The sequence below is a fragment of the Streptomyces sp. NPDC031497 genome (assembly GCF_055580905.1).
The window spans coordinates 164108-220536 of record NZ_JBVIKO010000009.1 but is presented as its reverse complement, the minus strand read 5'-3'; the positions used below and the strand labels follow the sequence as shown (position 1 = coordinate 220536).

General features: G+C 71.1%; 49 protein-coding genes and 2 pseudogenes (2 of these 51 running past the window's edge). 22 read left to right on the top strand and 29 right to left on the bottom strand.

Translation table 11 applies throughout. From position 1 onward, the window contains the following. From ACZ5K7_RS21000 to ACZ5K7_RS20970, 7 genes are all read right to left on the bottom strand, one after another. A protein-coding gene (locus ACZ5K7_RS21000) for an RICIN domain-containing protein (protein ID WP_468915197.1) crosses the window boundary here: on the bottom strand, nt 1–1244 show its 5' portion. 562 nt of this gene lie to the left of the window's left edge; the window shows 1244 of its 1806 coding nt (coding positions 1–1244); its start codon is at nt 1242–1244; the stop codon falls past the left edge of the window. Between the two features lie 53 nt (nt 1245–1297). Continuing rightward, nucleotides 1298–3457, bottom strand: coding sequence for a beta-galactosidase (locus ACZ5K7_RS20995; protein WP_468915195.1), 2160 nt, complete (start codon nt 3455–3457; stop codon nt 1298–1300). A gap of 57 nt (nt 3458–3514) precedes the next feature. Next, nucleotides 3515–4480 (bottom strand): carbohydrate ABC transporter permease, encoded by a 966-nt coding sequence (locus ACZ5K7_RS20990; RefSeq protein ID WP_468915193.1) that lies wholly within the window; start codon nt 4478–4480, stop codon nt 3515–3517. Further along, nucleotides 4477–5415, bottom strand: a complete 939-nt coding sequence (locus ACZ5K7_RS20985; protein WP_468915191.1) for a carbohydrate ABC transporter permease — start codon at nt 5413–5415, stop codon at nt 4477–4479. The genes ACZ5K7_RS20990 and ACZ5K7_RS20985 overlap by 4 nt, the downstream gene beginning before the upstream one ends. A gap of 89 nt (nt 5416–5504) precedes the next feature. After that, nucleotides 5505–6896 carry an ABC transporter substrate-binding protein gene (locus ACZ5K7_RS20980; RefSeq protein ID WP_468915189.1) on the bottom strand — a complete coding sequence of 464 codons (1392 nt, stop codon included), beginning with the start codon at nt 6894–6896 and terminating at the stop codon, nt 5505–5507. A 358-nt stretch (nt 6897–7254) separates the two neighbouring features. After that, nucleotides 7255–8394 (bottom strand): LacI family DNA-binding transcriptional regulator, encoded by a 1140-nt coding sequence (locus tag ACZ5K7_RS20975; RefSeq protein ID WP_468915187.1) that lies wholly within the window; start codon nt 8392–8394, stop codon nt 7255–7257. 419 nt (nt 8395–8813) lie between these two features. Further along, entirely contained in the window at nt 8814–10202 is a 1389-nt protein-coding gene (locus tag ACZ5K7_RS20970; RefSeq protein ID WP_468915186.1) for a hypothetical protein, read from the bottom strand. Between the two features lie 387 nt (nt 10203–10589). On the opposite strand from ACZ5K7_RS20970, the gene ACZ5K7_RS20965 reads away from it, so the two are divergent. Further along, the gene (locus ACZ5K7_RS20965; RefSeq protein ID WP_468915184.1) at nt 10590–12023 is read left to right on the top strand and encodes an alpha/beta hydrolase-fold protein; all 1434 of its coding nucleotides are present in this window, start codon (nt 10590–10592) and stop codon (nt 12021–12023) included. 110 nt (nt 12024–12133) lie between these two features. On the opposite strand, the gene ACZ5K7_RS20960 is transcribed toward ACZ5K7_RS20965, so the two are convergent. Continuing rightward, entirely contained in the window at nt 12134–12358 is a 225-nt protein-coding gene (locus ACZ5K7_RS20960; protein ID WP_468915183.1) for an SDR family oxidoreductase, read from the bottom strand. Nucleotides 12359–12608: 250 nt separating this feature from the next. After that, complete coding sequence (locus ACZ5K7_RS20955; RefSeq protein WP_468915181.1) at nt 12609–13145, bottom strand: GNAT family N-acetyltransferase; 537 nt, start codon at nt 13143–13145, stop codon at nt 12609–12611. A gap of 578 nt (nt 13146–13723) precedes the next feature. Here ACZ5K7_RS20955 and ACZ5K7_RS20950 point away from each other — a divergent pair. Continuing rightward, the gene (locus tag ACZ5K7_RS20950) at nt 13724–14938 is read left to right on the top strand and encodes an MFS transporter (protein ID WP_468915179.1); all 1215 of its coding nucleotides are present in this window, start codon (nt 13724–13726) and stop codon (nt 14936–14938) included. Continuing rightward, a pseudogene (locus ACZ5K7_RS20945) lies at nt 14919–15146 on the top strand (VIT1/CCC1 transporter family protein); the annotation flags it as partial. The gene ACZ5K7_RS20950 and the pseudogene ACZ5K7_RS20945, both read left to right, overlap by 20 nt. 245 nt (nt 15147–15391) lie before the next feature. On the opposite strand, the gene ACZ5K7_RS20940 reads toward ACZ5K7_RS20945, so the two are convergent. Further along, a complete protein-coding gene (locus tag ACZ5K7_RS20940; protein ID WP_468915178.1) occupies nt 15392–15814 on the bottom strand; it encodes a hypothetical protein in 423 nt (140 codons plus the stop codon). A 233-nt stretch (nt 15815–16047) separates the two neighbouring features. On the opposite strand from ACZ5K7_RS20940, the gene ACZ5K7_RS20935 reads away from it, so the two are divergent. After that, nucleotides 16048–17235, top strand: coding sequence for a sensor histidine kinase (locus ACZ5K7_RS20935; protein ID WP_468915176.1), 1188 nt, complete (start codon nt 16048–16050; stop codon nt 17233–17235). Next, a complete protein-coding gene (locus ACZ5K7_RS20930) occupies nt 17223–17876 on the top strand; it encodes a LuxR C-terminal-related transcriptional regulator (protein WP_468915174.1) in 654 nt (217 codons plus the stop codon). Before ACZ5K7_RS20935 ends, ACZ5K7_RS20930 begins: the two co-directional genes overlap by 13 nt. Nucleotides 17877–18153: 277 nt before the next feature. Here ACZ5K7_RS20930 and ACZ5K7_RS20925 read toward each other — a convergent pair. The 3 genes and pseudogenes from ACZ5K7_RS20925 to ACZ5K7_RS20915 form a co-directional block, all read right to left on the bottom strand. Continuing rightward, nucleotides 18154–18315, bottom strand: a pseudogene (locus tag ACZ5K7_RS20925) (IS1380 family transposase); the annotation flags it as partial. A gap of 232 nt (nt 18316–18547) precedes the next feature. Further along, nucleotides 18548–19546: an NADP-dependent oxidoreductase gene (locus ACZ5K7_RS20920; protein WP_351702565.1), complete on the bottom strand. Its 999-nt coding sequence runs from the start codon at nt 19544–19546 to the stop codon at nt 18548–18550. 65 nt (nt 19547–19611) lie between these two features. Continuing rightward, entirely contained in the window at nt 19612–19884 is a 273-nt protein-coding gene (locus ACZ5K7_RS20915; RefSeq protein ID WP_468915173.1) for a hypothetical protein, read from the bottom strand. A gap of 252 nt (nt 19885–20136) precedes the next feature. Between ACZ5K7_RS20915 and ACZ5K7_RS20910 the strand changes: the two genes are divergently transcribed. Continuing rightward, nucleotides 20137–20721, top strand: coding sequence for a TetR/AcrR family transcriptional regulator (locus ACZ5K7_RS20910; RefSeq protein ID WP_468915171.1), 585 nt, complete (start codon nt 20137–20139; stop codon nt 20719–20721). Between the two features lie 275 nt (nt 20722–20996). Here the strand turns inward: ACZ5K7_RS20910 and ACZ5K7_RS20905 are convergent, their stop codons facing one another. The 9 genes from ACZ5K7_RS20905 to ACZ5K7_RS20865 form a co-directional block, all read right to left on the bottom strand. After that, a complete protein-coding gene (locus ACZ5K7_RS20905; RefSeq protein ID WP_468915169.1) occupies nt 20997–22742 on the bottom strand; it encodes an esterase in 1746 nt (581 codons plus the stop codon). Nucleotides 22743–23036: 294 nt separating this feature from the next. After that, complete coding sequence (locus tag ACZ5K7_RS20900; RefSeq protein WP_468915168.1) at nt 23037–23201, bottom strand: hypothetical protein; 165 nt, start codon at nt 23199–23201, stop codon at nt 23037–23039. A gap of 277 nt (nt 23202–23478) precedes the next feature. After that, entirely contained in the window at nt 23479–24567 is a 1089-nt protein-coding gene (locus ACZ5K7_RS20895) for an LLM class flavin-dependent oxidoreductase (RefSeq protein WP_468915166.1), read from the bottom strand. A gap of 17 nt (nt 24568–24584) precedes the next feature. Then, complete coding sequence (locus ACZ5K7_RS20890) at nt 24585–25631, bottom strand: LLM class F420-dependent oxidoreductase (protein WP_468915165.1); 1047 nt, start codon at nt 25629–25631, stop codon at nt 24585–24587. Further along, on the bottom strand, nt 25628–27229 hold the full coding sequence (locus tag ACZ5K7_RS20885) for an ABC transporter substrate-binding protein (RefSeq protein WP_468915163.1): 1602 nt from the start codon (nt 27227–27229) through the stop codon (nt 25628–25630). The genes ACZ5K7_RS20890 and ACZ5K7_RS20885 overlap by 4 nt, the downstream gene beginning before the upstream one ends. Before the next feature lie 15 nt (nt 27230–27244). Further along, entirely contained in the window at nt 27245–28024 is a 780-nt protein-coding gene (locus ACZ5K7_RS20880) for an ABC transporter ATP-binding protein (protein WP_468915161.1), read from the bottom strand. After that, entirely contained in the window at nt 28021–28803 is a 783-nt protein-coding gene (locus ACZ5K7_RS20875; protein WP_468915159.1) for an ABC transporter ATP-binding protein, read from the bottom strand. The genes ACZ5K7_RS20880 and ACZ5K7_RS20875 overlap by 4 nt, the downstream gene beginning before the upstream one ends. Continuing rightward, the gene (locus tag ACZ5K7_RS20870; RefSeq protein WP_468915157.1) at nt 28800–29642 is read right to left on the bottom strand and encodes an ABC transporter permease; all 843 of its coding nucleotides are present in this window, start codon (nt 29640–29642) and stop codon (nt 28800–28802) included. The genes ACZ5K7_RS20875 and ACZ5K7_RS20870 overlap by 4 nt, the downstream gene beginning before the upstream one ends. Further along, on the bottom strand, nt 29639–30589 hold the full coding sequence (locus ACZ5K7_RS20865) for an ABC transporter permease (protein WP_468915155.1): 951 nt from the start codon (nt 30587–30589) through the stop codon (nt 29639–29641). The genes ACZ5K7_RS20870 and ACZ5K7_RS20865 overlap by 4 nt, the downstream gene beginning before the upstream one ends. Nucleotides 30590–30985: 396 nt before the next feature. Between ACZ5K7_RS20865 and ACZ5K7_RS20860 the strand changes: the two genes are divergently transcribed. From ACZ5K7_RS20860 to ACZ5K7_RS20830, 7 genes are all read left to right on the top strand, one after another. Continuing rightward, nucleotides 30986–31909 (top strand): response regulator transcription factor, encoded by a 924-nt coding sequence (locus ACZ5K7_RS20860; protein WP_468915153.1) that lies wholly within the window; start codon nt 30986–30988, stop codon nt 31907–31909. 276 nt (nt 31910–32185) lie between these two features. Further along, the gene (locus ACZ5K7_RS20855) at nt 32186–32920 is read left to right on the top strand and encodes a hypothetical protein (protein ID WP_468915151.1); all 735 of its coding nucleotides are present in this window, start codon (nt 32186–32188) and stop codon (nt 32918–32920) included. Continuing rightward, nucleotides 32920–34746, top strand: coding sequence for an asparagine synthase (glutamine-hydrolyzing) (gene asnB / locus ACZ5K7_RS20850; protein ID WP_468915150.1), 1827 nt, complete (start codon nt 32920–32922; stop codon nt 34744–34746). Before ACZ5K7_RS20855 ends, asnB begins: the two co-directional genes overlap by 1 nt. Beyond that, the gene (locus ACZ5K7_RS20845) at nt 34743–35267 is read left to right on the top strand and encodes a flavin reductase family protein (RefSeq protein ID WP_468915148.1); all 525 of its coding nucleotides are present in this window, start codon (nt 34743–34745) and stop codon (nt 35265–35267) included. The genes asnB and ACZ5K7_RS20845 overlap by 4 nt, the downstream gene beginning before the upstream one ends. After that, on the top strand, nt 35264–36778 hold the full coding sequence (locus tag ACZ5K7_RS20840; RefSeq protein ID WP_468915146.1) for a 4-hydroxyphenylacetate 3-hydroxylase family protein: 1515 nt from the start codon (nt 35264–35266) through the stop codon (nt 36776–36778). The genes ACZ5K7_RS20845 and ACZ5K7_RS20840 overlap by 4 nt, the downstream gene beginning before the upstream one ends. Further along, entirely contained in the window at nt 36775–37608 is an 834-nt protein-coding gene (locus ACZ5K7_RS20835; protein ID WP_468915144.1) for a class I SAM-dependent methyltransferase, read from the top strand. Before ACZ5K7_RS20840 ends, ACZ5K7_RS20835 begins: the two co-directional genes overlap by 4 nt. A gap of 36 nt (nt 37609–37644) precedes the next feature. Next, nucleotides 37645–38499, top strand: coding sequence for a helix-turn-helix domain-containing protein (locus tag ACZ5K7_RS20830; protein WP_468915143.1), 855 nt, complete (start codon nt 37645–37647; stop codon nt 38497–38499). On the opposite strand, the gene ACZ5K7_RS20825 is transcribed toward ACZ5K7_RS20830, so the two are convergent. Beyond that, nucleotides 38459–39691, bottom strand: coding sequence for an MFS transporter (locus tag ACZ5K7_RS20825; protein WP_468915142.1), 1233 nt, complete (start codon nt 39689–39691; stop codon nt 38459–38461). The two genes, ACZ5K7_RS20830 and ACZ5K7_RS20825, sit on opposite strands and share 41 nt — an antisense overlap. A gap of 1118 nt (nt 39692–40809) precedes the next feature. On the opposite strand from ACZ5K7_RS20825, the gene dhaK reads away from it, so the two are divergent. The 5 genes from dhaK to ACZ5K7_RS20800 all read left to right on the top strand — a co-directional run bounded on the left by dhaK (nt 40810) and on the right by ACZ5K7_RS20800 (nt 46275). Further along, complete coding sequence (dhaK, locus tag ACZ5K7_RS20820) at nt 40810–41802, top strand: dihydroxyacetone kinase subunit DhaK (RefSeq protein WP_351702625.1); 993 nt, start codon at nt 40810–40812, stop codon at nt 41800–41802. A 49-nt stretch (nt 41803–41851) separates the two neighbouring features. After that, nucleotides 41852–42451, top strand: coding sequence for a dihydroxyacetone kinase subunit DhaL (gene dhaL, locus ACZ5K7_RS20815; RefSeq protein WP_468915140.1), 600 nt, complete (start codon nt 41852–41854; stop codon nt 42449–42451). After that, nucleotides 42444–42854, top strand: a complete 411-nt coding sequence (locus ACZ5K7_RS20810) for a PTS-dependent dihydroxyacetone kinase phosphotransferase subunit DhaM (RefSeq protein WP_468915138.1) — start codon at nt 42444–42446, stop codon at nt 42852–42854. Before dhaL ends, ACZ5K7_RS20810 begins: the two co-directional genes overlap by 8 nt. Before the next feature lie 417 nt (nt 42855–43271). Next, on the top strand, nt 43272–43646 hold the full coding sequence (locus tag ACZ5K7_RS20805) for a hypothetical protein (protein ID WP_468915136.1): 375 nt from the start codon (nt 43272–43274) through the stop codon (nt 43644–43646). Between the two features lie 355 nt (nt 43647–44001). Continuing rightward, entirely contained in the window at nt 44002–46275 is a 2274-nt protein-coding gene (locus ACZ5K7_RS20800; protein ID WP_468915134.1) for a M4 family metallopeptidase, read from the top strand. A 77-nt stretch (nt 46276–46352) separates the two neighbouring features. Here ACZ5K7_RS20800 and ACZ5K7_RS20795 read toward each other — a convergent pair whose 3' ends face one another. Beyond that, nucleotides 46353–46988 carry a TetR/AcrR family transcriptional regulator gene (locus ACZ5K7_RS20795; RefSeq protein WP_351702640.1) on the bottom strand — a complete coding sequence of 212 codons (636 nt, stop codon included), beginning with the start codon at nt 46986–46988 and terminating at the stop codon, nt 46353–46355. Between the two features lie 162 nt (nt 46989–47150). Here ACZ5K7_RS20795 and ACZ5K7_RS20790 point away from each other — a divergent pair, with 162 nt between their 5' ends. After that, nucleotides 47151–47912 carry an SDR family NAD(P)-dependent oxidoreductase gene (locus ACZ5K7_RS20790; protein ID WP_468915132.1) on the top strand — a complete coding sequence of 254 codons (762 nt, stop codon included), beginning with the start codon at nt 47151–47153 and terminating at the stop codon, nt 47910–47912. Between the two features lie 21 nt (nt 47913–47933). On the opposite strand, the gene ACZ5K7_RS20785 is transcribed toward ACZ5K7_RS20790, so the two are convergent. Next, on the bottom strand, nt 47934–48620 hold the full coding sequence (locus ACZ5K7_RS20785; protein ID WP_351702645.1) for a glycoside hydrolase family 75 protein: 687 nt from the start codon (nt 48618–48620) through the stop codon (nt 47934–47936). Nucleotides 48621–49004: 384 nt separating this feature from the next. On the opposite strand from ACZ5K7_RS20785, the gene ACZ5K7_RS20780 reads away from it, so the two are divergent. Next, nucleotides 49005–49967: a fibronectin type III domain-containing protein gene (locus ACZ5K7_RS20780; RefSeq protein ID WP_468915130.1), complete on the top strand. Its 963-nt coding sequence runs from the start codon at nt 49005–49007 to the stop codon at nt 49965–49967. 167 nt (nt 49968–50134) lie between these two features. Then, nucleotides 50135–50683 carry a hypothetical protein gene (locus tag ACZ5K7_RS20775; RefSeq protein ID WP_351702651.1) on the top strand — a complete coding sequence of 183 codons (549 nt, stop codon included), beginning with the start codon at nt 50135–50137 and terminating at the stop codon, nt 50681–50683. A gap of 6 nt (nt 50684–50689) precedes the next feature. Here ACZ5K7_RS20775 and ACZ5K7_RS20770 read toward each other — a convergent pair whose 3' ends face one another. The 4 genes from ACZ5K7_RS20770 to ACZ5K7_RS20755 form a co-directional block, all read right to left on the bottom strand. Then, nucleotides 50690–51232: a PadR family transcriptional regulator gene (locus tag ACZ5K7_RS20770; RefSeq protein WP_351702654.1), complete on the bottom strand. Its 543-nt coding sequence runs from the start codon at nt 51230–51232 to the stop codon at nt 50690–50692. Between the two features lie 22 nt (nt 51233–51254). After that, nucleotides 51255–53270 carry an NADPH-dependent 2,4-dienoyl-CoA reductase gene (locus ACZ5K7_RS20765; protein WP_351702657.1) on the bottom strand — a complete coding sequence of 672 codons (2016 nt, stop codon included), beginning with the start codon at nt 53268–53270 and terminating at the stop codon, nt 51255–51257. Between the two features lie 105 nt (nt 53271–53375). After that, complete coding sequence (locus ACZ5K7_RS20760; RefSeq protein ID WP_468915127.1) at nt 53376–53744, bottom strand: hypothetical protein; 369 nt, start codon at nt 53742–53744, stop codon at nt 53376–53378. A gap of 124 nt (nt 53745–53868) precedes the next feature. After that, entirely contained in the window at nt 53869–54738 is an 870-nt protein-coding gene (locus tag ACZ5K7_RS20755) for a hypothetical protein (RefSeq protein WP_468915125.1), read from the bottom strand. 273 nt (nt 54739–55011) lie between these two features. On the opposite strand from ACZ5K7_RS20755, the gene ACZ5K7_RS20750 reads away from it, so the two are divergent. After that, a protein-coding gene (locus ACZ5K7_RS20750) for a SpoIIE family protein phosphatase (protein ID WP_351702666.1) crosses the window boundary here: on the top strand, nt 55012–56429 show its 5' portion. The gene runs 661 nt beyond the window's last position; 1418 of the gene's 2079 nt are visible here — the first part of the coding sequence; the start codon lies at nt 55012–55014; its stop codon lies beyond the right edge, outside the window.

Below are 56429 nucleotides of genomic sequence, written 5' to 3'. Positions count from 1 at the left end.
TGGTACTCCTTCCAGATGCCGTCGCCGCGTCCGGTCTGGTTGACCCAGACGCTTGCGCTGCCTGCCGCGTTGTAGACCAGGCGGCCGCCGGGCAGCCGCACGAGGACCGGGCTGCCTCCGGTCGCCAGGGTGCGCGAACCGGTGTCGACCGGCAGGGAGTTGACGCCGGTTCCGGTGGCCGACCCCTTGAAGAACTCCAGCGGGTTGCTCGCGATCTGGTAGCGGGTGTTGGCGCCGCCGCCCCAGTACTCGTAGGTGATCATCCACTTGCCGTCGGTGGTGCGGGCCACGTTCGTCATGCCGGGCCGGCCGCCGCCGATCTCCGACTTGCCGCCTCCCAAGTCCTGGGTCAGCCCCGCGATGTCGACGACCGGGTCGCTCCACTGCGCCGCGTGGCCGTCCCAGGTCCTGTGCACGAGGATCTGGCCCCGCGCGTCCGTGGCGGTGTCGTTGGCGGGGTCGAGGGTGGCGACGCCGGTGATCGGGTCGAAGCCGGTGTAGTCGTTCTCGTCGGAGTAGTAGCAGACGAGCTTGCCCTTGTAGACCATCAGGTACGGCTCCCAGACGGGGTCCACCTGGTGGCTGGTGTTCGCCGAGGCGACGTTCTGGCCGGTCGCGCCCGCGCTGCCGCCCTGCCAGCCGCCGGTGGCGACGACGTTCTCCACCTTCCAGGTGGCCCCGTTGTCCGTGCTGGAGTAGAGCGCGATCGCCACGTCCTTGCGGTCGCCGTCGTTGGTGGACGTCCAGGTCGGGTCGGCCGCCTTGTGCTCCTTGTAGTAGTAGTCGTCGCCCGACACGACGCTCGCCAGCAGCAGGGTGCCCTGCTTCAGGTCGCCCACGTCCTGGGGCAGCACGTACAGGTACGGGTTGGTCCAGTTGCTGGTGTACTTGGCATACTTGGTGTCGCTGGACAGATAGGCCGGTGCCTTCACCTCGGACAACGACTGCCAGGTCGTACCGTCGTCGTCGCTCTTGTAGACGGGAAGCGTCTGCCCGTCGGCGCTGCCCGAGGCCGGGACCGTGGACTTCTCGAACGACGCGACCAGCCGGCCGTTCGGCAGCTCCGCCGACTTCGGGTAGACCGCGCAGTTCCCCCGGCCCTTGAGGCACGCCTCACTGCCGAGCTGGTAGATGGTCCCGCCCGTCGGGGCGTACGCCTGGGCACCGCCGGACGCGGGGATCGCCAGCAGTGCCGCGGCCGCGACGGCGGCTCCCAGCAGGTGTCTCAGTCTCTTTCTCTGCACAGCCTCTCCTTTGAGGTGGGTGGTCCTCGGGGTGACACCGACGGGCCTTCGTCCTAGACCCTCGCTCCGTCGGAACTCGCGGCGACGAGCACCTTCACGTCCCAGGCACCCAGCTCAAGCGCCGTGCCCGCGGGGACGGAAGTGCCGTCGAGAACATCGGTCAGCTCGACGGGAGCCGTAACCCGCGCCGGCTCCCAGCTCCAGTTGTGGATCACGTGCACCCTGCGGCCGTCCGAGGCCGTGCCCGTGGTCGCGGTGACGGACGCCGGAAGGTCCCGCCATCCGCTGCGCGCGGTGGGCGCCAGCCAGTCGGCGAGGGCGCGGGCGAGACCGCGGCCCGGGGCGGTGCCGACGCAGGTGATGCGCCCCTCGCCGTGGCGGCGGGTGGTGATCGCCGGCCACCTGCCGAAGTGGGGGTGGTCGTAATGGGCGAGTACCTCGGCGTCGTGGACGGTCAGGCCGTCCGCCCAGTGCCTGGCCGTCGCGTCCGCGGGGAGGTCTAGCGGGCCGTCAGGGGTGGCGGTGACCGTGATCCCGGCGGTCAGGTTGCTGAACTCGTCGTACGTCACGCCCGCCGCGGCGGCGAGGCCGCCGGGGGCCGGCTCCAGCCGGGCCCGTGCCTCGTGGTCGGCGTAGGCCGTCCGCGGGCCGAGGACCAGATGGCCGCCGGCGTGGGCGTAGGCGGCCAGCCAGTCCACGGTGGTGTCGTGGGCAAGGTACAGGCCGGGCACCACCAGGACCGGGTGACGCCGGGCCGCTTCGGCGGGTGCCATGCCCTCCCCGTCGCCGTCCGGGTCGTGGAGCTGCCGGACGTGGACGATGCGGACCTGACGGCCGGCGTCGAAGGCACCCCGGTAGAACGGGTCGAAGATACGATGGTAGGAGGCCGGGTCAGGGTCGCCGTCGGCGGTCGCCAGGGGCGGGTACTTCTGCATCAGCCACTTGCTCGGCGTCGAGTAGACCATCGTGATGTCGGCGTCCGGCTCCAGCCCCGCGACGAGCGGTCCTGCCTTCTCGAACTCCGCGCCCAGTCCGGCGATCTCGGCGTACGTCCGGCCCGGGCGGCCGCTGTGCGGGAGGACGCCGCCCCAGTAGGTCTCGGCGCCGAAGCGCAGGGTCTGCCACTGCCAGTACTCGATCATCCGGGCGCCGCGCGCCACATGGGCCCAGGCGGCCTGGCGCCACTGGCCGTCGAATCCGGGCCGGTTGTCCCAGGGGAAGCCGATGGAGTTCGCGTTGGTCTCGGTGACCAGGAACGGCTCCTGGCGTGAGGAGAACATCCAGTCCGCGGTCTGGTACATCGACCAGACTCCGGTGGTCTTCCAGATCTGCCGGTGCTCGTCGGGCGTGGGGTCGGGGAGCAGCAGGCCGTCCTGCATGTCGTAGTACGGGTTGCCGGAGGCGATGTCGAGGCGGTCCGACAACTCGTCGTCCTCCACGCCATTGCGCGTGTAGGAGATGCAGGTGGTGACGAACTGCTCCGGCCGGGCGTACTCGCGCACGATGTCGGCCTGCCAGCCGATGAACTCGGTGACCTGGCGGGCCTGGAACTCCCGCCAGGCGACGTCGTACTGGGGCTGCTCGTTGCCGTCCGGGGTCCACAGGTCGGCCCAGGTGGACAGGCGGTGCGACCAGTAGACCAGGCCCCACTCGCGGTTGAGGGTCTCGACGTCCCGGTACTTGTGGCGCAGGTGGTCGACGAACCGCTCGAACACGCCCCGGTTGTGCAGCAGATGCAGCCCCGGCTCGTTGTCCACCTGCCATCCGATGACCGCGGGGTGGTCGTGGTACCGCTCGGCGATCTTGCGGATCACCCGCTCGGCGTGGAACCGGAACGCCGGGTGGGTGATGTCCACCTCCTGGCGGGCGCCCCAGCCGATCCGCTCCCCCGTGCGCCGCTCGCCGGTGATCTCCGGGTACTGCCGGGCCAGCCACGGCGGCACGGCGTAGGTCGGCGTGCCGAGGATCACGGAGATGCCGCGTTCGTGGGCGCCGTCGAGCACGGGTTGCAGCCAGTCGAGGTCGAACCGTCCGTTCTCCGGCTCCCAGGTCGACCAGACCGACTCTCCGACGCGGATGACGGTGAAGTGCGCGTCGGCCATCAGGTCGAGGTCGGTCTTGAGCTGGTCGTCGGGCCGCGTGCCGCCGTAGGCCGGCGTGTACTCGTGGTAGTAGGCAGCGCCGAACAGAACACGGGCGGGCAGGACCGCCATGAAGGGACCTCCAAGAGGGGGAAGGGAGAAGGAGCAGGGTGTGGTCGTCAGCGGCGCTTACTGCTTGACACCGCCGGCGGCCAGGCCGCTCTGCCAGTAGCGCTGGAGCATCAGGAAGGCCACGACGAGGGGGACGACCGAGATCAGCGAGCCGGTCACGACGAGCGCGAGCATGTCGCTGCTGGCGCCGGCCCCGCCGTTCTGGGCCTGGGCCGCCCAGGAGGAGAGCCCGACCGTGACGGGGTACAGCTTCGGGTCGTTGAGCATGATCAGCGGCAGGAAGTAGTTGTTCCAGGTCGCCACCAGCGTGAACAGGACGACCGTCACCAGACCCGGTGCCAGCAGCCGCAGGGCGATCCGGACGAAGATCCGCAGCTCGCCGGCGCCGTCGATCCGGGCGGCTTCCAGAAGGCTGTCGGGTACGGCGTCCTGGGCGTAGATGCGCATCAGGTAGAGGCCGAACGGGCTGACGAGCGAGGGCAGGACGATCGCCCAGGGGGTGTTGACCAGTCCCACCTTCGCGAAGAGCAGGTACGTCGGGATCGCCAGTGCCGTGGTCGGGATCATGATGGCGCCGAGGACCAGGTTGAAGGCAGAACTGTTCCCCCGGAAGCGGTACTTGGCGAAGCCGTACCCGGCCGCGGTGGCCAGCAGTGCGGCGCCGAGGGCGCTGCCGACCGAGTACAGGACCGTGTTGAGCAGCCAGTGCAGGAAGACGCCGTCGTCGTAGGTCAGGGTCTGTCTGATGTTCGCCGGCAGTCGCGGGCTGTGCGAGAACCACAGGCCGAAGCTGTTGAACAGGTCCTGGGTGCTCTTGGTCGAGGCGACGGCGAGCCAGAACAGCGGCAGCAGGAAGTAGGCGAGTACGGCCAGCATGACGATCGTCAGCGGGGTGCTGCGGCGTCGGACCGGGGAGCGGCGCCCGCGCGGGACCTTTGACGCACGGAGTGACGCGGTGGTCCGGGAGGCTCCCGTGGCCGGGGTCGCGGGGGAACGGGTCGAGGACTGGGAGACGACCGTCACGACGTCCTCCTGCGGTTCGCGGTGATCAGCACGGCGTAGGAGAAGACCACGATGACCAGGCCAAGGAGGAAGGAGACCGCGGCCGCGTAGTTCACCTGTTGTCCGGTGAAGGCGAGGGTGTAGGCGTAGAGGTTCGCGGTGTACGAGCTGTCGATCACGTCGGGGGCGATGGTCTGCAGCAGTTTCGGTTCGTTGAACAGCTGGAAGCTGCCGATCACCGAGAACAGCAGGGTCAGCAGGAGCGCCGGCCGGAGCGCGGGCAGCTTGACCGACCAGGCGATGCGCCAGGCGCCGGCGCCGTCCACGGCGGCCGCCTCGTACAGTTCACCCGGGATGGTCCGCAGCGCGGCATAGAGAATGATCATGTTGTAGCCGACGAACTCCCAGGTCACCACGTTCGCCAGGCTGCCCAGCATCCAGGTGCCGCCGAGGAAGTGCGGGACCGGCACGTCGAGCTTGCGGCCCAGTTGCGCGAAGGGGCCGAAGTCGGGGCCGTAGAGGTAGCCCCACATGAGGGTCGCGACGACGCTCGGTACCGCGTACGGGACGAAGATGCCGAGCCTGATGACCTTGGCGAGCCGCAGCAGGCCGCTGTCGAGCGCGAGCGCGAAGAGCAGCGCCAGCAGCAGCATCACGGGGACCTGGATCGCGAAGAACGCCACGACCCGCAGGAGACCTTCCCTCAGGAGCGGGTCCTTCAGGGCGGTCAGGTAGTTGTCCAGCCCGACGAACGTCGTCCCGCCGATGAGCCGTTCCTGGAACAGGCTGAGATAGGCGGCGTAGCCGAGCGGGGTCAGGAACAGCAGCACGAACAGCACCATGAACGGTGCGATGAACAACGGGCCTGCCGCTCCGTGGCGCAGGCCACCGAGCCGGCGGCGCTGCGGCCCTGCTCGGCCCGGGTCCTCGGTGGAGGCCGCGGTCATGGCGGTCATCAACGGGCCTTTCTGGATGTCGGGGATGGCCGGCCGCGGGTCCCGGGGCTCATGCGGAGAGCACCCTTCGGCCCGGAACCCGTCGACGGTCAGGCGGACTTGACGGTGAAGCCCTGGCCCTTGGCGTAGGTGGTGAGCCGCTGCTGCCAGGCGTCGAGGGCGGCACCGCTGTCGGTCTTGTCGGCGAGGGACTTCCCGACGGTCTCGGTCCAGTCGGTGGCGGCCTGGTCGAGGAACGGCGGCCACTGGAAGCCTTCGCTGACCGTCTCGCTGATGCCGGCGAAGACCTGGTTCACCTTCTGGCCCCCGTAGAAGGACGGCGTGGCTCCGGCGAAGGACGGGTCGGCGAGCAGGGCCTTGGTCGCGGGGAAGAACGACTGCTCGGTCGCGAACATCTTCGCGCTCGCGGGGTCGCTGTTGAGGAACTGGGCGAACTGCGCGGCGGCGACGGGGTTCTTGGTCGAGCGGATGACCGCGCTGGTCGAGCCGCCCCAGTTCCCGGACACGGGACTCGACGCGTCCCACTGCGGCAGCGGGGCGGCCCGCCACTTGCCCGCTGTGGCCTTGGCGGAACCGGAGAGGAACGCCGGGCCCCACGCGGCGGTGATCCAGGTGGCGTACCTGCCCTTGTTGAGCCCGGCGTACCAGCCGTCGGTGAAGTCCGGGTCGGTGCTGATGACGCCTTCCTTCGCGAGGCCGCCCCAGTAGGTGCCGAGCTTCTTGGAGACCGCGTCGTTCACGTCGATGGTGATGTCGCTCTTGCCGGACAGGGCGTAGGGGTGGGCGCCCGCCTGCCACAGCAGGCCGTGCCAGGCGGCGGCCTCGTTCGCCGCGAGGTTGGTCAGGTAGACGTCCGGGTCGGCCTTGTGCAGCTTGCGCGCGGCGGCGGCGAACTCGTCCCAGGTCGTCGGCGGCTTGATGCCGTGCTCGTCGAAGATGTCCTGCCGGTACAGCATGCCGAGCGGGCCGGTGTCCTGCGGGATCGCCCAGATCTCGCCGCCGGAGCCGCTGACCTGCGCCCAGGTCCAGTCCACGAACCTGTTCTTCAGATCGGCGGCGCCGTAGGGGCTCAGGTCCAGCAGGCTGTCCGTGATGGTGAACGTGGGGATCGCCTGGTACTCCACCTGCGCCAGGTCCGGGGCGCCGTTGCCGGCCTTGATCGCCGTACGCAGCTTCGTGTAATGGGCCACGCCCTGACCGGCGTTGACGACCTTGACCTTGATGGCCGGGTACTTCTTCTCGAAGAGGGCGACCTCCTTGTCGATGTTCGGGACCCAGGTCCAGAAGGTGAGTTCGGTCGGCGTCTTCATCGCCTTGTCGATGTCGGCCTGGGAGAGCGGCTTGGCGGAGCTGCCGCCGCTGCCCCCGCTGCCGTTGCCACCGCTGCAGGCGGACAGCGCGACGCTGAAGGTCGCGGCCCCCACGGCGGCGAGGAATCCGCGACGGCTCGGGGAGGAGGACGTGACGAAGGATCTGGGCATGGTGAACTCCCGCCGGTAGGGCGAAGGTGAGGGCATGCCTGCGGCGGCATACCGGGCAAGGGAACGCGAGGAGGTGACGACCGGGACTTCGGGTGCGGTGCGTGGAAGGGCACGTCGTCATCGGCTGCTCCCGGCTCGCGGTGCGGATGGCGGACCACGAGGGGGAGGGCGGTCGGAGCGGGCGCCGGTGCAGCAACCCGCTCGGCGAGATGGAGATGGTGCGGTGCCCGAGTCCCCGCGGGCGGCTGAGCCGGCATGGCAGGGAGGGACAGACCGGGCAGCGGCCTGTGCGGCGGCTGCGTGTGCGTTACAGGTCCGGCCCGGGACCGTGGTCAGGGCCGACGGGGGCTGAAGTCGATCAGGAACGGTCGGATGGGCCTCCATTCGGCGGCGCGGCCTTCGCGCCACGACGGGGACGCGTGGTGGAGCGCCGTGCTCCGCCCGGATGCGTACGGGACGGAGCAGGCGCGGTCGACGCGCGGAGGACGAGTTCGACGGGCGGATCGTTCGCCGGGGGCAGGTCGGCTCCGGGCTTCTCGATGGCGTGGACGAGAAGTCTCAGCCCTTCCTGGGCCACGGCGTCGAACGGCTGACGCACGGTGGTCAGCGGCGGGGTCACGAACGCGGCCACCGGGATGTCGTCGAATCCTACGACGCTGACGTCGTCCGGCACGGTGCGGCCGGCCTCCGCCAGCGCGCGCATGAGGCCGATGGCCATGTCGTCGTTGGCGGCGAACACCGCGGTCACGGCGGGGTCCGCGGCGAGTACCCGGCCCGCCGCGTAGCCCGATGCCGCGGACCAGTCGCCCTCGACGACCGGCGGCTCGTCGCAGCCTCGTGCCTCCAGAGCCTCACGCCATCCCCGCAGGCGGTCGCGGGCGGCGTACCAGCGCTGCGGTCCCGCGAGGTGGTGGACGGTCTCGTGTCCGAGGTCGAGGAGATGCTCGGTGGCCGCCCGTGCCAGCAGGTCGGCGCCGACGCCGGCGGCCACGGTGCCGGGGCCCGTCGTGGCCACGGGCGCCCCCAGGACCAGCACCGGTACGCGCACGTCGGTGGGGACCGCTCCCCCGTCCCCCTCCTCGTCGATCGGCTCGGAGATGACGATGCCGTCCACGCCCTGGTCGAGGAGCGAGTCGACGGCTCCGCGGACGCCTCCCGGATCGCCTTCCATGGTGTTGACCACGCGGAGCGCGTAACCGGTGTCCCGGGCGGCCCGCTCGATGCCGATGAGAAGTGACGCGGGTCCGTACAGTGCCGTCCCGAGCGTCACCACGCCGATGGAGCGGGTCCGGCCGGAGGCCAGCGCCCGGGCCGCGTGGTTCAGCCGGTAGCCGAGCTCGTCGGCCGCGTCGAGAACGCGCTTGCGCACCTCTGCCGAGACGTACGCCTCATCGTTGAAGACCCGCGACACCGTCTTCTGCGACACGCCGGCCAGCCGGGCCACATCCACGCTCCGGGGCGCGCCGGAAACGCCGGCCCGTCCTGCTGATGGCGTCATGATGTCTCCCGATGGCCGCGTTCCGCGCCGGTTGCCCCGACGACCTGACTGCGCAGCCATGTCTACGCAGTCAGAAGATGTCCGTCAAGAGTGCGGAACATATTGGCAACATGACGCTCCCGGGTCCGGCATCGCTCCGGGAGCGCCCCATCGGCCTCGTGTCCTGCGCAAACGGACTCCGTCCGTCCCGGCCCCGGCGGCGACGTGACCTACGACGACCCGCATCCGTGGCGCACCGACGCCGATCGAGCCACGGTGCCCGCCGCCCCGGCGTCTTCTGGAACGGCCCTGCACCCGCGAACACGGCCCCGGCGCGTACTACGGCAACTCGGCGGTGACGCCCCCGGCCCCGTCCCGCTCCTGGTGAGGACCGCCGTCGGCGCGGACGCTCGGGCCAGGGACACCGGCGACTCCGCCTCTCAGTTCAGGGACTTGCCGAGGCGTTCGATCCGCGCCGCGACCTTCTCGGCGGTGCCCTCGACGTAGAAGCCGTCGCGTGCCTCGTAGGTGAAGTTGACGTAGTTCCAGCGGTCGGGCATGTTCTTGGCGCCGCCCTCGAACATCGACATGACGAAGGTGCTGGCGAACGGGGACGCCTTGCGAATGGCGTCCGCCGTGCTGGTGGACAGTTCCGGCTCCACGCCGGCGAACAGGCCCTTGCCCACCTGGAAGACCCAGATCGGCACCTCGACGGTGTCCGTGGGGGTGTAGGTGGCGGTCTTCACCGGGCCGGTGGGATGGTCGGTCTCCATCTGGGTGGTGGTGACTTCGTCGGTGAGCAGACGCACCGTGACGTTCTTGCCGCTCTCGTACCTGGTGATGGCCTGGGACACCCGCACGATCTCGTTGCCCAGGCGCTCGCCCTGCGCGGTCAGCAGCGCGAAGCCGGCGTCGTGCAGGTCGACGCCGTAGGTCCACGCCTTGTTCCTGTCGATCGTGTACCGCTTCGAGCGATAGGCCGGGAACTGGTCGCCGCAGGCGCCGACGAGCCAGAAACCGATGGCGCCGGGGAACTCGCTCTCCACGTGTGAGGTGGCGGCGCCGGCCAGGTCGGCGGTGATCGGCAGGCTGCCGTCGGTCATGACGGAGTCCTGCATCACACAGGACTGCACGTTGTAGTTGGTCAGGACGGCGATCGGGTTGCCGTCGAGATCGTTGAACCGGGCGACGTACACGCCGTGGTCGGAGTTGCCCCGCTCGTTGACGCCCAGCCAGTAGCCGTCCGCGGTGAGCACGTTGCGGTTGACGTTGATGTCGGCCTCGCCCTGGCCGTAGCCGACCTGGGCGTCCTGAAGGTTCCTGACCGCGTCGGCGACCGCGCTCCTGGTGGCGCTGACGATGTTCTGCACGTACGTCGCGGCGCCCGCCGACGAGCTGCTGTCCGCGACGTGCGGTGCGGAGAAGCAGTGCGTGACCGTGACCATGATGTTCGCCGCCGCGATGCCGGTGGCCGCGGTGATGGCCTGGCGCATCAGTCCGATCGCCTCGGCACTGATCGAGGTGAGGTCCAGCACGGCCAGGGCGACACGTCGGGTGCCGGACTCGACCAGCAGGACGCGCGCGTACAGGTCGTCGTGCACCGAGGTGAAGTTGTCCAGGGGCAGGATCGAGGCACTGGGCGTGAACGCGGCCTTGCCGGCGCCCACCTTCAGCCCGGTCGCCGCCTTCGTGGCGGCCCCGGCCGCCGTAGCGCTGCCCACGACGGCCGTGGCCGCCACCGCGAGGGTCGTCGCCGCGACGAACGAACGGCGGCTCACGTCCCCGGAGGAGCCGGTTTCGTCCATCTCGTTCTCGTTTCGCTCATCCATCGCAGTCCTCCACAGGAAAAGGCCGGATCCGTAACCTGCTGCCGGCGCTCCGAGTCAGTCGACTCGACGTGCGTCGGGAGCGGCGCCATAACACCGAGGAAGCATCACAGCGCCTCCAGGAATCGGCAATTCGCGGGACGCAATCTCAGCTTTCACGACGAGTATCGACGGCTCGATTTCATAGGTGGCCATCTGGCCGTGCCCGGCAAAACCGCTGGCAGGACGCACTCTGCCAGCTCACCACGGAGCGACGGCATGACCAGGTGATATCTGCGTAGCCTGTGAAAAATGAGAGATGCCGCAGCTGTGTGACTGAAACTCACACAGCGATTTCCAAGCAAGACTTCTTAGCGTTGCGGACGTTGTCCGGGCGGTCTGCAAGGGCCGGTGAATTGTGGCGATCAGTCGTCACTGGAAAAGGAGTCTGTTTTGGTGGAAAGGCGTACGTTCATAGCGGGAGCCGCAGCGGCCGGTGCAGCGGCCGTCGTGGGCGGAACGGCTCTCGCTGCGGCGGCCGAACCGAGCGAAACGGCTGCCACGGCCGGCCACGTCCGAGGCGCGACCGCGATCACGAAGGTGTTCGGAGACGGTCAGAAACTCATCGCCGTGGCTGTCGAGTACGACCGCGACATCGACGGGTCCGCCCTCTCCACGTCCACGTTCGCCGTCACCGGCCGGACGGTCACCAAGGTCTACGCGAACAGCGCGGCCGCGTTGGCCGAGCGGAGCAGGGACGGCCGGTTCGTCGTCGTCGAGCTCTCGCCCGACGACGACTCGGCGGCGCTGTGGGTGACACAGCAGGGCGGTGGGGGCACCTCGACGGGCTCTCCGAGCCCCAGCCCCAGCGACTCGGGCGGCTCGGGCGGTGCCCCGGGGGCCGGCGGTCCGAAGGTCGGCGACAGCACACCAGGCGGCACGATCGTGGCGGCGACGGCCTCGGTGGTCCAGAAGGACACCGTCAGGACCACGCACGGCGCCCGCTATGCGGCCACCGGCACGACATTGACGACCAGTGCCGTCGTGAACCTCGTCGTGGACGACTTCAGGCAGTTCACCTTCGACGACCCCGCCACCGGGCAGACCCTCAGGTACAACCTCTTCGTCCCGAAGGACTACGACCCCCGCAAGCGGTATCCACTCGTGCTGTTCATGCATGACGCGAGCGTCGTCAACGTGGCCACCGAGGGCCCGCTGGTCCAGGGCCTGGGAGCCGTGTGCTGGGCCAGTGCCGAGGACCAGGCGAAGCACGAGAGTTTCGTACTCGCCCCCGAGTACGGCTCCGTCGTCATCGACGACGACTACGAACCGTCGACGCTGTTCGACGCCACGGCCAACCTCGTCCGGGCCGTGACCGATCAGTACTCCATCGACGAGAACCGCCGTTACACGACCGGCCAGTCGATGGGCGCGATGATGTCGCTGGGCCTGAACATCAGGTACCCGGACCTGTTCGCCGCCGCGTTCGTCGTCGCCGGCCAGTGGCCCGCCGAACAGGTGGCGCCGCTGGCCGACAAGAAGCTGTGGATCGTCGTCTCCCAGGACGACGACAAGGCCTACGCCGGCGAGAACGCCATCACCGGGGCCATCGAGGACGCGGGCACCCAGGTCGCCACCGCGGTTTGGGACGGCCAGTCCGCCGCGGCCCAGTTCGCCGCCGACGTCCGCAACCTCAAGGCCCAGAAGGCACCGGTCAACTACGCCTCCTTCCTCACCGGCACGACGGTCTCCTCCGGCTCCGGCACCAGCGCGCACATGGGCACGTGGCACATCGCGTACACCATTCCGGGTATCCGGGACTGGATCATGAGGCAGTCCAAGTAGGACACCTTCACCAGGGGCGGGTTCGGTGCCGACGCGGCCCGGGCCCGCGCCTGCAGGACGCGAGAAGTTGAACGTGCCCGGCGCCCGGAACATGGCCGCCCTCGGCCAGGTCAGGCCGGCGCCCCGGACGTGCTGCGCCTCAGCATGGCGCCCGCGTCGACCTTCGTCTGGAGGCCGGTCACATACCTCGACTCGTCCGAAGCGAGGAACAGCACCGCATTGCTGATGTCGGACGGATCGACGTACGGGATCGGCATGGGCTGCGTGGTGCGGAACGACTCCTCGGCGTCCTCCCGGCGCGGGTCGTCCAGGTCGGGGCGGAAGATCCGGCACAAAGGGGGTACAGATCGCGGCCCTCCTCGACGGCGAGCTCATCGTGGACGCATGGCGTGCTGGAGGACCTCGCCTCCGCCTGCGCCCGGGACGGCCGCTACACCCGGTGGCCATCCTCAGAGCGTCTGAGGGAGAACCTGCTGCTCCCCCGTCCCAGCCTGAGTGAGGACGTACGCCCCGTCTCCACCACGGCCACCACCGAAGACGGCCGGCCGGGCACCATCCGGTGCTTGCCCTCACGGAAGGGGCCCGTCACATCGGGAGGGAGAACAGACGCACTGGCTCTGAAGGCCAATGCGCGTGGTCGCGCAGGGGCGTCACCATGGTCCGCAGCGGCATGGCCACCAGGCGGGCTTCGGGTTGTTCGACAAGTACCTCCTTGTCGAGGAGGTGCCATCCAAGGCGCTGGTACAGCGGCACGAGGGGAGGCCTGCAGAACAGGAGCGCGTGCTGAGGACCCATCGTGCGAGCGTGATCAAGTGCCGCTGTGACCACGCGCCGGGCCAGCCCCTGGCCCCGCATGTCAGGTGCGACGGCCACTCCGCCGACGCCCACCACCTCTGTCTCGACATCGCCGATCGCAACAGGCAGCCGGAGGAGTCCGGCGTGTGCCACAAACCGGTCGCCGAGTCTGATACCGAAGTGCTCCTTTTTGGGCAGCCAGGTCAAACCGGCCGCGGCAACACCGAAGGGATCATCGCCGTGACCGAGGATCTCGCCCTGGTCCGTCTTCGTGTATCGGGCGAGCCGCACTACCGCCGGTGCCACAGAGGATTGGTTGTCAGGCATCCCCACATGATGATCTCTCTCCGAGGACGGGCCAAGACATCGATCAGCCGATCACCGGGAGAGGGACGCCGAGGGCTCCCGCACCGCAGCGTGCTCCGCCACGACAACTGCCTGAACGCGCCTGCGTCATCTGGGCTCAGAGTCCGCTCCGGACACCGGACCAAGCCGGCCCACGTCGACACCGGCAAGGGCGGAGGATGCGCGCCGCAAGGACGACCGTGACGCCGGCTGCAGCTGAACGCGCCCTGTTCGGCGGCCGCGGCGGCGGCCTCCGTCCGGCGACGATTCACGGCCGCCGGCTTTTGCCATCTCTCACACCGATAACCATCATCTCTGACCATCTTCGGCATATGGGAAACAACGGCTCAGCTCTCCCGTTGGTATTCACAGGCGGTGTTTGAAGGGCCGGGTGGTCCGACCGCCGACGGAAACCAACGACAGGGATCGGAGGGCTTCCGATGTCGCTCACGTCAGCTACGGGTCCGCGTACGGACCGTGTATCTGTCCGGAAGCACCGAGCCGGTGAGGAACCGCTTGCCGCCGGCCGGTACGGTGCCGGGTTCTGGACGGTCGCGGCGGTGTTCGTGACGGCCATGGCCTTCTCCACCGTTCCCACTCCGCTGTACCCGCTGTACCAGGCGCACGACGGGTTCTCCACGTTCACGGTCACGGTCGTGTTCGCCGCCTACTCCCTCGGCGTGCTGACCAGCCTGCTGCTCGCCGGTCACGTCTCGGACTGGCTGGGCCGCAAAAAGGTCATGACGTCGGCGCTGGCACTCGAACTGCTCGCCGCCGCGTTGTTCCTGGCCACGCCGTCGCTGCCGGTACTGATCGTCGCCCGGCTGGTCACCGGCCTCGGCGTGGGCATGCTGACGGCGACCGCCACCGCGTATCTGCAGGAACTGCACAGCGCCCACCGGCCCGGTTCCTCGACGCGGCGCTTCGAGATCGTGTCGACCGTCGCCAACATCGGCGGGCTCGGCCTGGGCCCCGTCGTCTCGGGCGTCCTCGCCCAGTACCTGGGAGCGCCGCTGCGGGTGCCGTACGCGGTCTTCGCCGTTCTGCTGGTGACCGGCGCGGTCGCCGTCGCGCTGACCCCCGAGACCGTCCGCCGGCCCGACGTCAGGCCGGCCTACCGCCCCCAGCGGGTCGGAGCCACTCACGGAGTGCCTGGATATCTTGTGGCCGGCGCGGCCGGATTCACGTCCATGGCCGTGTTCGGCCTGTTCACCTCCGTGGTCCCCGGCTTCGTCGGCGGGACCCTGCACCACCCGTCCCGGGCACTGACCGGACTGATCGTGTTCTCGGTGTTCGCGGCCGCCGCGGCGGCCCAGACGGGCACCGGCCGGCTCGGCGCCCGCACGCGCTGGTACGCCGGGCTGATCGCCCAGGCCGTGGGCATGGCCGTCCTGGCGTTCGGCGTGCACCTCGCCAGCCTGCCCGTGTTCCTGCTCGCCGGGATCATCGCCGGGGCCGGAGCGGGGGTGCTGTTCAAGTCCGCCATCGGGCATGTGGCCGGTACGGCCGCCCCGGCCGGACGTGGCGAGGCCCTCGCCGGCCTGTTCCTCGCCTCCTACCTCGGCCTGGCCCTGCTGCCCGTCGGCCTCGGCGTCGCCAGCCGCTCCATGAGCCTGACCAGTGCGACGACCTGGTTCACCGCCGTCGTCCTCGCACTGCTCGCCGCCATCGCCGTGACCACCCGCCGTCACGGCCTCACGGCCGAGGCCGTCTCCGCCTTGTCGGGTCCCGACGACGTCGAAGGAGGAGCCCGTCATGCAGACCGTGACCGCTGACCTCGACGAGCCCTCCGAGGATGCGGGCGGGCGCGAGAACGGCCGCGCGGAGCGGAGCTGTCTCGGCGAGCGCTCCGGTGCCCCGCGCGCCGCGGTGTCCGGCGTCAACGACGGCTTGGTCTCCAACGCGGCCCTGGTGACGGGTTCCGCCCGATCCGGCTCCTCGGGCACGGCCGTCGTGTTCCCCGGGATCGCCGGCCTGCCGGCCGGAGCGGGCAGCTCCCGTCCTCAGCGTCGGACTCCCGTCGCAGGACGTCGGTGGTGGCTGACGGGAAGAGACTGGTCAGGCGTGCCCGGGCGGTGTTGCCGCGCCGGTGTACGGACCGGGTGGGGCCCACGGGTGGATTCCTTTCCTCGCACCGTGCGGTGCGTGACGGCGGAGCCGTTGGTCGGATGGACGCAGGTGGCGGTTGGCGATGCCGGGGCCGGGCTCCCGGCCCCAGGCCGGGGCCCCTATCGGCTGATGACGCGGGTGTCCGGTACGGACCGCCCGGCTTCGCCCCTGCCCGTGCGGCGGCCCGTCACCAGTCCTCCGAGCGCTCCCAGCGCGACCAGGCCCATCGCACCGGCGGTCGCCATGCCCTTCGCACCGTCGACGACGAAGTAGGAGGCCGCCGCCACAGCGCCGTTGAACAGGAACAAGAACCACAACACGGGCCGTGTCGACAGGAACGCCTTGATCCTGGGTTTCTTCGCGATGCGTGTACCTGTCACCAGCGACACGGCGGCCCCGGCGAGCGTGGCGACGTTCTTGTCCGTGCCGTCCAGGACCGCGCCGGCTCCCACGGAGGCGGCCATGCCGACTGCGAAGAACGACCAGAGCAACAGATCGGCGACCAACGACTTCAGGGTGGCAAACGGCGACTTCGGCTTCATGGGGTTCCTCGGGTGCGGGGAGCTCGGGGCTCTCGTGGTCTGGGCCTCCCACGATTCCGTCGCTCACCTGTCGGCACACGGAAGCGGACTCCCGAACCGGGGGTGTAGCCCACTACACCCCCGGACGTCCCGTACGGCCGCGAAGGTGCCGGTGCCGGTCCCCGTGGTACGCGGGAACTCGCCCACCTCAACCGATATTTGCGTAACTCAAGTAAATGACTTAACTTCCTGCCATGTGGAAATCGGTGCAGCGCGCCGCGAGGGCCACCGCTCACCTCTTTCTGACGGCGCTCATGGCGTTCGGCACGTGGATCTTCATCACCGTGCTGCTGATCGCCGCCGTCGGTACCTTGGCACTGGCCGGTATCTGGCTGCTGCCCGAGACGGTACTGCTCGTCCGGCGGATCGCGGGGGCCAAGCGGAACCTCACCGCCGCCTGGACCGGCGTGAAGATCCCCGAGGTGTACCAGCCCCTGACCGGCACCGTGCGCGAGCGGGTGGCCATGGCGGTCCGGGATCCCGGTACCCGCAGGGATCTGCGCTGGATGGTCGCCTACTGGTTCTACGGCGCCCTGCTCGGCCTCGCCCTCCCGCTGTGGCCGGTCGGGCTGCTCGTCGACGGCGCGTGGTGCGGGCTGCTGCGCCGCGAGGCCATCGTGCTGCCGCTGATCGTGCGGCTCGCGGACCTGGAGGCCGACTGGTCGACGGCCCTGCTCAAGCCGTCCCGGCAGGCACTGCTGACGGCCAAGGTGGAGCGGCTCGCCCAGACGCGGGCCGACGCGATCGCCGCGCACGGTGCCGAACTGCGACGTATCGAGCGTGATCTGCACGACGGGGCGCAAGCGCAGCTCGTGGCGCTGTCGATGCGGATCGGGCTTGCCAAACGCGCCTACGGCCGTGACCCGGAGACCGCGCGCAAATTGCTGGACGAGGCCCAGGACCAGGCCGAGATGGCGCTGGCGGAGCTGCGGAACGTCGTCCGCGGCATCCATCCGCCGATCCTGACCGACCGAGGCCTCGTCGGCGCGCTGCGGGCGCTGGCGGCGAGCTGGGGGTCCCCCCGCTCGAGCGAAGCCGAGAGTGCGGGAGGACTGGAAGTCGCCCTGGACGACGGCGGTCTGGAGCAAGGGGTGCGGGCGCCCGCGGCCGTGGAGGCGGCGGCCTATTTCGTGGTGATCGAGGCGCTCACCAACGTGGCCAAATACAGCGGGGTGTCCCGCGCGGAGGTCCGGCTCGTCCGGGCTCGGCGCAGCCTGCGGATCCAGATCCGGGACGAGGGTCGTGGCGGTGCCGTCGAGACCGGCGGCTCGGGACTGCTCGGCATGCGGCGGCGGGTCGCGGCGCTCGACGGGACGATGGAAGTGTCCAGCCCGGTCGGAGGGCCGACCGTGATCGAAGTGGAGTTGCCGTGCGTGTGGTGATCGCCGAGGACAACGCCCTCCTGCGGGAAGGGCTGGTGCTGCTGCTGACCTCGGCCGGACACGACGTCCTGGCCGTCGCGGGCAGCGGGCCCGAGATCATGCCCGCGCTGCTGGAACACCGGCCGGACATCGCCGTGCTCGACGTCCGGATGCCGCCCGCTTTCAGGGACGAGGGTCTGCGTGCCGCGCTCGAAGCGCGGCAGGCGATTCCCGGCCTGCCGGTGCTGGTCCTCTCCCAGTACGTCGAGGAGTCGTACGCCGCCGAACTGCTGGGCGGCGGCACCAACGGGATCGGCTATCTCCTCAAGGACCGGGTCGGCCGGGTCGACGAGTTCCTCGACGCACTGGAACGGGTCGCCGCCGGCGGCACCGCGCTGGACCCCGAGGTCGTCTCCGAACTCCTCACCCGCCGCAAGAACTCACCACTCGACTCGCTCACCCCACGCGAGCACGAGGTGCTGAAGCTGATGGCCGAGGGCCACGACAACGCGACCATCGCCCGGACCCTCGTCGTCACCGAACGCGCGGTCCACAAACACATCGGCAACGTCTTCCTCAAACTCGGCCTCCCCCCGAGCGACAGCGGCCACCGCAGGGTCCTGGCCGTCCTCGCCTACCTGGCCCACACACCACAGGCGTGAAGGTCCGAAGGAACGTGCTCATCACACGCGTTGCGGGCTGACGAGCAGTCGCGTCCGGAAAGGCCGTGACCGGCCGGGGTCCGCGGCGGTTCGGGAATCCCCGGTCGGCGGGGCAACGGGGGCCCCGTAAGTCCCACGACGGCTGCCGAGTCGCGCGGACTCGGACTCCGAACGAAGTCGGGCAGGTCAGTGGCCCGGCTGTCGCGTCGGGTGGGCGCCGGGTTCCACGGCTCCGGCGTGCGGGTTCTGGTCGTAGGGGTGGGTCGCGGCTGGTCAGGGCGGCGGAGAACAGGCGGAGCCGCAGGCGGCGGGGCTCCCGGAGTCGGGGCCGGCCGGTCAGGGCGAGCATCGGCATCCAGGCGAGCAGGTCCAGGGCGAGCTGGACGATCTCCAGCCAGATCTGGTTCTGGGCGCTGTCGTGGAGGGGCAGGTTGTTCAAGGGCGATCCGGTCGCGGCGCGGTACTACGGACTCGGCGTCACGGACGCGCGTCAGCCGGGAGACGTCTACTTCCTGGACCGCCGCATGGCTCTCGGCGGTCTCCGACGAACCGGGCCTCGAACCGGATGTACTGCTCGACGGACCGTTGCGAATTCTGCGTCTCGCACACGAGCAGCGTGTCGGAGCGATCGGCGTCATGCAACGGTATTGATGGTCAGCTGACGTTGGAAATTACATCTGTACGACGACCTTGCCCTTGGCTCGGCCCTGTTCGATGTACGCGAATGCATCGGCGATCTGTCCGAACGGGAAGACCCGGTCGGTCACGGGCTTCAGCTCGCCCTTGTCGACCAGGCCGGCCAGCAGACCGAGGTCCTCTCCGCTGGGATGCATGAACAGGTACCGGTAGCCGACGCCCTTTCGTCGCGCCTGGCGGCGGATCTTCACGCTCATTGCCCACAGGGCGGCAGCCATCAGTGAGCCTTTGCCCATGTCCGCGGCGGTGGCCGGCTCGGGGACTCCCGCGACGGAGACCGTTTTGGCTCCCGGCTTGAGGATGGTGAAGACGTCCGGCAGATCCTGACCGCCGGTCAGGTCGAATGCGGCGTCGTAGTCACTCAAGACGTCCTTGAACTTCTGCTTCTGGTAGTCGATGACCGTCGTGGCCCCGAGGGAGCGCACCAGTTCCTCGCCACGGGGGGACGCGGTGGTGGCCACCTGCGCCCCCATCCAGACGGCCAGTTGGATGGCGAGGGTGCCGACGCCCCCGGCTCCGCCGGAGATGAATACCTTCTCGCCCGCGGTGAGGCCCAGCTCGTCGCGCAACGCCTGCAGGGCGGTCAGCCCGGCCAGCGGCAGCCCGGCCGCATCGGCGAAGTCCAGCGACTCAGGCATCTTCGCCACCAGGGTCTCGTGGACGACGGCGTAGGCGGCATAGGCGCCCAGCTTCTTCTTGTCCACCCTCGCGAAAACCCGGTCCCCGGCCGTGAAGCGAGTGATGCCGGGGCCGACCGCCTTGACCACCCCCGCCAGTTCACTGCCCGCCACCTGGGGCAGCTTGAAGGGGGTCACCATCCGCAGCTTGCCCTGGCGAATCCCGTAGTCGACCGGGTTCAGTCCGGCAGCCCGCACCCGGATGAGTACTTCTCCCTCGCCCGCCGTCGGCTCGGGGACATCCCGCAGTTCCATCGCGCTCGCGTCCCCGTATCGGGTCAGTACGTATGCCTGCATGTCGGGCACCTACTTTCACTGCCTGGTCGACTTAGTTGACTTAGTTGATATGGGTAGAAATGCCCTCAGAAGGTGAGGGCGGCCTTCCCGATCTTGCCGCCGCCGGCGAAGTGGGCGTACGCGCCGGCGACCTGGTCCAGTGGGTGGGCGACGGCGAGCGGCACCCGCAGACGCCCCGCGCTCACGTTCGGCAGTACGTGCCGTTCGATCTGACGGGCCAGCAGTGCCTTCTCTTCCGGCGAGCGGGTTCGCAGGTTGGTACCGGCGATCATGGCGCGCCGGTACAGCAGTTCGATGAGGTTGAGTTCGGTTGTGAAGCCGCCACCGAATCCGATCACGACGATGCGGTTCCGCCGATGGCCAGCGACTGCAGGCCCGTAGGGATGTCGGGGTCGCCGGCGGGTTCGAGGATCACACCGTTGAGCCCGGCGGCGTGGTCGTGGACGAGGATCTGGCCCGCGCCCGGCTCGGGATCGGGATGTTCGGCGACGACGATCTTCCCGTCGCGGATGGTGGCGGCGCGGATGGCGGTCTCCGGATTCCATGGATGTGTACGATGCTCACATCACCGTACGAGGAGGATGTAAGCAGTGTCAACTTCGGAGAGGTCCCGCTACCACCACGGTGATCTGCACGCGGCTCTGCTCAGGGCTGCCACGGATCTGTTGGAGGAGGACGGCGCCGGACTTTCGCTGCGCGCGGTCGCCCGCCGGGCCGGCGTCTCGCCGACCGCGCCGTACCGGCACTTCGCGGACAAGGAAGCGCTGGAGAACGAACTCGCGGCCCAGGGCTTCGCCGACCTCGAACAGCGCCTGGGTGCCACCGGCTCGCAGCCGGTCACCCTGGACCGCTTCGCACAGATTGCCGTCAGCTACGTCCGATTCGCCCTGGACCGACCAGCCCTCTTCCGGCTGATGTTCGGCACCCCCTGCACCGACACGCAGGACGCGCGGACCGCCGCCGCGGCGGAGGTCCACGAATTGGTCATGGCCTGCGTGAGCGAGGCGTTCCCGCAGGCCGACGCCGAGGCTCTGGCCACGGCCGGCTGGTCGCTGGTCCACGGCCTCGCATTCCTGCACCTGGACGGCAAGCTCCCGTCATCGAACCTGGAGGAGGTCGACGCCCGCGTGATCGCGGCGATCACCGCGATCCTCACCCTGCAACCGAAGGTCTGACGGTAAGCCTTCTGAGGAGCAGCGCCGCGAACTGTCGCCCGCGCTGCCCAGGTCTCGACTTGGCTGGTCTGCGCCGAAGGCGTCCGCGAGCACGTCGAAGCAGCGATCAGGCGGCAGGAGCAGACCCGCGTCACCCTGGCCGCGGCTCCTACCCCAGGGTGGCCGCCGCCACCTCGACCTGGGCCTTGGGCACCTCGCCCCGGAACGGGGGAGCGTCTCCGCTCCGGTGGCGGGCGCCTGGTCAAGGCTGGTCGGTCAGGAGCCCGGGCCGGTGGTCACTTCTTGGTGACGGACGCCACCCAACTGATGAAGTTCGCCGTGGAGTTGCCGGTGCGCTCGGCCTGTGTGTGTGCTTGGGCCCACACAGTGGCGAAGTCGACGTCGCGGATGCCGTAGTTCTGCAGGGCCAGCGCGATGTTGATCTCGGTCGTGTTGGCCGTGTCACCCTGCATGATGCCGGTGCGGATGCGCCAGTGCCGCGCGACCTGCGACTGCCGGTAGCCGCCGAAGGCGGGCGAGAGGAAGTACAGCGGGTTGTACGCGTCGGCCCGCCAGGCCATGTCCTTACCGACGCTGTCCTTCTTGGCGAAGTCGCTGTCGTAGGCCGAGGCGCCGTAGGCGGAGTCCCAGTCGGAGTACGAGGCGTAGGTCGTCTCGTTCGCCTTGATGACGTCACGAGTGAGCGGCGCGAAGTGCGACGGAGCGTCGAGCCCCATCGCGAAGACGCTGTTCTCGCCCTGCCCGCGGGAGTATCCGTCGAATGCGCCGACCGGCTTGTTCGCGGTCTTCTGGCTGTTGACGAAGCCTTCGAGGCCGGACACCGTGGCGGTGTTGGTCGCGGCGTCATAGGTGACCCAGGTGCTGTCGGTGTTGAGATAGGCGATGTAGTCGGCGACCGTCTCGTACGTGGTCGAGGTGCCCGTCGAACCCGATCCGGGCGGGCCGCCCTGGGTGGTGATGGTGTAGGGGAAGGTGTTGTCGGACAGGAAGTGGTTCAGCGAGGTGGTGATCACCTCGATCAGGTGGTCGTAGTAGCTGCCGGCCAGGTGAATACCGCTGCTGGACTCGGTCAGCTTCAGGCGCCTGCCCTGCTCGTCGCGCAGACCCAGGCGGTTGATGTACTTGGGCCACGCCTTCGCGAGGTCCGTCGAGTAGGCGCTGGTCCATGTGCCGGACGCGCGCGTGCCGGCCGAGGCGAACTGGCCCATGTTCCACTCGTAGGACAGGTTGGCCTCGTGCAGGCTGGTGATCGGGCACCAAGCCATGACCCCGGCGACCGCGTCGCTGAGGGGCCGGCCCTTGGCGTCCTCCATCGCCGCGCCGATCGTGCGCAGGTACGGGTAGTACAGGGAGCTGTCACCGGACGTGCCCGCCACGGTGTCCTGGGCGCCGCCACCGCTCATGCCGAACAGGACGATGTCGTCCGTGCTGCCGGGCAGGACGCTCCGGTTGTACCGGAGGAACCGGATCGCGGCCTTGAGGTCGGTCACGCCCCAAGGCGCCGCGTCGGAGCGGGTGCTGGTCGAGCCGTCCCTGCCGCGCAGGCCCGGCCACACGTAGATGTGCCCGGCCGCGAGGTACTGCGACACGCTGCTGTAGCTGTAGGAGGTGGCCGGCTTCTGCCCGGCGTAGCCGGGGGTGTTGACCGGGATCACGATCGGCGCCGTGCGTCCCGAGTAGTCGCCGACGGTGCCCTTCGGGTTGACCGTCGCGGTGTACGTGGTCCCATCGCTGTTCGCGGTGGCCGTCAGATAGGCGCCCGGCACATAGATCGACAGGTTCTCGTAGTCCGTCGTGGCCGGGTTGGCGACATACACCTTCCCGATCTGGTAGTACACGTCGTTGGTCGAGTCGTACGACCAGGCGGTGGAATCGAACTCCAGCGAGTACGCCGAGGACGTGCTCGACGAACTGCGCGACGATGAGGTGCCGGCGAAAGCCGCGCCTGCCGTGCCCTCAGCGATTCCGAACGCGGCTACGGCTGCGGCGCCCCGGATAACGGTTCTGCGGTTGATGTCCACCCGTAGATCTCCTTGTACATCGGATTGCGTGGTCACGGCCGTGCCTGCGCACCGCCCCGGCGACTCCGCGGGCAGGTCGGGCTGTGCGGCTCATTCGAATCCCAGACTGTAGGCAAGGAGCCTCAGGATTGTTAACAATTTCGATGATTATTTTGTTAGAAGACCTGTGGAGTGCGGGGTGGCGATTCCATCGGGAGTTCTTGGGACTCCTGACGAACTGGGAGGTTTCTCCGTCGCCGCCGGCAGATGAGCGCACATCCGAGGCCGAGGAAGACACCTCACGACCCCAAGCCGTCAAGCTGCTGCGGCCAAGGCGGTCGGGAACGTGGTGTTCTCATCGAACAGTTCACGCCGGTGAAGGCAGTGGAACGTCTGTCCGAACATGCGGTTGAAGAGGTTGCGCTGGGCGGCAGCGTGCCAGCCCCCGTGCTCGTCGCGGCGGCGACGGTAGCGGGCCATGGCGAGCACCTGCCGCCGAGCGCGGCCTCGAGGAGGACGGGTCGGTGGGCGTAGCCCTCGCGCAAGACCTCACGAGCCGGCACGGCCCGGGGTAGTGGCGGTCACATGGGCGCGAGTGCTTCGCTCTTCACTCAAGGCTTCTCAAGCCAGGCTTCGTGTAGGAATCCGTCCGACGCCCACGCGGCCACCGCCACAGATCGCCGACCACTTCTCCACCGTCTTGGGAGGTCGTACGGCGCTGCTCGCATCGGCGGGGTGACCCGCGCCGGGCTCCGGCCTACCAACCACGGCGCCCATGAGTCCGGCCCGTCCGCAACAGGGTCACCAACTCACGTCGTAGGGAACGGTCTTCCTCCGTCTCCACCGGTGTGTCCAGCTGCACGATGTCGATGCCGGCCGTGCGCAGCCATTCGATGCGGTCCGCCACCGTGTGGGGCGAGCCGACGAACGCGGCGGCCAGGGAGCGGCGGATGTACGCGGTGATCTCGGCCGGGCCCGGCCCGGGCACCGAGCGGCCGCGTTCGCGGTCCCGGTCGAGTTGGACGGCCTCGGCCCAGCGGGAGCTGTGGGCCGCGGTGCTCAGCCTGACGGCGTCGTCGGCGATCTGCCGGGCCTTGGCCACGGCCTGTTCGTCGGTGGGCGCGAGGACCAGACGGACGGGCCGCCAGATTCGCAGCGACCGTCCGTGCCGGGCCGCGGCGGCTCTGATCTCGGCGACACGCAGCCGGGTCGCGGTGAGGGGCATGGGTGCGATGGCGTACACCTCGGCGTACCGGGCGGCCAGTTCGAGGCCTTCCGGGGACGAGCCGCCGAAGGACACCAACTCGCCGCGCGGCTCGGGGCGCAGGCCCGAGCGCGCGCCGCGCAGCGTGTAGAACTCGCCCTCGAAGGAGAAGTCCTTCTCCTCGGTCAGCGCCCGGTGGAAAACGTCCAGGTACTCCGCCGCGCGCCGGTAGCGCAGCGCCTTCGGCAGGGTGTCGCCGTCCCGTGCGACATCGGCGTCGCTGGAGCCGACGATCACGTGCGCGGCGGCCCGGCCGCCCGACAGCCGGTCAAGGGTGGCGAGGGACCGGGCCGCCGCGGTGGGCGCGGTGACGCCGATCCGATGGGCCACGGCGATCCGCAGCCGGCTGGTGGCCGCGAGGGCCCAGGTCGCGACGATCCACGGGTCCGGCCAGGAACTCGACTGGGTCACGAGTGCACTGTCGAGTCCGTCCTCCTCGTTCTCCCGGGCGCTGCGGGCGACGTGGCCGGGGTCCGCGTCCCGCGCGCGGGGGTCGGGGGCGAACCGCAGCGCCTGCCGCTCCCGTGGCGTGTCGCCGAGCACCGGGGCGGCGCGGACGCCGCCGCGCAGGTCGAGTTCCATGCCGGAACCTCCACAGGTCAGCCGCCGGCGGGTCCCAGGCGGGCCAGGGTGTCGAGCAGCCTGGCCCGGCTGACGAACACATCGGGGGGAAGGGAGACGTAGAGCTGGAGAGTGGTCACGCCGGGGCGGTGGTAGCGCAGGATGCGTTCGCGACACTCCTCGGGCGAACCGCTGATGAACAGTCCGTCCACGACCTCGTCCGGCAGCGCCTTTTGGGCGGCCTCGATGTCACCCGCGGCCCAGCGCTCGTGCGATTCGCGCAGCAGTTCGCCGTGGCCGAGCCACTCGTGGAACTTGCGGTACGGCTCCCGGTTGAGGATCCAGGCGAGGAAGGGCCGGGTGGCGCGGTGCGCGTAGTCGGTGTCCTCGGTGGGACAGACGAAGACCTTGACGACCAGTTCCTTGCCGGGCGGTTGCGGGCCCACTGCGTCGAGGATCTTCGGTACGTCCTCGGGGAAGAGCAGGTTGGTGATGGCTCCGTCCCCTTCGGTGAAGCCGAGCCGCAGCATGCCGGGCCGCAGAGCTCCGAGGATGACCTTGACCGGGGCGGCCGGCGGATGCGGCAGCCGGTAGCCGGTGATCGAGAAGGTGTCGAAGTCGCCCGCGATGTGCTCGCCGCGCAGCGCCCGCGTAACGAAGCGCAGCACGTCACGGGTCCGCTTGAAGGGTTCGTCGAAGGGGATGCCGTTGATGTCGGTGACGTGCGCGGGCACCGACGCACCGAGCCCCAACAGCAGCCGCCCAGGGGCGAGTTGGGCCAGTGTGGCGGCGGTCTGGGCGAGGACGGCCGGTCCGCGGGTGTGCACGGGGACGATTCCGGTGGCGATCCGCAGCGTGTCCGACCAGGCGGCGGTGACGGCGAGCGGGGTGAAGGCGTCGGTGCCGCCGCCCTCGGCGCTCCACACGTCGGTGTAGCCGAGGCCGGGCAGCCGCTCCACGAGGAAGCGGTGCCGGTCGATGGTCAGGCCCGGCAGGGGCAGGGTGATGCCCCACTTGGGCGGTTGCCGGTCGTCGCTCATACGGACGGCCGTCCTTTCGTACGTCGTCGGGGGCAGGTCGGTCACTTGCCGACCCATACGGTGGTGAGGTCCAGGAACCAGGACTGCGGTTGGACGAGGCCGTGGACCGTGGGGGCGAGGGCGCGCGGGTTGCGGTCGTTGACCACGAACAGCCAGGGCGCGTCCTGGGTGACCCGGGTGAGTGCCTGCCGGTAGTCGCTCTGCCGGGTGGCCTTGTCGGGCGAGGCCGCGGCCGCCGCGAGGAGCTTGTCGACGCTCGGGTTGCTGTAGTGGCCGGTCCAGAAGGGGCTGTTGCTGCCGATGAACAGCGGCAGCAACGCCTCGGACTGGAAGAGGGTGGTGGACTGGGCGATGGCGTCCGACCCCAGGGCGACCTCGCCCTTGGCCTCGGCGCCGATCAGCGTCGTCCAGTCGGTGGTGCGGATGGTCACCTTGATGCCGACGGCGGCCAGATCGCGTTGCAGCGCCTCGGCGATCGGCACGGGCAGCAGGTTGCCCGAGCCACCGGTCGGCACGGTGACGGAGGTGCTGAAGCCGTTCGGGTAGCCGGCCTCGGCCAGCAGCTTTCTGGCCTTGGCGGGGTCGTAGGAGTAGGTGTTCCCCTTGGGGTCGTAGGCGAAGGTGGCGCGCGGGGCGGCCTGGTAGGCGGGGTCGGCGGTGCCGTGCAGGAGGTCGTCGGCGATGGCCTTGCGGTTGATGGCGTAGTTCGCGGCCCGGCGCACCTCGTCGTTCTTCCAGGGGCCCTTGGTGGTGTCGAGGATCCAGTACCAGAGGTGGTCGTAGCTGTTGGTGAGAATCTGCGCGCCGTCGGCCTTGAGGCTCGCGAGGTCGTCCGGGTTGGGGTACTCGATCCAGTTGACGGAGCCCGAGCGCAGGGCAGCGGTGCGGGCCGCGGGGTCGGCGAGCGCCTTGACGATCAGTCGGTCGAGCTTGGGCGCGCCGCGCCAGTAGTGCTTGTTGGCGACGAGTTCTATCTGTTCGCCGGGGGTCTGCGACTTGAAGCTGAACGGCCCGGTCCCGACCGGGTGTCGGGAGAAGTTCGTCGAGCCCGTCTTGCGTACGGCGGTGGGGCTGGCGATGAGGACGTGGGCGAGGTCTTCGGGGAAATGCCCGTTGGGGGACTTCGTCACCAACTGGACGTGGTCGGCGTCGAGTTTGCGGTAGCGGGTGATGTCTCCGGCGTACTCGCTCGCGGCGGCTCCCAGGGCGGTGGTGTAGTAGGCGCTCTTCTTGTCGAGGTAGCGGTCGAGGTTGAAGACCACCGAGTCGGCGTCGAAGCGGGTGCCGTCCTGGAAGGAGACGCCCTTGCGCAGGGTGAAGGTCCACGTCCTGTGGTCGGCGGCGACCTTCCAGGAGGTGGCGAGGGCGCCCGTGATCTCGGACGGGGCGTCGGTCCTGGACAGGTCGTAGCAGGTGAGGCCCTCGTACAGCTGGAAGGAGACCAGTCGCTTGCCCTCGAAGCCGGCGCCGCCGATGACGGTGTCGGGGTTGGGGAGCTTGCCGGTCGCGCCGATGACGAGGGTGCCGCCGCGCCCGGCGGACTGGCCGGCGGCCTGCCCGGCGGAGGACGAGCTGCAGCCCGCGACGGCGAGCAGGAGAAGGGCGGCTGGGAGAACGGTTCTGATGCGAGGGCGGTGCGTCATGGGGTTCCCGTCGGTTCAGTGGAGCAGTGAGGGTTCGCCGGTGGCCGCCGCCAACAGGGCCCTGGTGTAGGGGTGTCGGGGTGCCGTCCAGACGGTGTCGGCGCGGCCTTCCTCGACGATCCGGCCGTGCCGCAGCACGGTCACCCGGTGGGCCAGGCGCCGTACGACGGCCAGGTCGTGCGAGATGAAGAGGTAGGCCAGGCCCAGGCGGTCCTGGAGTTCGGTGAGCAGGTCGAGGACCTGGTCCTGCGCCTCGGGGTCGAGGGCGGAGGTCGGCTCGTCGCAGACGACGAGCCGGGGCCGGGTGGCGAGCGCGCGGGCGATGGCGACGCGTTGCAGCTGGCCGCCCGACAGTTCGCCGGGGTGGCGGCGGGCGAGCAGGGGGTCGAGGCCGACCTGCCTGAACAACTCCGCCACCACGGTGGGGCGTTCGCGGCGCGGCGTGCCCTGAGTGCGCAGGGCGAAGTTCACGGCTTCCCCGGCCCGCAGGCTCGGATTGAGGGAGCCCCGGGGGTGCTGGGGCACGAACTGGAGGTGGGCCCGGATCGCCCGTCCGGCCCGGCCGTGCAGCCGTGCCGGGTCGTGCCCGGCGAAGCGGACCGTCCCCGCGGTGGGTGCGATCAGGCCGAGGGCGAGCCGGGCGAGGGTGGACTTGCCGGAGCCGGACTCGCCCACCAGACCCAGGGTTTCACCGGCGGCGACGCTCAGGGTGACGTCCTCTACGGCGACCGGGCCGCGCGGGTGGCGCTTGGTGACGCGGGCTACGGTGAGCAGCGCGTCCTGGGTGTCGGTCACGGGCGGTCTCCGAGCGGGGCTGCGAGCGGTTCACCGGCGGGGAGGGAGGTGCGGGTGAGCAGCTTGTCGGCCGGGCCTGTCTCGACGATCCGTCCCTCGCGCATGACGGCCACCTGGCCGCCGATCCGTCGCGCCGCGCCCAGGTCGTGGGTGACGAGCAGCAGGGCGATGCCCTGCTGGGTGCGGAGGTTGTCGAACAGGTCGAGGATCCGGCCCCGGACGAGGGCGTCCAGGGCGGTGGTGGGTTCGTCGGCGATCAGCAGCTCGGGGCCGCAGGAGACGGCCAGGGCGATCGCCGCGCGTTGTTTCAGCCCGCCGGACAGTTCGTGGGGGTACGCGCGGGCCACCCGCTCCGGGTCCGTGATGCCTGCGGTGGTCAGCAGTCCGGGGACGGCGGAGCGAGCCGCGCGCCGGCTGTCGGCGACGCGGTGGCGCAGCAGGACCTCGGTGATCTGCGGGCCGATCCGGCGCAGCGGGTCGAGGGCACCGGTGGGGTCCTGCGGGACGTAGCCGATGCGGCGTCCGCGGATGCGGGACAGGGCGGTCTCGCCCAGGGTCCGCAGGTCGGTGCCGCCGAGCCGGATCCGGCCGGTGACGTGCGCCGCGCGGTCGGGCAGGCCCAGGACCGTGCGGGCGACCGTGGTCTTGCCGCTGCCCGACTGCCCCAGGAGCACCAGGGCGGCGCCCTCCTCCAGGGTGAACGAGACGTCGTCCACCGCCTGGACCGGGCCGTCGGGGCCGTCGTGGCGCACCGACAGGTTTTCCACGGAGAGGGTCATCGCGCCCCCTGCGGAAGTCGGGCCGCGCGGTCGCCGACGCGGTGGCGCAGGGCGTCGCCGAGGGTGTTGAAGACGACCGACACGACGAGGATGGTGAGCGCGGGCAGGATCGCGACGAAGGGATGCGTGAACAGGCTGGGGCGCAACTCGTCGAGCATGGCGCCCCATTCGGCGGCCGGCGGGGCGACGCCGAGGCCGAGGAAGGACAGTCCGGCGGCGTACACGACGCAGAGGCCGACGAGTGAGGACGCGTAGACGAGGACGACCGGGGCGACGACCGGGGCCACCTGGCGCAGCGCGATCGCCGTACGACCGGCGCCGCTGACCCGTGCGGCCTCCAGGTACTCGGCGGTGCGGATGCGCTGCACCTCCGTGAAGACCACTCGGGCCACAGCCGGGGTGAGGACGACGGACAGAGCGAGGACGGTCGCGGTCAGGCCGGGTTGCAGGAGCGTGGCCACGGCGATGGCCAGCAGGACGCCGGGGAAGGCGTACAGGACGTCGAGGGCGCGCAGCAGGGCCTGTTCGGTGATCTTGCCGCCGAGTCCGGCTGTGATGCCGACGGCGGTGCCGGCCGTCGTGGCGACCGCCACCGGCAGCAGGCCGCCGATGAGCGAGGGCCTCGTGCCGAGGATCAGTCGGCTGAGCAGGTCGCGGCCCTGGGAGTCGGTGCCGAGCGGATGCCCCGGGCTGCCGGGATCCAACAGCCGGTGCTGGAGCGACCCGGCGGTCGCCGTGTGGGGGGCGAGCAGCGGTCCGGCCAGGGCGAGCAGGAGCAGCAGCACGGCACAGCCGGCCGGGATCAGCAGGCCGGGGTCGCGGTACGGGGCGCGGCTCATGCTGTGCTCCGAACGCGCGGGTCGACGAGCGCGTGCGCGGCGTCGACAAGGATGTTGACGCCGACGAAGGCGACGGCGACGACCAGTACTCCCCCTTGGACCAGGGGCAGGTCGCGTGCGGTCAGCGCGTCGTACAGGAGCCGCCCGATTCCGGGCCAGGCGAACAGGGTCTCCACGAAGACCACCCCCTCCAGCAGATAGGCGAGTTGCAGGCCGCCGACGGTGAGCAGCGCGGGTGAGGCGTTGTGCGCGCAGTGGCGCAGGACGGCCGTCCGGCTCAGGCCCCGGGCCCGCAGCCCGTCGGCGAGGTCGGAGGCGAGCGCGGCGCCGAGCGCGGTCCGGAACACCCGGGCGGTGAGGCCGAGCGGCACGAGAGCGGCCGCGGTGGCGGGCAGCACGAGATGGCGCAGCAGGTCGGGCGTGCCGCCGGCGCCGAACACGTCGTGCGTGCCGCCGGCCGGGAGCCACCGCAGCCGCACCGCGAAGACCGCCAGAAGCAGCAGGGCCACCGAGTACTGCGGGGCGGACACGGCCAGGGTGCTCAGCGCTCCCGACAGCCTGCCGCCCGCGCCGCCGGGTCGTACGGCGCCGAGCGCGCCCAGCAGCACGCCGCCGATGACGACCAGCAGGAACGCGGCGCCCGCCAGGATCAAGGTCTGGCCGAGCGCGGGCAACAGCAGCTCCCGGACAGGGCGTTGGGCAGAGATCGAGGTGCCCAGGTCGCCGTGTGCGGCGTGCCAGAGCCAGCTGGCGTAGCGCGCGGGCAGCGGCCGCCCGGTGCCGAGGCGTGCGGCGAGTTCCCGGCGGGCCGCGGCCGGGGCGCCGGGGCCCAGCAGGGCGGCGACCGGGTCGCCGGGGATCAGGGCGACGGTGGCGTAGACGACGGCGCTCACGCCGAGCAGCGTCGGTACGGCGAGCAGCAGCCGGCGCAGCAGGAACCGGGTCATCCCGGGGCAGGGTGGGACGGGGGTCCTGACATGAGGGTGATTCCTTCCTCGGCGGGCGAGTCGGTGCGTGAGGAAGGGTGCGGGGCAGGCCGGGGCGGCAACCAGCCAGGCGTTCATGCTGATACCGGAGGTCATAGGATCACCGGGACCCGGCAGACCGACCTTGACCCGGTACAAACTGGCCAATTACCCTTTCTGCATGGCCCCTTGGCGAACCGACTTCACTCTGGTCGGTATCGGCGGCTCGTGGCACCGCAGGTGCTTCGACGAGACCTGTCCGCGCGCACCACGCTGACCGCCCGGCCTGTTCGCCGCCCCGGCAGCGTCCTCCTCCGTCATCCTCGCCGGGCCCGGTCCAGGGCACGGCGCCGCCGTACCCGAGGGGACCGCGACACGATGCCACGCACCGTCGAAGCACCGATCGAGCCGCTGGAGCCGATCACGGCGCCGGGCCTCCCACCGGCCGTCCGCAGGGGCCCTGGCGCCCTGCGCAGGCCGTCCGGCACAGCCGCTCTGCACGCCGAGATAGACAACCCACTGGACCTGATCGCCGGTCACCAGCTGCTGGCCGAGACCGACCACCGGCTCGCGGACGCGCCGGCGCGCGGCAGGGCCGCCTGCGAGTGTGGCCATCCCGCGTGCGGGGCGCCTTCGAGCGGACCCGCCGCCGGCACGAGATTGTTCCTCGTCGAACGGCATCCGGTGGCCCGCGCGGGGCTGCGCAGCGTGCTGTCCACGGTGCCCGGTCTGACGGTCGTGGGCAGCACGGGCGACCAGGAGCACGCCCTGGGCAGCGTACGGCGGGTACGGCCGGACGTGGTCCTCCTCGGGCAGGGTGACTCCCTGGGGGACGATCTGGCCGCGGTGGTGCGGCTGCGCGGCGCTGACGGTGCCCCGGACGCGCGGGTCCTGCTGCTGCGCCGGGCCGAGACCACGGCCGAGGCCAACCGGATGCTCCTGGCCGGTGCGAGCGGATGCTTCCCACTGGAGCTGGCGGAGGACCGGATCATCGGCGCGGTGACGCTGGCCGCGGCGGGCGGTTCGGTGTTCCTGCCGGCACCGCCCGCCGCCCGGCTGCCGGTGGCGAGCGCGGCCGGGCACGCCGCCGAGCCGCTCCCCCAGCACTGCGGGCTCACCGACCGCGAACGCGACGTCCTCGCGCAGCTCGCCCAGGGGCTGAGCAACGCGGAGATCGGCCGCGAACTGGCCCTGGCCGAGGCCACGGTGAAGAAACACCTCACCCAGGCCATGCGCAAGACCGGCCAACCGGACCGGCTGCGGGCGGCGTTGTACGCGCATCGGCACGGTTTGGCGGGCTGAACTCCGTACGGCAGCACTCACCAACGGCCGCAATCCCTGCTGCGGCCATGCCCGCAGCGGCAATCCGTGCGGCAGCAATCGGGGCGGGCACTCCATCGGGTGCCCGCCCCGCGGTGTGCAGTGCGCCTGGCGGGGAGCGACGTTCGGAGCAGTGCGGGTGGGCCGATGGTCGCCCGCGCCGCATCCCTTCGGGGCTTCTGGGTGATCATGCCGACGCATAGCGTTTCCGACGACCTGAACCCCGAGGTCAGCCCCCCTCTGCCGAAGGAGATCCCGATGAGCGATGCGCCCGACGCAGGCATCGCCCCCGCGGTCGCCGACGTACTGCGCGATCCGTACGCCGGCACACGCCCCGAACCCGACCCGCCCCACCCCCCGTACCGGGGAATGTCCGACGCCGACCGGTCCGCGCTCTGGCAGCAGCGTCTCCACGAGGCCGAGGCGGGACTGACCCGGCTGCTCGCGGCCCGCGGCGACGAGGTCCACCTCACCGACTGGTTCGCGCTCCAGGCCGAGATCTTCGCCGACCTGCCCGACCCCGGCACCGCCCTGCCGTCCGCCTGGCAACGGGTGTTCTTCCGCGGCCAGGCCCTGATGGAGCGGTTCCTGGTGGACCGTTACGGCGAGGAGGTGCTCGCCGACTGGGCCCGTGCCAACGCCGAGATATACCGGCAGGTCGAACCCGACCACGGCCGCGGCGCCGCCGACCCGATCCACCGGATCGCCCGGCAGGCCGAACTGTACGGCTCCGCCTACGAGTTCGACGACGAGGCACCGCCCACCGCCGCACGGGCCGCCCTGACGATCACCCACTGCTCGATCTGGGACTACCGCGAGCAGGCGCGGCGCACCGGCGTCCGCATCACCCTCGCCTCCCCCTGCACCTACTGCACCAAAGCCCTCTCCGCCAACATCCGCGCGAAGGGCTTCCGGCCCTCGCACCAGTTGCGCAGCGGCCCCACAGGCCACGGCTGCCGCTGGGAGGCCACCGACGAACGACAGGAGCCGTGATGTGCGGCGTCTCCGGCTGGATCGACTGGGAGACCGATCTGCGCACCCGGGAGCGGACGGTGCGGGCCATGGCCGAGTCTCTGGCCTGCCGCGGACCCGACGCCGGCGGCGTCTGGCTGTCCCGGCACGCCGCCCTCGGCCACCGCAGGCTCTCGGTCATCGACCTCGAAGGCGGCGGCCAGCCGCTCCCCGACCAGGACACCGACACCGTGCTCAGCTACAACGGCGAGCTGTACAACTACCTTGAGCTGCGGCGGGAGTTGCAGTCCCTGGGCCACACCTTCCGCACGCGCTCCGACACCGAGGTCGTCCTGCGGGCCCACCTCCAGTGGGGGAATGCCGCACCCCGGCGCTTCAACGGCATCTTCGCCTACGCGTTGTGGGACGGCCGGCGCCAGGAACTTCTCCTGGTCCGGGACCACTTGGGCGTCAAGCCGCTGTACTGGCACGCCCGCCGCGCCGGAGTGCTGTTCGGCTCCGAACCCAAGGCCGTCCTCGCCAACCCCTTGTTCCGGCCCGAGTTGGACGCCGAGGGCATCGCGGAGCTCTTCGCGCTGCCGGCCGCCCCGACCGCCGGGCACGGCATCTTCCGCGGACTGCGCGAGCTGCGCCCCGGCCACCTGCTGACCGTCAGCCGCGGCGCGACGCGGGAACTGCCCTACTGGCAGCTGGCTTCGGCACCCCACACCGACGACGCGGCCACCACCCGTGCACGGGTCCGCGACCTGCTCGCCGACACCGTCGAACGCCAGATGCTCAGCGATGTCCCACTGTGCACCCTGCTGTCCGGCGGCGTCGACTCCAGCGCGATCACCGCGCTCGCCGCCGCGGCCCGCGAGCGCACCGGGCACTCCAAGGTGACCAGCTTCTCGGTGGACTTCCCCGGCAGCACCGACCGCGCCCCGGACGCCTGGCGCACCGGCGCCGACGCGCCGTTCGTACAGGCGGCCGTGGAGCACATCGGCACCCTGCACACCTCGGTCGTGGTCCCCGACGACGACCTGCTGGACGCCCGGGACGCCGTACTGCGTGCCCGCGACCGGCCCGGCTGGGGGGAGATGGACGCCTCGTTGCACCTGCTGTTCCGCGAGGTGCGGCGGCGCTCCACGGTCGCCCTCTCCGGGGAGGCGGCCGACGAGATCTTCGGCGGTTACCCCTACTTCCACGATCCCGCGGCGCTGGCCGCCGACACTTTCCCCTGGCTGCACGGGCGCGCCACGCCTGCCGAGCTGCTGCGGCCCGACGTACGCGCTCAGGTGCGCCCGCACGAGTACACGGCCGAGCAGTACCGGCGCTCGCTGGCCGAAGTGCCGTCGCTGCCCGGGGAGTCGGCCGCCGACCGGCGGATCCGGGAGATCTTCCACCTGGCCCTGACCCGCTGGCTGCCCCCGCTCCTGGACCGCGCCGACCGGGTCAGCATGTCGGTGGGCCTGGAGTTGCGGGTGCCGTTCTGCGACCACCGGCTCGTGGAGTACCTGTGGAACGTCCCCTGGGCGCTCAAGGCGCCGGGCGGACGCCCCAAGGGGCTGCTGCGCGACGCCGTACGGGATCTGCTGCCGCCGCAGGTCACCGACCGCCCCAAGAGCGGCTACCCCTCCACGCCCGCCGTGCGCTACACCGAGGTGCTCACGGCCCGGGCGCACGAACTGCTCGCCGACCCGAACGCCCCCGTCTTCGACCTGGTGGACCGGGCCGTCGTCCGTGCCGCCCTCGCCGAGGGCCGGCCGCTGCCCAGCCCGCGCACCGCGCCCAACCCCGTCGGCGGGCTCGATCACCTGGTCCAGGTGGACGAATGGCTGCGGGCCTACCGCGTGAGCCTGCGATGAGCGCCCCGGAACTCGACGCCTTCCGCGAGGCCGCCCGGCTCTGGACGACCGGGGTGGCGGTGCTCACCGCGCGGCACCGCGAGGAGGTGTTCGCGAAGACGGTGTCCTCGCTGTGCCCGCTCTCTCTGGACCCGCTGCTGCTCAGCGTCGCCGTGGACCGGCGCAGTCCGCTCGCGGACGCGGTGCGCGCCGACGGGCGGTTCGCCGTCGGGGTGCTCGGTGCCCGCCAGGAGGCCCTGGCCCGGCGGTTCGCCACGCCCGGCGCGGGACGCGCGCTGGGCCTGTTCACCGGGGCGCCCATGCGGACCGCGGCGAGCGGGACGCCCGTCCTGGAGGAGTGCCTCGCCTGGTTCGACTGCCGACTGCACGCCGTCCTGCCGGGCGGCGACCACGCCCTGCTGGTCGGGCGGGTCGTCGCCGCCGGCGACAGCGGACCGGGTGAACCCCTCCTGTACCACGAGCGCGCGTTCCGTTCCCTCGCTCCTCTGCCCGTACCCACCCCCACAGGAGTCAGCGCATGACCCTGCCCGACGCCACCGCCACCGCCCGGGGTCTGCTCACCGGCGACCGGTACCGCGAGGAGCTGACCGACGGCCGCGAGCTCTATCTCGACGGCAAGCGCGTCAGCGATCCCGTCACGCATCCCGCCTTCCGGCCCGCCGTGGACGAACTCGCCCGGCTGCTGGACCTCCAGCACGATCCCGCCCATCACGAACTGCTCACCTACAAGGACCCCGACAGCGGCCGCCGGATCGCCCGTGGCTACCAACCGCCGCGCACCATCGAGGAGTTGCGCCTCCAGCGGCGCAGCGCCGAGTTCTGGCACGCCGAGTCGCTGGGCCAGCACGGGCGTTCCCCGGCCTTCATGTCCTCCATCGCGCTGGGCGTGTACGACTTCCGTCACCATTTGGAGCGCGCGCACGCCGGGTTCGGCGCCAACGCGGAAGCCTGGTACCGGCACTGCGCGGACAACGACCTGGTCCTCTCGCACGCCCTGGGCGATCCGCAGATCGACCGCTCGGCCGACCCGGTCGACGATCCCGACCTGGCGCTGCGGGTCCTCGCCGAGAACGACGAGGGCATCGTCGTACGCGGAGCCAAACAGCTGACGACCCTCGCGCCGCTCGCGCACGAGGTACTGGTGTACCTGTCGGCGTCCTTCACGCAGCGGCGCGGTGAGCAGTTCGTGGTGTGGTTCGCGCTGCCGCTCAACACGCCGGGCCTCATCACCCTGTGCCGCGAGCCGCTCGGCGACGCTCCGTGGGGGCACGCGCATCCGCTCGGCGCCCGCTTCGACGAGCAGGACGCCATGCTGTTCTTCGACGACGTGACCGTGCCGTGGGACCGCGTGTTCCTGCTGCGCGACGGCGCGTTGGCGCGCACCGGCCTGGCCAGGATCAACGCCTGGAGCGCGTACATCGGGCATGTGCGCTACCGGGAGCGGCTGCGCACGCTGCTGGCCACCGCCACCCTGGTGGCCGAGAGCATCGGCGTCGACCAGTTCCGCAACGTCCAGGAAGACCTGGGCCGCCTGGCCGGATACGCGGAGCTGACCGAGCTGTTCCTCGACGCCGCCGAGGCCCGCGCCCAGGTCACCGACAGCGGGCTGCTCGCCCCCGGCGACACCGCCGCCAGCCGCGTCTGGTCGGCCGAGGTGGCGGGCAGCGCGGTGGAGATCCTGCGCACGATCGGCGCCTCGGGCCTGCTGATGCAACCCACCGCGGGCGACCTCGCCAACCCCCGGCTGCGCCCGCACCTCGACCGGTACATGCGCGGCCGGGGCATCGACGCCGAGCACAAGTCCCGTCTGTTCAGGCTCGCCTGGGAACTCACCGGGGACGGCTTCGGCCAGCGCCAGCACCTGTACGAGTACGTCCACCGGGGCGACCTCGCCCGCAACCGGATCAACCTGTTCAAGCGCTACGACCAGAGCGACACCCGGGAGCGGCTGCTGCGCCTGCTCGAACCGACCGCCGCCACCGCATCCGAACCCGGCTCCGACTCCGACTACGCCCGGGAGGCCCGTCCATGACCGCGTCCGCCGCCGAGATCCAGGCCCGCACACTGGCCGGCTACGCCGATGCCAGCAGGCTGCGCCAGGTGCACGACCGCGACTGGGTCCTCGACCAGGTCACCGGAAATCCCCGCGTGCTGCTCGATCTGGGCAGCGGAATCGGCCAGTTGCTCGGGGCCGCCCTCGACCGCTTCCCCTCGCTGGAGGAGGTCGTGGGTCTCGAACGCTCCCCGCACCGGATAGCCGAGGCCGCCGGGCGGCTGCGCGCGTACGGGCCGCGAGTCGCCCTCCACGAGTCCGACCTCACCGCGCCAGAACCGCTCCCCCACCGCCCGGACGTCGTCACCATGACGTCGGTCCTGCACTGGCTGTACCCGCATGAGCGACGAGTCCTGAAGTGGACCCACGACCACCTCGCTCCGGACGGAGTCTTTCTGCTGACGACCTATCACCCGGCGCGCGACGCGCACGGTCTGGGCGGTGAGGACGACATCGTACGAGCCGTCCTCGAAGCCCGGCACGCCGATGTGCCGGGCCTGTTCACGGCCGCCGGGATCGTGCCGATCGCGACCCGCACCCGGACGTTCGACGAGCTGGAGCCTCTGCTGGAGCGGTACTTCCGGATCGAGGCGGTCCTCGACCGGGACGCGGTGGTGACCGTGGAGAGCGCCGAACAGTACGAGCACTTCCACGCGGCGACGTTCGGCGACTACTACAGCCGGCTCGTGGAGTCCGCGGAACGCGCCGGGTTTTTCCGGGCGGTCGGCGAGGCGGCGTGGCGGCGGCAGGCGGAGACCGGACATGTCAGTCACATGACGGTACGGCTGTGGCGGCTCGCGCCCGCGTAACCTGAGACCACCCGCACGGCCGAGGAGCCACCCACCATGTCAACTCCCGTTCCCAGCCCGGAACTCGGCGCCTTCCTCCGGGCCCACCGCGAACTGCTCAAGCCCGCCGACGTCGGACTCGGCTCGACCGCCCGCCGGCGGACCCCCGGGCTGCGCCGCGAGGAGGTGGCGTCGCTGTCTGGGGTGGGCCTGGCCTGGTACACCTGGCTGGAGCAGGGTCGGGTGACCGCCTCACGCCAGGTTCTCGGCGCGGTCGCGCGGGCGCTCAGGCTGGACGCGGCCGGATTGCGGCACGCGATGCGGCTCGCCGGGTACCACGAGCCGGTGGCGGCGGCCGACGAGGGACGGGACAGGCTGGCCACGGCCGTGCAGCCGGTCCTCGACTCCTGGCCGGCGAGTCCGGCCGTGCTGCTGGACCGGTACTTCGATCTGCTCGGCTGGAACGCCGCCTGGAGCGCGCTGTGGGGTTCGCCGGAGACCGTGCCGACGGACCGGCGCAACCTGATGTGGCTGATGGTGGCGGACGCCCGGCTGCGGTCCGTCCTCACCGACTGGGAGCCCCTGGCCATGAACGTCTTCCAGCACTTCCGGGCCCAGGCCGGAGTGGCGCTGGCCGACGCCCGCACCAGTGAGGTCTACCGCCGGCTGGAGGAGGACGCGCCGGAGCTCCGCCACTGGTGGGGGTGCCACTCGGTGGCGGAGCTCACCGCGCGCAAGGTGACCGTGGAGCCCGCGGGTACCGGCCGGATCGAGCTCACGCTGTCGTCGTTCCACCCGGTGGACGACCCGTCCGCGCTGGTCCTGCTGTTCACCCCGGCCACGGAGACGGACCGGTCCCTGATGACCGGGCTCAGCCGGCGTCCGCTGCGCTCCGTCGCGGCTTCCCGCTGACCAGCAGGGCGCCGAGGGCCGACAGCAGGGCCAGGCCGGTGCCGATGATGAGCGCCCCGACCGTCACGTCCGCGAAGGCGCCGACGGCCCAGGCGCCCAGGCCCGTACCTGCGTACATCGTCGAGGTGAGCCAGGCGCTGGACGTGGCGCGCAGGGCGGGCGCCACGGTGCCGGCCAGGGTCTGCTGATCGGTGACGAAGGCGCCGCTCGCCACGAACCACAGCGCCACGCCGATCACCGCCATCACCAGCCCCCGGCCCGCGACGGCGAGCCCGATGCCGGCCGCGAGCAGCACACCCCACACCGGCAGCAGGGGCACGGGGGCCGCGCCGGCCGCGCGCGCCCGGTCACCGAGCCGCCCGCCGAGCGTCGATCCCACCACGCTGCCCGCCCCCACGACGACGCCGATCAGGCCGAGTTCGGAGACGGTGAGGTCGAACCGGTCGACGAGCACGGCTCCGAGGAAGGTGTAGGCACCCAGGTTGGCCGCGTTGAACACCGTGTTGACCAGCAGGGCGTTACGCAGGGACGGATCCGCCCAGCCGGAGAGCACGGCCTTGACGGCGCCGACGGTGGCGGCCTGCGGTACGGTGGGCCGGATCTGGCGCAGCAGCAGCGGTACGGCCGCCGCGGTGCCGATCGCCAGCGCCAGGAACGCCGAGCGCCACCCCGCGACCCCCGCGAGCAGTCCGCCCAGTGGCACGCCGACGACCTGACCGCACGAGAAAAGGGCCATGCCGAGGCCCAGGGCCCGGCCTCGCACCCGGTCGGGCGCGGTCTCGGCGATGTGCGCCCAGATCGCCGGACCGGCCGCGGCGGCCGCCAGCCCGGCGACCGCGCGGGACAGCACGAGCAGCACGATGCCGGTGGACAGCGCGGCCCCCACGTTGGAGACCACGAACAGCACGGACCCGGCGAGCAGCGCCCGGCGGCGCCCGAACCGGTCGCTCAGCACGCCGAGGAAGGGCGCGCAGACCGCGTACACCAGCACGTACGCGGTGACGCTGGACGCCGCGGCCGCCTCGCTGACGTCGATGTCCCTGGAGATCGTCGGCAGCAGCGGGGAGACCAGGAACGTCTCGGTGCCGAAGAGGAACAGCAGCACGAACACGCCCGCGTAGCGCAGCCGGTCGAGCCGGTCGGGGTCGGCGGTGCGCGCCGCGTCGGACGACGTGTCTGGGAGACTGCTCAAGCGGACCACAACCGTTCGGTCGGCGAGGAGAGATGACCGGGTCATCGTCGGCGCGCGCCCTGCTGTCAGCCAGACAGGGGATGATGCTGTGACCACAGGTCACAGGCTGACCGCGGGGTCCCACCGGTTGTGCCCCGGCAGCGCCGGGTCACGTACTCGCCTCGTCGACGCCGGACGTCAGAGGCCCCCATGGCCCTCGCCCCGGGCATCCGGCTGATCGTCGCCGACGATCCGGCTGGCCTCTCGATTGCCATAGCCCTGCTGCATGAGCTGGAGATACACCTCCCGCTCACGCAGCAGACGACCACCGCCCCCAGGTCCCCGGATCTCCCGGATCTCGAAGTCCGTCGCACCCCTTGAGCTGGGGTGTTGCGACGACTACCAGAACTCGGGAGCAGACCGGCGGGGCTTCGTCGTGCTGTCAGCTGTCACGGGCGAGTCACACCCCGTGGACACCCTTCGGCGCAGCATTCCGAAACTGGACATACATGTCCGCATAGGACTGGATGGACACCCTTGGACGGCTTCTACGACATGCGACAAGTGATACCGCGCACGCAAGCGCCTCCCGGTAAGCCGTCGCCCTTCCATCTGCCCTCAGTCCCTCCCGCGCACACGAAGCCACCGGACAGGAAAGATCCGGACCATACGCGGACCAACCGAGCCGCGAAGGCCACCCCTTACACCATTACCGCAGTTCAGGGGCCTGCAAGCGCTGTACCACCAGCAGACGAAGAACCTGTTGGTGTGTTCCCCCGACAACCACGGGGCGCGCCACTCTCTGGAATCACATACTCCCAACCTGCACATGACTCCCACGAGGCCGCAGGGGACGCAAAAGCGGCACACCCAGCGCCGACAAAACGGGGCCTCGCAGCGCACATGACCTTCGCTGCCGCAAGGTCGATACTGGTTGACAGGACGCCCGCCCCTGACTCCAAGAGATCCCCGCGAAGACTGATGACCCGTCAACTAGGTCAGCATTGGGTCAGCATCAGTACCGTAAGAACCCGCCGTCCAGCGCCCGAGACCGCCAAGATCAATAACCTGCCACACCTGGCTTGAACAGGAAAAATGCCGGTCAGGGACCCAACTGCTAGCCTATGAGGGAGACAGCCGTGAAAATGCTGATCAACGTCCCGGAAACCGTGGTGGCGGATGCGCTGCGGGGCCTGGCGGCCGCCCATCCCGATCTCACCGTCGACGTGGAGAACCGGGTGATCGTGCGGCGGGACGCTCCCGTCGCCGGCCAGGTCGGGCTGGTGTCCGGCGGGGGTTCCGGGCATGAGCCGTTGCACGGCGGATTCGTGGGCCCGGGGATGCTGTCGGCGGCCTGTCCCGGTGAGGTGTTCACCTCCCCCGTTCCGGACCAGATGGCACGCGCTGCCGCGGCCGTGGACAGCGGGGCGGGCGTCCTGTTCATCGTGAAGAACTACACGGGCGACGTGCTCAACTTCGACATGGCCGCCGAACTCGCCGAGGACGAGGGCATCCAGGTGGGAAAGGTGCTCGTCAACGACGATGTCGCCGTCACCGACAGCCTCTACACCGCCGGCCGGCGCGGCACCGGCGCCACCCTGTTCGTGGAGAAGATCGCGGGCGCCGCGGCGGCCGAGGGCCAGCCACTGGAGCGGGTGGAGGCCATCGGACGCCAGGTGAACGAGAACTCCCGCAGCTTCGGTGTCGCCCTGAGCGCCGTCACCACTCCGGCCAAGGGCAGCCCCAACTTCGATCTGCCGCCCGGCGAGCTGGAGTTGGGCATCGGAATCCACGGCGAGCCGGGCCGGGAGCGGCGGGCCATGATGACCTCGGGCGAGATCGCCGACTTCTCGGTCAACGCCATCCTGGAGGACATGCCCGCGCGCAACCCGGTGCTCGTCCTGGTCAACGGCATGGGCGCCACCCCGTTGCTGGAGCTGTACGGCTTCAACGCCGAGGTCCAGCGGGTGCTCGCCGAGCGCGGTGTCACCGTCGCCCGCACGCTGGTCGGCAACTACGTCACCTCCCTGGACATGGCCGGCGCATCGGTCACCCTCTGCCAGGTGGACGAGGAACTGCTGCGGCTGTGGGACGCGCCGGTGAAGACGCCGGCCCTGCGCTGGGGAATGTGAGCGAGAGACAGCAGAAACCCGCGCCCGTACCGCAACGCAAGGAGATCCAGTGCTCGACGCCGACTTCTTCCGCCGCTGGATGGCGGCGACCGCCTCCTCCGTCGACCGCGAGGCCGAGCGGCTCACCGCCCTCGACTCCGCCATCGGGGACGCCGACCACGGCAGCAACCTCCAGCGCGGGTTCAGGGCGGTGGTGGCCGCGCTGACGGAGGAGGCGCCCGACACCCCGGGTGCCGTGCTGACGCTCGCCGGGCGCCGGCTGATCTCCACGGTCGGCGGCGCGTCCGGTCCGCTTTACGGGACGCTGCTGCGCAGCACCGGCAAGGCACTCGGCGACGCGGCCGAGGTCAGCGAGGCACAGCTCACCGAGGCGCTGCGGGCCGGGGTGGACAAGGTGATGGCGCTCGGCGGAGCCGCGCCCGGCGACAAGACGATGATCGACGCGCTGGTGCCGGCCGTCGACGCGCTCGGCGACGGCTTCGGTGCGGCACGGGCCGCCGCCGAGGAGGGCGCCCTGGCGACCACCCCGCTGCAGGCCCGCAAGGGCCGCGCGAGCTATCTCGGGGAACGCAGCATCGGTCACCAGGACCCGGGCGCCACCTCGTCGGCGCTGCTCGTCGCGGGACTTCAGGAGGCGGCTGATGAGTGACGGCAAGCTGGTCGGGATCGTGCTGGTGTCGCACAGCGCGGAGGTCGCCGCCTCCGTCGCGGAACTGGCCAAGGGCCTGGTGGGCGGCGGTACGGCGGTGCCGGTCGCCGCGGCGGGCGGCACCGAGGGCGGCGGGCTCGGCACCAGTGCGGAGCTGATCGCCGCCGCGGCCGCGTCCGTGGACCGGGGGGCGGGGGTCGCCGTCCTCGCCGACCTGGGCAGCGCGGTGCTCACGGTGAAGGCGCTGCTCGCCGAGGGCGACGAACTCCCGGACGGCACCCGCCTGGTGGACGCCCCGTTCGTCGAGGGCGCGGTCGCCGCGGTCGTGACGGCGGCCGCCGGCGCCGACCTCGGCGCGGTGGAGGCGGCCGCCGCGGAGGCGTACTCCTACCGCAAGGTCTGACCATTCCCTGAGGGTGTCCGGCGGCCCATGGCGGCGACGTCGTCACCGGCCGCCCAACTCCCGCACCGCCCCGGAGGGGGCCGAGGCGACCCCTCGGAAGCGCCGGTTCCGGCAGCGTCCGAGGGGTCGCCGCGTTCCGCCGCCACACCGTCGCTCCAGGTCGGCGCGGCCCGGACCGCGCGCCCGTCCCCGTACGCCGTGCCACCGCGGTCCCGGCTGCCTCTTTCGCATGGTGCTCGCTCGCCCTGGGGCTGACCACCATCGGCGCGTTCAGCGCGGCCAACGGCTCGATCATCCTGGTCGGGACGTTCTTCTCGGCAGCCGGCGCGCGCTGGACTCCCGGGACAGTGGTACGGAGACAACGGCACCCTGCTGAAGCCGGGCCACCCCTTCACCCAGGCCTCCCAGCAGGCGGTGGTGCCCGGCAGGACCACGCGCCACGACATCTCGCTGCTGTCGAACCTCACCCGGATCCCGGTCGGTCACCGCATCCAGATCGTCGTCAACAGCCGGCCGCCAGCCGGCTTCCACGCCTCGCTCATGCCCACCCCGCAGGAGCAGGCCGCTCTGGCGGGCGGGACCTACACGGTCGAGCGCTCTCCGTGGGCGGCGTCGTTCGTGAACCTGCCGCTGACCTCTCCCGGCTCCTTCACGACCAGCCCCGTCGACTGGGGCCCGTCCTCCTGCGGAGCTGAAGCGCTCTGGAGGGGCTCGGTACCGGAATCCGGTGCCGGGCCCCTCCGGCATGCGGTCAGCCGGCCGGTGAACTCCCGGCGCCGGGAGGGGAGTTGATGGCACCGCTCCGGGGCGGGACCGCTCGCTCCGGGCGGCCTGAAACCGTTGTCGCGGTACTCGAAACCCTAGCTCGCAACCACCAGTTCCAGCCGTTGTTCTGATGCGGTCATGACAGCCGCGATCACGGGGTGCCAATCTGCTCTCCGAAAGTTCACCGCCCCCTCACAGCCGGCTCACGTAAAACCCACATCGCGCCACCCCTTCTCCGGCACGGCCGAGCAGACGCCATCCCGTCACGCCGTGCCCTCCCCCCCAACCCCCTTCCACCCCGCGCGCCGCCGGACGGCTCGACCCAGCCGACCCGCTCTCCCGGGCTCCACCGAGCCCGACCACCCCACAGAAGGAGAACGCCATGTCCCGGCAGGACGGTCACCATCGTCGCCTCAGATACAGCGTCACCCTGGCGCTGACCGCCGCAACCACCCTGCTCGCGGCCGGTATCCAGAACGGCACCGCGCTGGCCGCGGCCGGCGACCAGCGCGGCACCGCCAGGATCCAGGCCACCCCCAGGGCCGGAGCGGCCCCCGCCGCGCTCTCGCCGGCGAAGCGCACCGCGCTGCTCAAGAACGCCACGACAGATGCCCCCGACACCGCGAAGACCCTCGGTCTCGGCGCCCGCGAGAAGCTCGTCGTCAAGGACGTGACCCAGGACGCCGACGGCACCACGCACACCCGCTACGAACGCACCTACGCCGGCCTGCCCGTCCTCGGCGGTGACCTGGTCGTCCACGAGAACGGCGGCCGCCTCACCGTGTCGAAGGCCACGAAGGCGGCCCTCACGCTTCCCTCCACCACGGCGAAGATCTCCTCGGCCACGGCGAAGGCCCAGGCGCTCAGCACCGCCGCGAAGGCCGGCGCCGAGCAGCCCAAGGCCGACCGCGCCCCCCGGCTCGTCGTCTGGGCCGCCTCGGGCAAGCCCGCCCTGGCCTGGGAGTCGGTGATCGGCGGCTTCCAGGAGGACGGCACGCCCAACGAACTCCACGTGATCAGCGACGCGGCGTCGGGCAAGCAGCTGTTCCGGTACCAGGGCGTCGAAACCGGCACCGGCACCGGGCAGTTCAACGGGAGCGTGCCTCTCAGCACCACGCTCTCCGGCTCGACCTACCAGCTCGTCGACGGCGACCGGGCCGGACACCGCACCTACGACCTGAACCAGGGCACCTCCGGCACCGGCACCCTCTTCACCGACGACAACGATGTCTGGGGCGACGGCACCGCGGCCAACCGGCAGACCGCGGGCGTGGATGTCGCCTTCGGCGCGGCGGCCACCTGGGACTTCTACAAGAACGTCTTCGGCCGCAACGGCATACGCAACGACGGCGTCGCCGCCTACAGCCGCGCCCACTACGGCAACAACTACGTCAACGCCTTCTGGCAGGACGCCTGCTTCTGCATGACGTACGGCGACGGCTCCGGCAACACCCACCCGCTCACCGCGCTCGACGTCGCCGCCCACGAGATGAGCCACGGCGTCACCGCCGCCACCGCGGGCCTCACCTACTCCGGCGAGTCGGGCGGCCTGAACGAGGCGACCTCCGACATCTTCGCCGCCGCGGTCGAGTTCTACGAGAACCTCCCCGCGGACGTCCCGGACTACGAGGTCGGCGAGAAGATCGACATCAACGGTGACGGCACCCCGCTGCGCTACATGGACAAGCCGTCCAAGGACGGCGCGTCCAGCGACAACTGGAGCCCGTCCCTCGGCGGTCTCGACGTCCACTACTCCTCGGGTCCGGCCAACCACTTCTTCTACCTGCTCTCCGAGGGCAGCGGAGCGAAGACCGTGAACGGGGTCGCCTACGACAGCCCCACCTACGACGGCCGGCCGGTGACCGGCATCGGTATCGAGAACGCCCAGCAGGTCTGGTACCGGGCGCTGACCACCTACATGACGTCGAGCACCACCTACGCGGGCGCCCGTACGGCCACCCTCCAGGCCGCGGCCGACCTCTTCGGTGCCTACAGCCCCTCCTACCTCGCCGTCGCCGACGCGTGGGCGGCGATCAACGTGGGCAACCGGATCGCGCTGGGCGTCAACGTGGCTCCGATCGCGGACCAGATCAGCGGTGTCGGGCAGGCGGTGTCGCTCCAGACGGACGCGTACACCACGAACTCCGGCGCGGGCCTGACGTACACGGCGACCGGTCTGCCGGACGGACTGACCATCAGCGACACGGGTCTGATCTCCGGCACCCCCACCACACTCGGGACCAGTGACGTCACGGTCACGGTCACCGACGCCACGGGCGCGTCCGCCACCGAGCAGTTCTCCTGGGAGGTGGCCTACGTCTACGCCAGCGCCACCCGGGTCGACATCCCCGACAACGGCGCCGCGGTGGAGTCCCCGGTCACCGTCACCGGCCGTACCGGGAACGCCTCCGCGACCACCCAGGTCTACGTCAAGATCATCCACACCTACCGGGGCGACCTGACCGTCGACCTCGTCGGTCCCGACGGAACCGTCTACTCCCTTCTGAACCGCAGCGGCGGCTCCGCCGACAACGTCGACCAGACCTTCACCGTCAACGCCTCCGCCCAGTCCCTGAACGGCACCTGGAAGCTCCGGGTCCAGGACCGGGCCGCGATCGACGTCGGCTACATCGAGCAGTGGCGGCTCGTTCCCTGAGCCCAGCCGACCTCACACAGGGGCCGTTGTCCCGGCACGTCCACCGCGTGCCGGGACAGCGGCCCCTGCCCCGCCCTCTAGGCGAGGCCGTCCGCCACGACCGCGAGGGCCCCGCGCATGGTCGCCGCGAGTTCGGCCTCCGCCGTGGCCGGGTCCGTCGTCCCGTCGCCGACCCGCCAGGCATAGTGCTCGACGGCCGCGCGCAGGGCCGCGTTGAACATGGCCGCCTGGATGGTCGGACGGAGAGCGTCGGCGGGAAGGCCCGCGCGCTCGGCGAGGGCCCGGGCGAACGCGGGTTCGGCCTCGTCGTAGGTCCCCAGCCATTCCGCGCGCAGGCCCGGCTCGGTGCGGGTCAGGCGGACCAGGGCGCCGATGGTGGCGCGGTCGGGGCCGCGCACCAGGCGGCTGTCGGTCGGTACGGCGCTCTCGAAGGCCTCCTCCAGTGGCCGGCCCGGCCGCCAGGCCCGCAGGCAGTCGGCGACCGCCTCGATGCCGGCCGCGAACAGCGGCCGTACGCAGGCCTCCTTGCTCGGGAAGTAGCGCCACACCGTGCGTGCGGAGACCCCGACCGCCTGGCCGATCTGCTCGCCCGTGGTCGCCGCGACCCCCTGGGCGACGAACAGGTCCACCGCGGCACGGGCGATCTCCAACCTGGTCTCGGCCTTGCGCTCCTCGGTGAGGGGCGGCCGTCCCGTGCGTCCCCCTGCGGTCATCTGTCCCTCCGGTTCCGGCGACTGCTGCACCGAGATTCTCTCCGAGGAGCCGGAGCACGGAAAATTCCGGCCACAACTTTATGTCAGTCAACGACATTAAGTCGTATGGTGTGCCCGTCACCGGGCGCAGAGCGCCCTCGAACCACCTGATGGGAGCACCACATGGCCAGCGGACTCGACGGGCGCGCCGTCATTGTCACCGGCGCGGGATCGGGGATCGGGCGGGCCGCCGCGCTGGCCTTCGCCAGGGAGGGCGCCCGGGTCGTGGTCGCCGACCTGAACGCCGAGGGCGCGGGCGCCACGGTCAAGGCGATCGAGGAGGCGGGCGGTACGGCCGTCGCCGTCACCGGCGACCTCAGTGAGCGGTCCGTGGTCGACGAGGTGGTCGCGACCGCCGTGGCGCGGTTCGGCGCGGTGGACGTGCTGGTGAACAACGCCGGGATCATGGACCGGATGTCGGCGCTGGGCGAGGTGAGCGACGCCGAGTGGGAGCGGGTGATACGGGTCAACCTCACCGCGCCCTTCCTGCTCACCCGCGCGGTGCTGCCGCACATGCTGGCGGCCGGCCGGGGTGCGATCGTCAACACCGCCTCCGAGGCCGGTCTGCGCGGCAGCGCGGCCGGCGCGGCCTACACGGCCTCGAAGCACGGTGTCGTGGGTCTGACCAAGAACCTGGCGGTGATGTACCGCAACCAGGGCATCCGGGCCAACGCCATCGCCCCCGGCGGCACCAGGACCGGGATCGAGCTCGACCTGGCGGACGGCGCCCACGGGCCGGCCGCGCTCGGCCCGTACTTCGGCAACGCCGGCCAGGTCTCCGAGCCCGAGGAGCAGGCGGCCGCGATCGTCTTCCTGGCCTCGGACGCGGCCGGCAACATCAACGGCGCGATCCTGCCCGTGGACAACGGCTGGGCCGCCGTCTGACCCCCGGCCGGGGTCAGCCGGTCAGCCGCCCTCGGTGAACAGCACGGCCAGGCGCTCCCCCTCCGCCTGCGCCGCGTCGCTGTCCTCGATGGGTTTGATCACGGAGTCCTTGAAGACGATGTAGGTGACACCGGAGGGCACCCCGCCGACGAGCGGGTCGGGGTCCACGCCCAGGCCCTTCGCGGTGGCGTACGACGCCTCGCCGATGATGTCGCTCGGTCCGGTGTCGCCGACGACGGCGTACTGCACCCGGTCCTTGTAGATCACGGCGGCGATCGCACCGCCCTGGATGCCGGACTTCCGATAGTCCCAGCGGCTGCTGGGGCCCGGTACGACGACGTAGGGCAGCGTCTCCGCGTTGAGGTGGCTGCCGTCGGACTGCTGGAAGGCGGTGGCGGCGGAGAACGCCGGGTCGGCGGTGCGGTTGCAGTGGTCGGTGATCTGGCCGTCGCAGTCGATGTCGAGGTCGGCCTCCCAGAAGACGGCCTGGTCGGTGCCGCACACGGGGACGGTGGCGGCGGTTCCGGCGTCGGTGCGATAGCGGCCCTTGGAGACCTCGATGCAGTCGCGCATCCGGGCCCGCAGGTCGGTGGCGGTGATGCGGTGCCGCGCTCCGGGGGCGGTGAGCGAGGCGGCGGGGGCGGGCAGTGTGGTCGGGGCGAGCAGGGCGGCGCCGGCCGTGGCCAGCGTCAGCGTCTGGAGACGCACGATGAGGGACCCTCTCCGTGGGGGACATGGAGTCAACCGGTCCAATGTGGTGGGGGCGGGGCGGCCGGGCCAGGAAGCGGAGGCCGTACAGGGCCGTTCGGAGCAACGAAGTGACACTCCGTGAGATTCCGTCAGGGGCCGAGGCGCTGAGCCGGTGTCAGCCCAGTCGCCCCGGCCGCCCGCGTCGGCGCGGGATCAGCGACGACAGCGTTCCGCGCCACGGGCGCGAACTCCCCTTCCCTCTCGGGAAGTTCGGCCGTAGAGCCCTCAGCATACGTAACTCTCCCCCGCTGTCTCCAATACGGCCCTCTTGATGTCCGCATCCCAGGCAGGTCATATTGGTCCGGACCTTTGCCGTGCTGCCGTCCCCGGGGAGGCGGAACCGTGCGCCGAGTTGTCGTCCTGGTCTGCGCCCTGCTGTTCATGACCTCCTGCGGCTGGGGCGGGGCCGCCGACGGCGACAGCGGCCGGCTGCCCGGCGCCCCCACGGGGGTCACCGCGGCGGCCGGAAGCGCGACGAGCGTGCATGTGATGTGGAACGCGTTGCCGGCCGGCACGGGCGTCCGCGGCTACGAGGTATATCGCGGCACCACGAAGGTCGTCGAAGTGCCGGGGTCGCAGCACATGGTGGACGTCACCAGGCTCAGGCCGTCCACCATGTATGCCTTCACCGTCCGGGCGCGGGGCGACGACGGCAGCCTCGGCCCGCGCAGCCGTGCGGTGCGGGCGACGACGCCGGCGGTGGTCGCGGCGGACCGCTCGGCGCCGACCCGTCCGGTGAATCCGAGCGGCCGGGCCGTGGGCAGCCGTGCGGTGCAGCTGTCCTGGGGCGCCGCGAAGGACGACCGGGCAGTGGTGTCGTACGACATCTACCAGGGCGGTGCGAAGATCCACAGTGTGGGCGGGAGCCAGACCGCGACCGTGGTCACGGGGCTGAGGCCTGGAACGCGCTATGTGTTCACCGTCCGGGCCCGGGACGCGGCCGACAACCTCTCGCCGGCCGGCGCGGCGGTGCGTCTGGCCACACCGGGCAGCGACGACGGCCGGAACACCGCGCCGACCGGGTTCACGGCGAAGAGCCACGAGGAGAGCGGGGCGTACTACCTCGATCTGGCCTGGGATCCGCCGGACCTGGACGGGGTGATCACGGAGTACCAGATCCGGCTCGACAGCGGTACGACGACCTCACTGGTCTGGGGCGGCACCCCGCCCAAAGGCCACTCGACCTACAGCTTCTATGTGGGGCGGGACCATGGGGTCGTGCACCATGTGCGGTTGCGGGCGCGGCTGCCGGACGGGACCTGGGGCGGCTGGTCGGTGCAGCGGTCCGTGACGACGGGCGCCTGATCCGCATCCCGGCCTGGGCCGGTCGGTGGAATAGATCACCTGGACGGCCGCCCCCGGGTGCGGCGCGGGCCGGGGCCGCTTTGGCTGGCCCTGAGGCAGCACGGGAGTCTCCGATCCTCGGCGGCGCAAGGGACGTTCCGCCTACCGTGCCGCCGGAGGGCAGCCACATGCGAAACTCACGACTCCTCCTCCGCTCCGGCCTGACCCTGGCGGCCGCCGCCGCGCTCCCGGCCTGGCTCGCCGGGCCGTCCGCAGCGCTCTCGGGCATCTCGGTGAGCACCACCGGCACCACGGTGTCGGTGGTCACCAGCGCCTGCACGCAGAGCGGCGGCAACTGGGGCAACGCCTCGCTGCTCAACAGCGGTCAGACGGCTTTCGCCCAAGGGCGGCAGGCGGCCCTGGCGGGCACGACGGTGAGCCAGTCCGCCGCCTGGTCGGGCGTGTCGCCGGGCACCTACACGGTGGTCGTCGTCTGCTCCAACGGCGGTACGGCGGGCACGCAGTCGGTGATCGTGTCCGGGACCGCCGCGGCGCCGCCGACGACCTCCTCCACCACCAGGTCGGCCGCGCCGTCCCGGGGTGTGATGGGCGGCCTGGGCGGTGCCGCCCGCGACTACGGTCCGCTCACCCTGGGCGTCGGCGCGGCGCTGGTCGGCTCGGGCGTCATCGCCACCGGCTGGTACCTGCGCAAGCGCTCGAAGCCGTACCGGCTCTGACCCCGCTCAGGTCTCCGGGAGTTCGCCGAACTCCCGCAGGGCCTGGCCGAGCCACTGTGTCCAGAAGGACTCCAGGTCGATGCCGGCCCGCAGCACCAGGTGCCGCAGCCGGTCCTCTGGGGCGTCCTTGCCCGGCGGGAAGTCCCGCCGCTGGATCTCCTCGTACTCGGCCAACTGCCTTTGGTGCAGCTCGAGATGGCGGCGCAGGTCGGCTTCGAGTCCTTCGGTGCCGACGACCGCCGCCGCGCGCAGCCGCAGCAGCAGCACGTCCCGCTGCGGCTTGGGGTCCTGGGAGGCGGCGGTCCAGCGGGCGAGTTCGGCGCGGCCCGCGGGCAGGACCTCGTAGCTCTTCCTCTGCCCGCGGGCCGGCTGTTCGGCCGGCAGGGTGCGGATGTAGCCCTCGGCCTCCAGTTTTCCCAGCTCGCGGTAGATCTGCTGGTGGGTGGCCGACCAGAAGTAGCCGATCGACCTGTCGAACCTGCGGGTCAGCTCCAGCCCCGACGACGGCTTCTCCAGCAGGGCGGTGAGGATGGCGTGCGGGAGTGACATGGGCTCATCCTAGGGACGGCCCCTACAGGGCGGCCGCCAGCTCGGTGCCCTGCTTGATGGCCCGCTTGGCGTCCAGCTCGGCGGCGACGTCGGCGCCGCCGATGAGGTGCGCGCTGCGGCCGGCGGCGACCAGCTCCTCGTACAGGTCCCGGCGCGGTTCCTGCCCGGTGCACAGCACGACGGTGTCGACCTCCAGGACGGTGCTCTCGCCGTCGACGGTGACGTGCAGTCCGGCGTCGTCGATCAGGTCGTACCGCACGCCCGGGACCATGGTGACGCCCCGGTGCTTGAGTTCGGCGCGGTGGATCCAGCCAGTGGTCTTCCCGAGGCCGGCGCCGACCTTGCCGGTCCGGCGCTGGAGCAGGTGGACGGTGCGCGGGGGCGCGGGGCGTTCGGGGGCGGCGAGGCCGCCGGGTGCCCGGTAGTCCATGTCGACGCCCCAGTGCCTGAAGTACGTCGCGGGGTCCTCGCTCGCCTTGTCGCCGCCTTCGGTGAGGTACTCGGCGACGTCGAAGCCGATGCCACCGGCGCCGAGGATCGCGACCCGGTCGCCGACGGGGGCGCCGTCGCGCAGCACGTCGAGGTAGCCGAGGACACGGGGGTGGTCGACGCCGGGGATGTCGGGGGTACGCGGGGTGACGCCGGTGGCGACCACCACCTCGTCGTAGCCGGTGACGTCCTCGGGCTCGACCATCGTGTTCAGGCGTACGTCCACGCCGTGGGCGTCGAGCTGGTGGCGGAAGTAGCGCAGGGTCTCGTCGAACTCCTGCTTGCCTGGTACCTTGCGGGCGACGTTCAGCTGGCCGCCGATCTCGGCCGCCGCGTCGAACAGGGTGACCTGGTGGCCGCGTTCGGCGGCGGAGACCGCGCAGGCGAGGCCGGCCGGTCCCGCTCCGACGACCGCGACGCGCTTGCGCAGCCGGGTCGGGGCCAGGACCAGTTCGGTCTCGTGGCAGGCGCGCGGGTTGACCAGGCAGGAGGTGATCTTGCCGCTGAAGGCGTGGTCGAGGCAGGCCTGGTTGCAGCCGATGCAGGTGTTGATGGCCTCGGGCGTGCCGGCCGCGGCCTTGGCGACGAAGTCGGGGTCGGCGAGCATCGGACGGGCCACGGAGACCATGTCCGCGCCGCCCTGGGCGAGCAACTCCTCGGCGAGTTCCGGGGTGTTGATGCGGTTGGTGGTGACCAGCGGGACGGAGACCTCGCCCATCAGCCGCTTGGTGACCCAGGTGTAGGCGCCGCGCGGCACCGAGGTGGCGATGGTGGGGATCCGGGCCTCGTGCCAGCCGATGCCGGTGTTGATGATGGTCGCCCCGGCGGCCTCGACGGCCTTGGCGAGGATGATCACCTCGTCGAGGGAGGAGCCGCCGGGCACCAGGTCCAGCATGGACAGCCGGTAGACGATGATGAAGTCCGCGCCGACGGCCTCGCGCACCCGCCGGACGATCTCGACGGGGAACCGCATCCGGTTCTCGTACGACCCGCCCCAGCGGTCGGTGCGGTGGTTGGTCCCGGCGGCCACGAACTCGTTGACGAGGTAGCCCTCGGAGCCCATGATCTCGACGCCGTCGTAGCCGGCCTGCCGGGCGAGACGGGCGGCCCGGGCGTAGTCGTCGATGGTCCGCTCGATGTCGGCGTCGGTGAGTTCACGGGGCGGGAAGGGGCTGATCGGGGCCTGCAGCGGGCTGGGGGCGACGAGGTCCCGGTGGTAGGCGTACCGGCCGAAGTGCAGGATCTGCATCGCGATCCGGCCGCCCTCGCGGTGCACCGCCTCGGTGACGACCCGGTGCCGCTCGGCCTCCTCGCCGGTGGTGAGCTTGGCGCCGCCCTCGTTCGGCCGGCCCTCCTCGTTGGGCGCGATACCGCCGGTGACGATGAGGCCCACTCCGCCGCGGGCCCGGGCCGCGTAGAACTCCGCCATCCGCTCGAAGCCGCGCTCGGCCTCCTCCAGACCCACGTGCATGGAGCCCATGAGCACGCGGTTGGGCAGGGTCGTGAAGCCCAGGTCGAGGGGTTTCAGCAGATGCGGATAACGGCTCATCGGGACCTCCGTGCGCGGTGTCTTCGCATCAGTTCTAGAGGACCGCGCACGGATTATGCAACTAGTTGCACAAAGGCTCCGGGGTGACGTGTCTCAGATCACCGGTCACCGGCTTTCGAGCAGGACGTGCAGCTCCCTCTCCTGGTCGCCGGAGGCGGAGGACAGGTTGCGCACCGTGAACAGGGAGTCGAGGGTCGTGTGAAGCCGGCTGATCGCCCAGTAGCCGCCCTGCGCGTCGGCCTCGACCGAGGCCGCCAGCCGGGGCGGTGGGGTGCACTCGTGGGCGTCGGTGACCTCGAACGTGCCGAGCCACACCATCGGGCGGGACTCGTGGAGCTGCTGGGGCACGTCCTCGGCCTCCCGGTCGGAATCGAAGCACTGGCACAGCGCGTCGAACACGATCCGGGCGTCTTCCTTGCTGCATCCGCTGATCTCAAGCGAGACGGGTTCCTCGTGCAGTCGCTCAGGACCCATGGTGATCGCTCCTCTCATGGCGATGGCGCGGACTCACGGGTTCCCCCGCGAACCGCGCCATGCCAACAGAAAAGCACCGATTCCCGGCTGGTGCATTACCCGGTGCACCGCCCGGGCCGGGAACTCAGCCCCGCGTGAACTTGTACGTCTTGCTGTCCGTGAGGATGCAGAACCCGGGCGACATCACGATGACGCGCAGGGTGCCGGTGCGCCGGTCGTAGTCGATGCCCTCGGCCTCGAAGGTGCCCGAGCAGGAACTGCGCAGCGGGAGCTGGCGCAGCGCGGTGACATGACCGGTGACGTTGCTCGACCCGGGCTGGGCGGACAGGTCGATCTGCAGGAGCGGCTTGGTGTAGCCGAAGAGGCTGCCGTCCGGGTCGTCCGAGGAGCACAGCAGCATGGTCGCACTGGAGAAGTCGCAGCCCTGGACGTCACGCACCGCGTGGTCCAGGTTGACGACGGAGGCCAGCGGGAGGTTCGCGGAAGGCGAGGTGCTCTTGTTGACGCCCGGCGTCGGGAAGACCAGGAAGCGGGTCATCGTGCCGTACTCGCCGGAGAGCATGTACTGGCCGTCGGGCGAGATGGCGTCCCAGGAGTTGTTGAGGGCCTCTCCGGAGGCGAGCGTGTGCACGTACTCGGACCAGGCGCCGCCGGGGGCCTGCACCCGGTACATCTTGGCGGTGCCGGAGTCCGCCTGGTAGGGCTCGACGTAGTAGCCGTCGTACGACTCGTCGGGGTCGCCGACGTGGTTCCAGCCGCGGCTGGAGACGCCGATCGGGATGGTGCCGACGCCGGTGTAGCGGTTGGCGCTGTTGGCCGGGACCTCGACCGAGGTCAGACCCTGGCTCTCGGTGAGCGGGTCGGCGCGGTCGGAGCCGGTCTCGGTCCAGGTGTCGGCGGCGGACGCCGGGCCGGTCGAGAGGGCGAAGGCCGCGGCGAGGGCGACCAGGGCGGTCAGGCCTGCGCGACAACGTTGCCGGGTGGACGCGGGCATGGAGGCCTACTCCTCGGTTCGGGGGGTGGGACGCGCGTGCGGCGGTCAGTCTGGCGTGCGCCTGACAGGCATGTACAGACCAATGACGGAACGGGAAGGTGAACTCACGCCCCTGCCGCACCGGTGGTCGTTTCGCCGCACGGAAGCCGCCGTGTTGAGAGATGGTGGAAAAGTCGGCGGCGGCGTCGGAGAGTCGGGTGTGAGCGCGATAGAACAAGGGGAGTCGGCACGGGGGACGGCGTGCCGTGCGGAGGTTCGAAGGCGGTGCGTGGGATGAGTCCAGCCGAGGCGTCAGTGGCCGAGGGCGAGGAGCCGGTGCGCGGACCCGTGCGTCCGGGCGGGCTGCTCGACGTCCTGGGCATGGCCTCCGTCGTGCTGGACGCCAAGGGGCGCATCGTCCTGTGGAGCCCCCAGGCCGAGGAGCTGTTCGGCTACTCGGCCGGTGAGGCGCTCGGGCAGTACGCGGCCCGGCTGATGGTGGACGAACGCCACATCGGTCTGGTCGGCAAGCTGTTCGCGGACGTGATGAGCACCGGGCAGAGCTGGGCGGGCGGCTTCCCGATCCGACACAAGGACGGCTCCACCCATGTGGTGGAGTTCCGCAACATGCGGCTCATGGACGCCCACGGCGACGTGTTCGCGCTGGGTCTCGCCGCCGACCAGTCGACCGTGCGCCGGCTGGAGCAGGACGTGGCGCTGTCCGAGCGGATCGTGAAGCAGTCGCCGATCGGGCTGGCCGTCCTCGACACGAAGCTGCGGTTCGTCTCGGTCAACCCGGCGCTGGAGCGGCTCAACGGGGTCCCGGCCGAGGAGCACGTGGGGCGGACGCTCCGCGAGGTGCTGCCGCATCTGGATGCCGACGCCCTGGAGGAGGCGTACCTGCAGGTGCTGCGGACCGGCGAGCCGGTGATCGACCGGTCCACGGTGGGCAGTACGCCGGCCGACCCGGGCGAGGAGCACATCTGGTCGCTGTCGGTCTACCGGCTGGAGGACGCGCTCGACAACGTCCTGGGCGTGGCCACCTCGGTGGTGGACATCACCGAGCCCTACCGGGCCGGTGTCGAGGCCGAGAACGCGCGCCGGCGCCTGGCCGTGATCGCCGACGCCTCGACCCGGATCGGTACCACCCTGGACCTGGAGCGCACCGCCGCCGAGCTGGCCGACGTCGCCGTGCCGGAGCTGGCAAACGTGGCGGTCGTGGACCTGCTGGACATGGTGGTCGAGGGCCGGCGCAGCACGCTCGGACCGGCCGAGCCGGCCATGCTCCGCGCTCTCGCCGTGCGCGCGGAGCTGGACGCGGACGCGGTGCAGGCGGCCGACGCACCGGGCACGGTCGCCCGGTACGCCCCGGACCGGCTGGTCACCTTGTGCGTACGGACCGGTGAGGCGGTCCTGGTGCCGCAGGTCAAGGACGAGGACCTGCCGCGGATCGCCCGCTCCCCCGAGGCCGCCGAGCTGCTGGCCCGGGCCGGACTGCACTCGTACCTGGCCGTACCGCTGATCGCCCGCGGCGAGGTACTGGGCGCCCTGGAGCTCAAGCGGACGCGCAATCCGGCGCGCTTCGACGACGACGATCTGCTGCTGGCCCGGGAACTGGCCGCCCGCGCGGCCGTGCAGATCGACAACGCCCGCTGGTACCAGAACGCCCGCATCACCGCGCTCACCCTCCAGCGCAGCCTGCTCCCCACCCA

What these genes read in the sequence shown, in the direction of transcription:
- ACZ5K7_RS20845 (WP_468915148.1), top strand. Translation starts at nt 34,743, where the DNA reads ATGAGCGCCCCGGAACTCGACGCCTTCCGCGAGGCCGCCCGGCTCTGG.
- ACZ5K7_RS20830 (WP_468915143.1), top strand. Translation starts at nt 37,645, where the DNA reads ATGTCAACTCCCGTTCCCAGCCCGGAACTCGGCGCCTTCCTCCGGGCC.
- ACZ5K7_RS20770 (WP_351702654.1), bottom strand. Translation starts at nt 51,232, where the DNA reads ATGTCACTCCCGCACGCCATCCTCACCGCCCTGCTGGAGAAGCCGTCG.
- ACZ5K7_RS20875 (WP_468915159.1), bottom strand. Translation starts at nt 28,803, where the DNA reads ATGACCCTCTCCGTGGAAAACCTGTCGGTGCGCCACGACGGCCCCGAC.
- ACZ5K7_RS20970 (WP_468915186.1), bottom strand. Translation starts at nt 10,202, where the DNA reads ATGGATGAGCGAAACGAGAACGAGATGGACGAAACCGGCTCCTCCGGG.
- ACZ5K7_RS20860 (WP_468915153.1), top strand. Translation starts at nt 30,986, where the DNA reads ATGCCACGCACCGTCGAAGCACCGATCGAGCCGCTGGAGCCGATCACG.
- ACZ5K7_RS20790 (WP_468915132.1), top strand. Translation starts at nt 47,151, where the DNA reads ATGGCCAGCGGACTCGACGGGCGCGCCGTCATTGTCACCGGCGCGGGA.
- ACZ5K7_RS20800 (WP_468915134.1), top strand. Translation starts at nt 44,002, where the DNA reads ATGTCCCGGCAGGACGGTCACCATCGTCGCCTCAGATACAGCGTCACC.
- ACZ5K7_RS20940 (WP_468915178.1), bottom strand. Translation starts at nt 15,814, where the DNA reads ATGAAGCCGAAGTCGCCGTTTGCCACCCTGAAGTCGTTGGTCGCCGAT.
- ACZ5K7_RS20985 (WP_468915191.1), bottom strand. Translation starts at nt 5,415, where the DNA reads ATGACCGCCATGACCGCGGCCTCCACCGAGGACCCGGGCCGAGCAGGG.
- ACZ5K7_RS20760 (WP_468915127.1), bottom strand. Translation starts at nt 53,744, where the DNA reads ATGGGTCCTGAGCGACTGCACGAGGAACCCGTCTCGCTTGAGATCAGC.
- ACZ5K7_RS20995 (WP_468915195.1), bottom strand. Translation starts at nt 3,457, where the DNA reads ATGGCGGTCCTGCCCGCCCGTGTTCTGTTCGGCGCTGCCTACTACCAC.
- ACZ5K7_RS20885 (WP_468915163.1), bottom strand. Translation starts at nt 27,229, where the DNA reads ATGACGCACCGCCCTCGCATCAGAACCGTTCTCCCAGCCGCCCTTCTC.
- ACZ5K7_RS20865 (WP_468915155.1), bottom strand. Translation starts at nt 30,589, where the DNA reads ATGACCCGGTTCCTGCTGCGCCGGCTGCTGCTCGCCGTACCGACGCTG.
- ACZ5K7_RS20840 (WP_468915146.1), top strand. Translation starts at nt 35,264, where the DNA reads ATGACCCTGCCCGACGCCACCGCCACCGCCCGGGGTCTGCTCACCGGC.
- ACZ5K7_RS20835 (WP_468915144.1), top strand. Translation starts at nt 36,775, where the DNA reads ATGACCGCGTCCGCCGCCGAGATCCAGGCCCGCACACTGGCCGGCTAC.
- ACZ5K7_RS20765 (WP_351702657.1), bottom strand. Translation starts at nt 53,270, where the DNA reads ATGAGCCGTTATCCGCATCTGCTGAAACCCCTCGACCTGGGCTTCACG.
- asnB (WP_468915150.1), top strand. Translation starts at nt 32,920, where the DNA reads ATGTGCGGCGTCTCCGGCTGGATCGACTGGGAGACCGATCTGCGCACC.
- ACZ5K7_RS20855 (WP_468915151.1), top strand. Translation starts at nt 32,186, where the DNA reads ATGAGCGATGCGCCCGACGCAGGCATCGCCCCCGCGGTCGCCGACGTA.
- ACZ5K7_RS20795 (WP_351702640.1), bottom strand. Translation starts at nt 46,988, where the DNA reads ATGACCGCAGGGGGACGCACGGGACGGCCGCCCCTCACCGAGGAGCGC.
- ACZ5K7_RS20980 (WP_468915189.1), bottom strand. Translation starts at nt 6,896, where the DNA reads ATGCCCAGATCCTTCGTCACGTCCTCCTCCCCGAGCCGTCGCGGATTC.
- ACZ5K7_RS20775 (WP_351702651.1), top strand. Translation starts at nt 50,135, where the DNA reads ATGCGAAACTCACGACTCCTCCTCCGCTCCGGCCTGACCCTGGCGGCC.
- ACZ5K7_RS20920 (WP_351702565.1), bottom strand. Translation starts at nt 19,546, where the DNA reads ATGCAGGCATACGTACTGACCCGATACGGGGACGCGAGCGCGATGGAA.
- ACZ5K7_RS20870 (WP_468915157.1), bottom strand. Translation starts at nt 29,642, where the DNA reads ATGAGCCGCGCCCCGTACCGCGACCCCGGCCTGCTGATCCCGGCCGGC.
- ACZ5K7_RS20755 (WP_468915125.1), bottom strand. Translation starts at nt 54,738, where the DNA reads ATGCCCGCGTCCACCCGGCAACGTTGTCGCGCAGGCCTGACCGCCCTG.
- ACZ5K7_RS20810 (WP_468915138.1), top strand. Translation starts at nt 42,444, where the DNA reads ATGAGTGACGGCAAGCTGGTCGGGATCGTGCTGGTGTCGCACAGCGCG.
- ACZ5K7_RS20895 (WP_468915166.1), bottom strand. Translation starts at nt 24,567, where the DNA reads ATGGAACTCGACCTGCGCGGCGGCGTCCGCGCCGCCCCGGTGCTCGGC.
- ACZ5K7_RS20900 (WP_468915168.1), bottom strand. Translation starts at nt 23,201, where the DNA reads ATGGCCCGCTACCGTCGCCGCCGCGACGAGCACGGGGGCTGGCACGCT.
- ACZ5K7_RS20975 (WP_468915187.1), bottom strand. Translation starts at nt 8,394, where the DNA reads ATGACGCCATCAGCAGGACGGGCCGGCGTTTCCGGCGCGCCCCGGAGC.
- ACZ5K7_RS20955 (WP_468915181.1), bottom strand. Translation starts at nt 13,145, where the DNA reads ATGCCTGACAACCAATCCTCTGTGGCACCGGCGGTAGTGCGGCTCGCC.
- ACZ5K7_RS20935 (WP_468915176.1), top strand. Translation starts at nt 16,048, where the DNA reads ATGTGGAAATCGGTGCAGCGCGCCGCGAGGGCCACCGCTCACCTCTTT.